At 65.1% G+C, this 57,671-nt stretch carries 49 protein-coding genes and 1 pseudogene (2 of these 50 cut by a window edge); 25 read left to right on the top strand and 25 right to left on the bottom strand.

Annotated elements, in window-relative coordinates; translation table 11 throughout:
• The 3 genes from VN461_08540 to VN461_08530 form a co-directional block, all read right to left on the bottom strand.
• On the bottom strand, positions 1-1,001 hold the 5' portion of the coding sequence (locus VN461_08540; protein HXB54815.1) for an SGNH/GDSL hydrolase family protein. 922 nt of this gene lie to the left of the window's left edge; the window shows 1,001 of its 1,923 coding nt (coding positions 1-1,001); its start codon is at positions 999-1,001; its stop codon lies beyond the left edge, outside the window.
• Positions 1,002-1,088: 87 nt separating this feature from the next.
• Positions 1,089-1,733 (bottom strand): BON domain-containing protein, encoded by a 645-nt coding sequence (locus tag VN461_08535; protein HXB54814.1) that lies wholly within the window; start codon positions 1,731-1,733, stop codon positions 1,089-1,091.
• 125 nt (positions 1,734-1,858) lie between these two features.
• Positions 1,859-3,199, bottom strand: coding sequence for a sigma-54 dependent transcriptional regulator (locus tag VN461_08530; protein ID HXB54813.1), 1,341 nt, complete (start codon positions 3,197-3,199; stop codon positions 1,859-1,861).
• A 221-nt stretch (positions 3,200-3,420) separates the two neighbouring features.
• Between VN461_08530 and VN461_08525 the strand changes: the two genes are divergently transcribed.
• Positions 3,421-3,576 (top strand): lmo0937 family membrane protein, encoded by a 156-nt coding sequence (locus tag VN461_08525; GenBank protein HXB54812.1) that lies wholly within the window; start codon positions 3,421-3,423, stop codon positions 3,574-3,576.
• A gap of 187 nt (positions 3,577-3,763) precedes the next feature.
• Here the strand turns inward: VN461_08525 and VN461_08520 are convergent, their stop codons facing one another.
• Positions 3,764-5,362 (bottom strand): ATP-binding protein, encoded by a 1,599-nt coding sequence (locus VN461_08520; protein HXB54811.1) that lies wholly within the window; start codon positions 5,360-5,362, stop codon positions 3,764-3,766.
• Positions 5,359-7,425: an ATP-binding protein gene (locus VN461_08515; GenBank protein HXB54810.1), complete on the bottom strand. Its 2,067-nt coding sequence runs from the start codon at positions 7,423-7,425 to the stop codon at positions 5,359-5,361. Before VN461_08515 ends, VN461_08520 begins: the two co-directional genes overlap by 4 nt.
• 550 nt (positions 7,426-7,975) lie before the next feature.
• Between VN461_08515 and VN461_08510 the strand changes: the two genes are divergently transcribed.
• Positions 7,976-8,506, top strand: coding sequence for a BON domain-containing protein (locus tag VN461_08510; protein HXB54809.1), 531 nt, complete (start codon positions 7,976-7,978; stop codon positions 8,504-8,506).
• A 514-nt stretch (positions 8,507-9,020) separates the two neighbouring features.
• On the opposite strand, the gene VN461_08505 is transcribed toward VN461_08510, so the two are convergent.
• Together VN461_08505 and VN461_08500 are read right to left on the bottom strand one after the other, a co-directional pair.
• The gene (locus tag VN461_08505) at positions 9,021-9,839 is read right to left on the bottom strand and encodes a PAS domain-containing protein (GenBank protein HXB54808.1); all 819 of its coding nucleotides are present in this window, start codon (positions 9,837-9,839) and stop codon (positions 9,021-9,023) included.
• Between the two features lie 67 nt (positions 9,840-9,906).
• Complete coding sequence (locus VN461_08500; GenBank protein ID HXB54807.1) at positions 9,907-10,119, bottom strand: hypothetical protein; 213 nt, start codon at positions 10,117-10,119, stop codon at positions 9,907-9,909.
• Positions 10,120-10,391: 272 nt separating this feature from the next.
• On the opposite strand from VN461_08500, the gene kaiC reads away from it, so the two are divergent.
• From kaiC to VN461_08480, 4 genes are all read left to right on the top strand, one after another.
• The gene (kaiC, locus tag VN461_08495) at positions 10,392-11,864 is read left to right on the top strand and encodes a circadian clock protein KaiC (GenBank protein HXB54806.1); all 1,473 of its coding nucleotides are present in this window, start codon (positions 10,392-10,394) and stop codon (positions 11,862-11,864) included.
• 23 nt (positions 11,865-11,887) lie between these two features.
• Positions 11,888-12,205, top strand: a complete 318-nt coding sequence (locus VN461_08490) for a circadian clock KaiB family protein (protein HXB54805.1) — start codon at positions 11,888-11,890, stop codon at positions 12,203-12,205.
• A gap of 4 nt (positions 12,206-12,209) precedes the next feature.
• The gene (locus VN461_08485; GenBank protein ID HXB54804.1) at positions 12,210-12,545 is read left to right on the top strand and encodes a circadian clock KaiB family protein; all 336 of its coding nucleotides are present in this window, start codon (positions 12,210-12,212) and stop codon (positions 12,543-12,545) included.
• 70 nt (positions 12,546-12,615) lie between these two features.
• Positions 12,616-14,748, top strand: coding sequence for an ATP-binding protein (locus tag VN461_08480; protein ID HXB54803.1), 2,133 nt, complete (start codon positions 12,616-12,618; stop codon positions 14,746-14,748).
• 1,258 nt (positions 14,749-16,006) lie between these two features.
• Here VN461_08480 and VN461_08475 read toward each other — a convergent pair.
• From VN461_08475 to VN461_08465, 3 genes are all read right to left on the bottom strand, one after another.
• Positions 16,007-18,139 carry a transglycosylase domain-containing protein gene (locus VN461_08475; GenBank protein ID HXB54802.1) on the bottom strand — a complete coding sequence of 711 codons (2,133 nt, stop codon included), beginning with the start codon at positions 18,137-18,139 and terminating at the stop codon, positions 16,007-16,009.
• A gap of 375 nt (positions 18,140-18,514) precedes the next feature.
• Positions 18,515-18,790, bottom strand: coding sequence for a GlsB/YeaQ/YmgE family stress response membrane protein (locus VN461_08470; protein HXB54801.1), 276 nt, complete (start codon positions 18,788-18,790; stop codon positions 18,515-18,517).
• A gap of 138 nt (positions 18,791-18,928) precedes the next feature.
• Positions 18,929-19,873, bottom strand: coding sequence for an ice-binding family protein (locus tag VN461_08465; protein HXB54800.1), 945 nt, complete (start codon positions 19,871-19,873; stop codon positions 18,929-18,931).
• A 328-nt stretch (positions 19,874-20,201) separates the two neighbouring features.
• Between VN461_08465 and VN461_08460 the strand changes: the two genes are divergently transcribed.
• Positions 20,202-20,735, top strand: a complete 534-nt coding sequence (locus VN461_08460) for a BON domain-containing protein (GenBank protein HXB54799.1) — start codon at positions 20,202-20,204, stop codon at positions 20,733-20,735.
• Between the two features lie 65 nt (positions 20,736-20,800).
• Positions 20,801-21,235, top strand: a complete 435-nt coding sequence (locus tag VN461_08455) for a hypothetical protein (GenBank protein ID HXB54798.1) — start codon at positions 20,801-20,803, stop codon at positions 21,233-21,235.
• Positions 21,236-21,319: 84 nt separating this feature from the next.
• Here VN461_08455 and VN461_08450 read toward each other — a convergent pair whose 3' ends face one another.
• From VN461_08450 to VN461_08440, 3 genes are all read right to left on the bottom strand, one after another.
• Entirely contained in the window at positions 21,320-21,676 is a 357-nt protein-coding gene (locus VN461_08450; GenBank protein ID HXB54797.1) for an S-adenosylmethionine decarboxylase, read from the bottom strand.
• Between the two features lie 98 nt (positions 21,677-21,774).
• Positions 21,775-23,100: a zinc dependent phospholipase C family protein gene (locus VN461_08445; protein HXB54796.1), complete on the bottom strand. Its 1,326-nt coding sequence runs from the start codon at positions 23,098-23,100 to the stop codon at positions 21,775-21,777.
• Positions 23,101-23,210: 110 nt separating this feature from the next.
• Positions 23,211-25,292, bottom strand: a complete 2,082-nt coding sequence (locus VN461_08440; GenBank protein ID HXB54795.1) for a hypothetical protein — start codon at positions 25,290-25,292, stop codon at positions 23,211-23,213.
• 85 nt (positions 25,293-25,377) lie between these two features.
• Here VN461_08440 and VN461_08435 point away from each other — a divergent pair, with 85 nt between their 5' ends.
• Together VN461_08435 and VN461_08430 are read left to right on the top strand one after the other, a co-directional pair.
• Entirely contained in the window at positions 25,378-26,808 is a 1,431-nt protein-coding gene (locus tag VN461_08435) for a hypothetical protein (protein ID HXB54794.1), read from the top strand.
• Complete coding sequence (locus tag VN461_08430) at positions 26,795-27,589, top strand: class I SAM-dependent methyltransferase (protein ID HXB54793.1); 795 nt, start codon at positions 26,795-26,797, stop codon at positions 27,587-27,589. Before VN461_08435 ends, VN461_08430 begins: the two co-directional genes overlap by 14 nt.
• Here the strand turns inward: VN461_08430 and VN461_08425 are convergent.
• From VN461_08425 to VN461_08415, 3 genes are all read right to left on the bottom strand, one after another.
• Entirely contained in the window at positions 27,547-28,383 is an 837-nt protein-coding gene (locus VN461_08425; GenBank protein HXB54792.1) for an ice-binding family protein, read from the bottom strand. The genes VN461_08430 and VN461_08425 overlap by 43 nt on opposite strands.
• Positions 28,384-29,045: 662 nt before the next feature.
• Complete coding sequence (locus VN461_08420) at positions 29,046-30,710, bottom strand: hypothetical protein (GenBank protein HXB54791.1); 1,665 nt, start codon at positions 30,708-30,710, stop codon at positions 29,046-29,048.
• Positions 30,711-31,548: 838 nt separating this feature from the next.
• Positions 31,549-32,343, bottom strand: coding sequence for a hypothetical protein (locus tag VN461_08415; GenBank protein HXB54790.1), 795 nt, complete (start codon positions 32,341-32,343; stop codon positions 31,549-31,551).
• 322 nt (positions 32,344-32,665) lie between these two features.
• Between VN461_08415 and VN461_08410 the strand changes: the two genes are divergently transcribed.
• Positions 32,666-32,890, top strand: coding sequence for a hypothetical protein (locus VN461_08410; protein HXB54789.1), 225 nt, complete (start codon positions 32,666-32,668; stop codon positions 32,888-32,890).
• Between the two features lie 193 nt (positions 32,891-33,083).
• Here the strand turns inward: VN461_08410 and VN461_08405 are convergent, their stop codons facing one another.
• Positions 33,084-33,470, bottom strand: a complete 387-nt coding sequence (locus VN461_08405) for a YtxH domain-containing protein (GenBank protein ID HXB54788.1) — start codon at positions 33,468-33,470, stop codon at positions 33,084-33,086.
• 619 nt (positions 33,471-34,089) lie between these two features.
• On the opposite strand from VN461_08405, the gene VN461_08400 reads away from it, so the two are divergent.
• The 9 genes and pseudogenes from VN461_08400 to VN461_08360 all read left to right on the top strand — a co-directional run bounded on the left by VN461_08400 (position 34,090) and on the right by VN461_08360 (position 41,297).
• Positions 34,090-34,293, top strand: coding sequence for a hypothetical protein (locus VN461_08400; protein HXB54787.1), 204 nt, complete (start codon positions 34,090-34,092; stop codon positions 34,291-34,293).
• Positions 34,294-34,361: 68 nt separating this feature from the next.
• Complete coding sequence (locus tag VN461_08395; protein ID HXB54786.1) at positions 34,362-34,529, top strand: CsbD family protein; 168 nt, start codon at positions 34,362-34,364, stop codon at positions 34,527-34,529.
• 69 nt (positions 34,530-34,598) lie between these two features.
• Positions 34,599-34,751: a DUF3309 family protein gene (locus VN461_08390; protein HXB54785.1), complete on the top strand. Its 153-nt coding sequence runs from the start codon at positions 34,599-34,601 to the stop codon at positions 34,749-34,751.
• Between the two features lie 91 nt (positions 34,752-34,842).
• Entirely contained in the window at positions 34,843-35,715 is an 873-nt protein-coding gene (locus VN461_08385) for a hypothetical protein (protein HXB54784.1), read from the top strand.
• Between the two features lie 642 nt (positions 35,716-36,357).
• The gene (locus VN461_08380) at positions 36,358-37,188 is read left to right on the top strand and encodes a hypothetical protein (protein HXB54783.1); all 831 of its coding nucleotides are present in this window, start codon (positions 36,358-36,360) and stop codon (positions 37,186-37,188) included.
• Between the two features lie 571 nt (positions 37,189-37,759).
• A complete protein-coding gene (locus VN461_08375) occupies positions 37,760-38,920 on the top strand; it encodes an efflux RND transporter periplasmic adaptor subunit (protein HXB54782.1) in 1,161 nt (386 codons plus the stop codon).
• Positions 38,921-38,934: 14 nt separating this feature from the next.
• A complete protein-coding gene (locus VN461_08370) occupies positions 38,935-39,678 on the top strand; it encodes an ABC transporter ATP-binding protein (GenBank protein ID HXB54781.1) in 744 nt (247 codons plus the stop codon).
• Positions 39,675-40,892, top strand: coding sequence for an ABC transporter permease (locus tag VN461_08365; GenBank protein HXB54780.1), 1,218 nt, complete (start codon positions 39,675-39,677; stop codon positions 40,890-40,892). Before VN461_08370 ends, VN461_08365 begins: the two co-directional genes overlap by 4 nt.
• A 213-nt stretch (positions 40,893-41,105) precedes the next feature.
• Positions 41,106-41,297 (top strand): annotated as a pseudogene (locus VN461_08360) (LysR substrate-binding domain-containing protein).
• A 122-nt stretch (positions 41,298-41,419) separates the two neighbouring features.
• Here the strand turns inward: VN461_08360 and VN461_08355 are convergent.
• Complete coding sequence (locus VN461_08355; GenBank protein HXB54779.1) at positions 41,420-41,953, bottom strand: hypothetical protein; 534 nt, start codon at positions 41,951-41,953, stop codon at positions 41,420-41,422.
• A 393-nt stretch (positions 41,954-42,346) separates the two neighbouring features.
• Here VN461_08355 and VN461_08350 point away from each other — a divergent pair, with 393 nt between their 5' ends.
• Positions 42,347-42,871 (top strand): DinB family protein, encoded by a 525-nt coding sequence (locus VN461_08350; protein ID HXB54778.1) that lies wholly within the window; start codon positions 42,347-42,349, stop codon positions 42,869-42,871.
• Between the two features lie 154 nt (positions 42,872-43,025).
• Here VN461_08350 and VN461_08345 read toward each other — a convergent pair whose 3' ends face one another.
• A complete protein-coding gene (locus VN461_08345) occupies positions 43,026-43,832 on the bottom strand; it encodes a methyltransferase domain-containing protein (protein HXB54777.1) in 807 nt (268 codons plus the stop codon).
• Positions 43,833-44,063: 231 nt separating this feature from the next.
• Here VN461_08345 and VN461_08340 point away from each other — a divergent pair, with 231 nt between their 5' ends.
• Positions 44,064-44,816, top strand: a complete 753-nt coding sequence (locus VN461_08340; protein ID HXB54776.1) for a hypothetical protein — start codon at positions 44,064-44,066, stop codon at positions 44,814-44,816.
• 238 nt (positions 44,817-45,054) lie between these two features.
• Here VN461_08340 and VN461_08335 read toward each other — a convergent pair whose 3' ends face one another.
• Positions 45,055-49,695: a chitobiase/beta-hexosaminidase C-terminal domain-containing protein gene (locus tag VN461_08335; protein ID HXB54775.1), complete on the bottom strand. Its 4,641-nt coding sequence runs from the start codon at positions 49,693-49,695 to the stop codon at positions 45,055-45,057.
• 425 nt (positions 49,696-50,120) lie between these two features.
• On the opposite strand from VN461_08335, the gene VN461_08330 reads away from it, so the two are divergent.
• A complete protein-coding gene (locus VN461_08330) occupies positions 50,121-51,740 on the top strand; it encodes a tetratricopeptide repeat protein (protein HXB54774.1) in 1,620 nt (539 codons plus the stop codon).
• Positions 51,741-51,820: 80 nt separating this feature from the next.
• Here the strand turns inward: VN461_08330 and VN461_08325 are convergent, their stop codons facing one another.
• From VN461_08325 to VN461_08305, 5 genes are all read right to left on the bottom strand, one after another.
• A complete protein-coding gene (locus tag VN461_08325; protein ID HXB54773.1) occupies positions 51,821-52,321 on the bottom strand; it encodes an arsenate reductase ArsC in 501 nt (166 codons plus the stop codon).
• Positions 52,322-52,341: 20 nt separating this feature from the next.
• On the bottom strand, positions 52,342-52,692 hold the full coding sequence (locus tag VN461_08320; protein ID HXB54772.1) for a metalloregulator ArsR/SmtB family transcription factor: 351 nt from the start codon (positions 52,690-52,692) through the stop codon (positions 52,342-52,344).
• 198 nt (positions 52,693-52,890) lie between these two features.
• Positions 52,891-53,625 carry a YoaK family protein gene (locus VN461_08315; GenBank protein ID HXB54771.1) on the bottom strand — a complete coding sequence of 245 codons (735 nt, stop codon included), beginning with the start codon at positions 53,623-53,625 and terminating at the stop codon, positions 52,891-52,893.
• Positions 53,626-53,860: 235 nt separating this feature from the next.
• Positions 53,861-54,412: a YceI family protein gene (locus VN461_08310; GenBank protein ID HXB54770.1), complete on the bottom strand. Its 552-nt coding sequence runs from the start codon at positions 54,410-54,412 to the stop codon at positions 53,861-53,863.
• Between the two features lie 35 nt (positions 54,413-54,447).
• Entirely contained in the window at positions 54,448-55,146 is a 699-nt protein-coding gene (locus tag VN461_08305; protein HXB54769.1) for a hypothetical protein, read from the bottom strand.
• A 712-nt stretch (positions 55,147-55,858) separates the two neighbouring features.
• Between VN461_08305 and VN461_08300 the strand changes: the two genes are divergently transcribed.
• Positions 55,859-57,049, top strand: a complete 1,191-nt coding sequence (locus VN461_08300) for a tetratricopeptide repeat protein (protein ID HXB54768.1) — start codon at positions 55,859-55,861, stop codon at positions 57,047-57,049.
• A gap of 421 nt (positions 57,050-57,470) precedes the next feature.
• Positions 57,471-57,671 carry the start of an MATE family efflux transporter gene (locus VN461_08295; GenBank protein HXB54767.1) on the top strand. The gene runs 1,179 nt beyond the window's last position, so 201 of the gene's 1,380 nt are visible here — the first part of the coding sequence; it begins with the start codon at positions 57,471-57,473; the stop codon falls past the right edge of the window.

The raw sequence follows: 57,671 nt of genomic DNA, 5'->3' as shown, positions 1-57,671 counted from the left end.
CAGTTGAGCTCGGCGGGAAGCGTCATGGCGTCGGTGAAGGAGTCTCCGAGCGCCGCGACCACGGGCGCCGTGGGCTCCGTTCCGGAGTTACGGAAGCCCTCCTCATCAGTGACGAACGGGAAGCGGTAGGCAGGATGACGAGCGAGGCCGGGCGGCAAGAACCCCATCCGCACGATGTCGCCGTGCTGCCACTCGCAGGAGGTGTGGACCGACCTAGCTAAACGAGGGCCGTAGCGCGCCGACTCCTGCCAGCGGGGATCGGCGTGTACCTCGCCCAGGTTCCTGCGTTGGGCGGTGACCCATGAGGGGAGGTGGTCGCCCGTCGCCCGGAGGCCCACTTCCAGGACCCCGAGGCAGAGCGAGACAGCGATGGCGGCGGTGAGGCCGCCCAGCAGGGCGGAGCGGGCCCAGGGCGCCGGCGTATGCGCGTGGGGGGGGGGCCTTCCGGCTCTCACACCGGCGAGCACGACGAGTGCCAGAAGGCCGAGGAGCCTCGGCGGCATAACGGGTTCCGTCACCACCCTCGGGTCCGACAACCGGAGCTCGCCTTGGTTGGCTAGCTCAAGCAAACCGGTAGTGGGCGGCAGGGGCTGTGCGATCTCGGCCGCCTCGGATAGCGTGCGACGATAGAGTGTCCGCCGGATGCCTTGTTCGACGATGGCGATCTCGACCGTGGCTTGGACGCTGGGGACGGCTCGCAGACGCAACCGGGATGGCCAGGGAAAGTCGACGGGGAAGGCCAGACGCTCGTCCTCGCTGGACAGGATCTGCGGCTCGACTCGGCCGCCGCGGATCTCGAACCGCTGCCGGGCGAGGGCGGGCACGGACGTCCCGGGCTCCAGCCGCTTGTCGAGGTACAGGCGATAGGTGCCGACATAGAGCCAATCCCGGATGAGGGAAAGCGCGAGCAGACACTGGCCAAGCGCCAGGAGCCACCCCGCCCAGCGAGGAGCCGAGGGCCCCTCGGCCCGCTCGAAACCGGGCTCGACCTCAACCGGCATGGGTTACCCCGTCGGAGCCCCTCTTAGGCACAAGCAAAGAAGGGACACCTCAGCGGGCGAGGTGCCCCGGTTGGGTCTTTACTCCCCCTAGTTCTCGACGGTCTCGATCTCGCTCGCCACCCGGTTCACGCCGTTCACGGTGTAGACGCGCTCGATGGCGAGAAGCTTCTGGCCGAGCGACTGGGTTTTGCCGGAAAGAAGCACGACGCCGTTGTTCACCGATGCCACCTTGATGTCGTCCATGGTCTTGGCGGCCTTCAGCGACGCTTCGACGCGGTCCTTGACGTCAGAGTCCTTGGCATCGACCGTCTTCTTCTGGCTGGGGGCTACGACCTGCAGCAGGTTCTTGACGTCCTTTACGCCATCCATCTTTCGGATGGTCTCCTCGGCCCTTGCCTTGTCGGAGGCCGAGCCGACCTTGCCGTGAATCGTGACGTTGCCGCCGACGGTGTCGACCTTGACGGCCGTCGTACTGAGGCCGTCCATCGTGAGCAGAACGATCTTCGCCTTGGTGCTCAGCCAGGCGTCCTTGGTGTCCGCTTGCGCGGCAACGGTGCCGACGATCATGAGAGCAGCGACCAATCCGAAGGTGAGTGACATCTTCTTCATTGAGTTGGCTTCACGCTTTCTTGTTTGCTTCTGCGGATACCGCGTCGCTCGGGGCGAAGCAATCTGCTCCTCCCGGCGATCGGTGTTGAGGCCTTTGCGGCGGAACGAAGCCGCAATGGGCATTGCTGCAACCCTTGTGCCACGATCACCCAGGGCTAACCTGATGAGCCAGCGGTTTGCGGCAATGCGCCCGCTTCGGGAGGGAGTCACCGGAGAGACGAATCTACAAAGGGCCGTCGACAAAACGGTCAGTCGGTCTTGTATTCGTTAAGGCGGTTGTAGAGCGTCTTCAGGCTTATCTTGAGGACATCGGCAGCCTTCTTCTTATCGCCCTCGAAATGATCGATAGTCGTCAGGATGAGGCGTCGCTCCATCTCCGCGATCGGGGTCCCCACCCGCATCACCAGGCTCGAGGCGCCAGTCTCCTCGGTAACCCCGAGGGAGAGAGAGTCGACGCCTAGGTCCTCCTCGGCGAGGATGAAGGCGCGGTGAATCACGTTCTTCAGTTCACGGACGTTGCCTGGCCAACTGTGCCGGCGGAGCCGCTCTACGCATGCCCGCGTGAGGCGCTTGGCCGTCCCCTGGGCCGCGTTCAGCTCGCTCAGAAATTGCTCGGCTAGCAGCTCAATATCGTCAACCCGGGCTCGCAGCGCCGGAAGCTGGATGAGGAAAACGTTCAAGCGGTAGAACAGGTCCTCCCGCAGCTTGCCCGCCGCAACCGCTTCCTCGACCCGGCGGCTCGTGGCGGCGACGATGCGCACGTCAACCTTGACTTGCTCGCTTCCTCCTACCCGTGTGACCGCGGACGCCTCCAGGGCCCGGAGCAGTCTGACCTGGAGATCGGTGGGCATCTCCGTGATCTCATCGAGAAACAGGGTCCCTCGGTGGGCTCGCTCGAAGTACCCCTTATGCATCCGGTCGGCGCCGGTGAAGCTGCCGCGCTCGTGCCCGAACAGCTCGCTCTCGATCAGGGTCGCGGATACGGCGCCGCAGTTCAAGGGAAGGAACGCTTCCTTGCTCCGGCGGCTCAGGGTGTGGATGGTCTCTGCTACCAACTCCTTGCCGGTGCCGGTCTCACCCGTGATCAGGACACTGGCGTCGGTCCGGGCCACGCGGGCGATCAGGTCGTAGATGATCTGCATGGGAGTGGAGGCACCAATGAGCGGCCCGAATCGGCCCAGCTTACGCAGCTCGCTCCTCAGCGTTCCGATCTCGCCCTTCATCTCCAGGGTGCGAGTCAGGTTGCCCAGGGCCATCTTGACGCGGGCGAAGTCGACGGGCTTCGTCAGGTAGTCAGCGACGCCGCGGCGAAGGGCCTCCACGGCGGTCTCCACGCTCGCGTGCCCCGTGATCAAAACGACCTCGGGCGCAGTTGCGGGCTCGAGACCATCCAGAAGATCGAGCCCGCTGCCATCAGGCAAATAAAGGTCGACGAGCAGGATGTGGGGAGGATTCGTCCCGATCGCCTCGCGGGCTTGCTTCAAGGTGTGGGCACTGGCAACCGTGAAGCCCTCGCGCCTGACGAGTTCGGCCAATCCCTGCAGGAACCCAGGGTCGTCGTCGACGATTAATGCAGAGGGTGGCGCCATGGAGTCTAATGGCGGACGGAGAGGGGAAGCGTCATCCACGGGCCAACTCGGTAGCAGATTGTAGAGTGTACAGGGAGGGACTCGATCGCAGGCCGACGGCTGCATGACAAACGGCGGACCAGCCGCAGCCATCCGCGAAAGACCCTGGCTGGCTGAGTGGCACAGCGCTTGCTGCTGCACAGATGCCGGCTCGCGTAAGCGGCTTCCGCCGAGGAGGCGCTATGCTCTGGACAATCTGCGTGATTCTCGCCGTGATGTGGCTTCTGGGGATGGTCAGCTCGTACACGATGGGGGGCCTCATCCATGTTCTGCTGTTCCTGGCCGTGGCTGTGCTGTTGATCAATCTGATCCAGGGTCGGGGGCGGCCCGTCTTCTGATCCCGTCGCCGCAGCGGGGCCTGGCTGATGGAGGCTAGGCGCGGGCTCCTTCCTTAAACGTCGCCTCGCGAGGCGAGCTCGTCGACGTCGGGCGACGGAGCGTGCCGCACTTGATTTGGAGCTTGCGCCCGAGGAACTCGGTCGGAAGTGAGCTCTTATCCACGTCTTCAACCAGGGCGTGGCGATCCTATCCTTCCTCAATGCCGCCCACACTCTTTCGGGCCAGGGTGGCGATGACGGCGAGCAGGTGGACAGGGTCCACCGGCTTTGGGATGTGCCGCTGGAATCCGGCCTGGAGAGCCTTGCGATGGTCTTCCGCCCCGGCGTACGCCGACAACGCGGCCGCGGGGACCTGGCCGCCGCGGTCGACCGGCAGCATGCGCACACGGCGGATGAGAGAAAGGCCGTCCTCTCCCGGCATCGCGATGTCGCTCAGAAGAATGTCGGGGTGCAGGCGTTCGACAAGCTCGAGCGCCTCTCTCGCGGAAGCCGCGGTCGTGACGAGCATGCCATTCTGCTGAAGGATCAGCCTCAGGGCTTCACGGGCGTCCTCATCGTCGTCGACGAGCACAACCGTCAGGCCGGCCGGAGGAAGGCTGGCCTCGCTCTGAGGCGGTTCCCTCGTGCTCGACGGGCTCGCATCCCCCCCTTGGTGTGTCGCCAGGGGAAACAGCACGGTGAACGTGCTGCCCCGCCCCGGGCCGGGGGACTCCGCGCTCACCAAACCACCATGATGCCCGATGACGTGGCGTACCACATAGAGACCCAGGCCGAGGCCGTGATGGGCGCGAGTGCTCGAACTGTCCTGTTGGCGGAACCGCTCGAAGGCGAATGGCAAGAACCCAGGACTCATTCCCTCGCCGGTGTCGGTGACGCGGAGCCGGGCCTGCCCGTCGATGGCGTCCAGGCCGACCTCGACGCGGCCGCCGGTTGGGGTGAACTTGATCGCATTTGATAGCAGATTGGACACGGCCTGCTGCAGCCGGCCCGGATCCCCCATTGCCCAGATGGGGATCTCCCCGGAAGACCGCGTGAGTACGACGCCCTTGAGGGCCGCATCCGCAGAGGCGGTGTCCACCGCCACCCGGACCACCCCTCGGAGGTCGACGAGCTGCGGGGTGAGCATGAGCCCGCCGGCGGCGATGCGCGACGCGTGGAGCAGGTCTTCGATGATGCGCTCCAGGGAGCGCGCGCCGCGCTCGATGACCCCGAGGGCGCGCTCTCTCTCGGCGGGATGCAACGCACCTTCCTGAAGCAGGCCGAGCCATACGAGGATCGTACCCAGGGGTGACCGCAGCTCGTGGGAGAGCAAGGCCAGAAACTCGTCCTTCAAGCGGCTCGTCTCCTCTGCCCGCTGCCGCGCGGCCCCCTCCCTCTCCAAGAGGAGCGTTATGTCGCGGGTGACGCAGCGGCTGTGGACGAACCGGCCGCCCCGGAAGAGGCCGCTTGCGTCGATCAGGACGCTCTTGGGGGAGCCGTTCTTGGCCCGAAGGCGCGCTTGATAGCCTTCGACCCTCTCCCTGCGCGCGAGCCGGGCGAGCAAGTCCGCTGCAGCGTCGGGCTCCACGAAGAACTCCACGATGTTGTGGTCAATGTAGTCCTGCTCGGAGCACCCGACCATCTTCAGCTCGGCCCGGTTCGCCCAGAGTATGCGGCCTTCCGGACCCATCCAGCGCAAGCCGATCGTAGCCTGATCGAGAAACTCTCTAAGCTCGTCGTCGCTCTCTGGGAGACGCACCGTGTCCTCGGAAATCCGCGCTCCCTCCGCGGGCGTCCCGCCCATCATAGGTGGCGGGCCGCCAGGCTGGCCACGACGGTGACCAGCTCAGAAGGCTGCACGGGCTTAGCCAAGTGTAATTGGAAGCCGGCGCGAAGTGCACGGAGGCGATCCTCGGTTCGGGCATAGGCCGTCAGGGCCCCCGCGGGAACAGCGCCGCCCTGCTCGGATGGGCGCCGGCGCAGCTCGCGCATCAGCTGGTAGCCGTCGGTGCCCGGCATCTCGATGTCGCTGAGGAGCACGTCCATCGGCTCCTTTTCAAGCTTGTCAAGCGCCTGCTGGGCGGAAGAGACCGCCGTTACGCAGGCGCCCTGACCTTCGAGCACCTTTGCCACGAGCGCGCGGGCATCGTCGTCGTCCTCTACGATCAGCACCCGGAGCCCGGTTAGGTCCGGCGCGTCCTCCAGTCCTACGATCCGGTCCGCCTGCGAGTAGGTGCGCTCCCTGGAGGCCGCTGCGGTGAGGGGGGATCGGGGGAGCTTCACCGTGAAGGTGGACCCGTGGCCGCTCCCGGGACTCTCCGCGTGGATGCTGCCGCCGTGCAGCTCAATGAGTTGGCGCGCAATCGCGAGCCCCAGGCCCAGGCCGCGGTTGGCCCTCGTGCTCGAGGAATCTCGCTGACTAAAGCGGGTGAAGAGGTGGGGGAGGAAGTCAGCGTCGATGCCCAGACCGGTGTCGACAACGACGATCTCGGCCTGGGAACCGACGGACTCGACGCTGACACGAACCCGGCCATTCTTCGAAGTGAACTTGATGGCGTTGGAGAGGAGGTTCCAGAACACCTGCTGGAGGCGCTCAGGGTCGCCCATGACGTAGCTCCCGGCGGGATCCTGGATGAGCTGGAGACGTATGAGCTTGGCGTTGGCCGCGGGCGTCACCGTCCCGACCGCCGCCTTCACGACGGCCCCGATCTCCACGGGTCGGAGATCGAGCTGAAGCTTTCCGGTGACGATCCGTGAAACGTCGAGGAGCTCATCGATGATCTGGTTCTGCGCGGTGGCGCTCCGGATGATGGTATCTATGGCTTGCGCCACCTCGGCGGGAGCGAGTTTGCCGCGCTGGAGCAGGTGCGCCCACCCGACGATCGCCGTCAGTGGCGTCCGCAGCTCGTGCGATAAGGTGGCCAGGAACTCGTCCTTCACCCGGTTTGCTGCCTCGGCCGCCGTGCGCGCTTCCTGCGCCTCCCGATAGAGGTGCGCGCCATCCGCAGCGATGGCGGCGTGGGCCGCGAGGCCGGCCAGCAGGCGTTCGTCACGCTCCTGGAACATTCCGGGATCGGGATGCCCGAAGAAGAGGCCGCCCAGCAAACTGCCGGAGCCAGAGCGCACGGGTGCCGCAAGATAGCTGCGTGCGGGCGACTGGCCAGGCGGCATCCGTTTGAATGGCAAGCTCTGGCCGTAGCGGGGATCCCGCGTGAGGTCGTCACTCCGCGAGACTTCGGGTGGGAAGGGTGTACCAAAGGCGTCGGCATCTTGAGGCAAGGGAAAGTCGACGAAGGCATCCCGGGAAGCTCCCGAGACAAAGTGGGTCCAACCGTCGGACGCATCTCTGTACAAGAAGGCCCCAAACGCGGCGCCCGTGATTGCGACACCGGCCTCGGTCACGGCTTCGACCAGCCTCTCCATGTTGAGCTGGCCCGCCAGCGTCAAGCCGAGCCGGTTGAGGATCTCGAGCTCCGGTTGAAGCTCCTTGGCCCTACGGTCGGATTTCTGGCCGTTGCCCAGTGGGCCGAGGGCCCGCTCCGTGGACAGGCCGCCGGCCCTTTGGAGCCGAGCGCCGAAGACGCTGATGAGGCTGCCTTCGATCAGGAAGAGGGCGAGGTTGATGGCGTTCCCCGGAAAGCCGCGCGACAACGAGAAGGGGGGCGGCAAGATCAGACTCGCCAGAGCCGCGAGCAGCATCGTGGCCAGCGCTGGTCTGAATCCACCGTACCAGGCCGCAGTCATCACGGCGGCGAGGAACAGCAGAAAAGGGCTCTTCGTGTCGATGAAGGGATCGAGGGCGAGCTCAATGGCGGCGGCAAAGACGATAGCACCCAGGCCGATCGCGTAACCCCCAAGTCGCCCTGGCAATCCACCTCCCATCGGTTCCGTCCCTTGATGTGCAGCCAAGGGCCCCTTCTGACCGTGGACAGCGGGGGAGACAGACTGATCTGCGCTCATGTTAGTTTCCGGACCGCTCTGCCCTTCCCAGCTCCTGTTCGGGCAACTTTCACCTTTGATGGTGATTCGCGGCACCGAGCGCTTTGCCCCAGAAGCTTCACCCCGTCGCCGACACGGGGGCAGCAGATGAGACGTACCCCTGCAACCCGCGTGCCTACACCATCATGCCGCCTTCCGACGCAGCTCGGGCCCAGGAATTGAGCTAGACCGGTCCTGTGGGCGCGAGATCGTCCCCGAATGCTGGGTGAGGCGACCGAAATGAGCTGTTTGACGGAAGCTATTTTGTAGATTGTTCCTTCTGGAATGTCATTCATCGGAGCACCTGGTCGCACGGATAGGGCCAAAACCGCTGTACTCGCTGTGGCACGGAGGTTGCGGTATGCCCTTGGAAGGAAGCGCCCGCAACCGATGGGCTGCACGTCCGCCAGACCGCGGGCGCCAAGGCGCTATAAGGAGGCGTATGAGTTCAAGCAGCAAGCTAAGTCTGACCCTGGGCAGTGCCCTCTTAATGTGGAACCTTGCCGTTCAATCGGCGCACGCCGCCCGGCCCGACGCCTGGATAACGTCAAGGGCCAGGTTTGCGCTCCTCACGACCGACGGCGCGGGCCGCACGGCGGTGAAGGTCGATACCGAGCATGGGCAAGTCACCCTCCACGGGACGGTGAGCAGCCAAGGAGAGAAGGACAAGGCCGAGGCAGCGGTCCGAGGCGTCGAGGGCGTGACGGGCGTCCGGAACCTGGTGGAGGTCGTCCCGGAGACTCGCAAGGAGGCCGTGAAGGCCTCGGACAGCGATGTGAGGAGAGCGGTCGAGATCGCCCTGAAGACCGACAAGAACCTCGACGGGATCAACGTGGAGTCGGTTGACAACGGGGTCGTGCTCCTCGGCGGAAAGACCCAGGCCATCGCCCAAAGGCTGCGCGCGATCGAGGCCGCTTACGACTGCGCCGGTGTGCGGCACGTGGCCTCCAAGATCGAGACGAGCGAAAAGTAAGCGAGAGGGCGGCTCCTCTCCGGGGACGAGGCCCGGGAGGCGTCGCCCGGCCGGCGTCGTCGGAAATGAGGTCACATCCAGCGTCTTCAGGCAGCCAATCGCTCGAGGCGGGTCTGAAGCTGAGCCTCCGACAGGACCGCTAGACACCGAGCGAGAAGACGGTCGCGTTGAATCCTCAGCCTGATGAACCGTCATCCAGTTCTCCCACGAAACGCCCGGGGTCGGCCCCGCGATCCGCGGGGTAAGGGAGTTGCCGCGGACGATCCTCGCGTTGTCTCAGACCACGCGGCGGGTTCCCCTCTCTCTCAAGGGCACGTCACCGGGACCATCATCGACGGTGGGACCGGCACTGGCGTGGTGTTTGACCAACAAAGGCAGGCTAACCGGGCCGCTCACCCGGTGTGCAACAGGGTCAGACTCCAGCCGGGGGCGCGGCTCTGAGCGCCACGGGTCGTCATCCCTAAGAGGGGAGAGAAGGATGAAGAGAACGACTCAAGACGACGCGGCCTGCCCCTCAGCGCGGATCAGGCCGGGTCGACCCTGCAGTCGACGCCTTGGCCGCGGCGGTGGGCCTGCGTCCGGCGCGCCTCGGTTCAAGCAATGCGTCTGGGGCGGCGGAGGTTCTGGGGCCGGCGTGCAGCCATCCGGCTGAGGCGGGTGTGATCCGTCCGAGGACTCTGCAGGGGCCGGTGTCGTCCGGGACGATGTAGGCTCGCTCCATGACCGTGGCATAGCCGCCATCTGCCCGACGAAATCGGTACTCCTCAGTCCACGCGGCCCCGTGGTTCACGATGGTCGCTCGCTCGAGGGAGAGCTTGACCCGGTCGCGGTCCTCCGGGTGGATGCGGTCTTCGCGCCAGGCGGCATCGGTCACCCTCTCCGCGTAACCGAAGAGATCCTTCAGCGTGTCGCTCCACTCCACCCTGCCGCTGGCTAGGTGCCAGTCCCAGATCGTAGCCTGGGCGGCGTCGGACGGCGCCAGCCGGCTCTCACCGAACTCGAGCTCGTTCCGCGCGGCCGCGAGCGCGACGCGGAGGCGCTCCTTCCGCCGCCTGGCCTGCGTCCTCCTCGTGAGAGGTCCCTCCGGTACGAAGTCGCGGTTGCCGCCTAGTTGCGTGACTTGCGGTCGGGCGGCAGCCGCACCCGGATCGCCCTCATCGGTAGTCACTGCGATACATTCCTTGATCGTGTCAATGACCTTCTCCGGCCTCTGTCTTGTCTGCCCGGCAGGCTGTTCGAGCCGACCCTCCCGCTTCAACCTTGTATCGCCGGTCAGGGCTCCTGCGGCCTCCTTCAGGCGCCCCTTCTCTTCATCGGTCCTGCCGCTTGCCATGGCCGATCTCCCACTTACAGGTCGGCGATGCCCCGATGCAATCCATCAACCCCCCCGAGAGGAGGTGCTACTGCTTCCGGGCGAGGAGGATGCCGCCGACGATCGCGACAGCCACACCCGCCCAGAGCGGGACGTTCACCCTCTCTCTGTCCTGGACCTCGATCTTGAAGGGCCCGACACTCGCCTTTTCCGTGTTCTTGGTGTAGCTGAACCCGCCATAGGCCAGGGCCAGGATGCCCAAAACAAGGAGCACCGCCCCCAGGAGCCTCGTTCCCTTCATCTATGCCTCCCCGCGACGCACCCGCCGCTCGTCGACTCCCTCAGCGCAGGCGTCATGTTTGTCCCTTTGGGCGACCATGGTTGGCTGCGGAGGACGCTTTAGCTCGCCCCGCGATTGCCCGCCCACTGCTACAGCAAGAAGAGTGCCAGCAGTGGAGCTGGACCTCGGGCTCGCTGAGTTCCAGGGCTGGTTGACGTCCGGCCTCCAAATGGAGAATATGATTGGCGTCATGGGGCGCCGAGATCGGCGCCTGTCACCAAGGATTTTGGTGCGTGGTCAAGAAATCAGCGACTCTCTCGACTCTAGCCAAGGCTCCCAGCGGCATCCAAGGCCTTGACGAGATCACCGGAGGGGGCCTGCCGCGCGGGCGCCCCACCCTCGTCTGCGGCGGCGCCGGCTCCGGCAAGACTCTTCTCTCAATCGAGTTCCTCGTGCACGGCGTGGAGCTGGGCGAGCCGGGTGTGTTCATGGCCTTCGAGGAGACCTCCGAGGAACTGGCCGAGAACGTCGCCTCCCTGGGCTTCGATGTCCAGCGTCTCTCCGCCCAGAAGAAGCTGCTCATCGAGTACGTGCGCGTCGAGCGCAACGAGATCGAGGAGACCGGAGAGTACAACTTGGAAGGGCTCTTCATCCGCCTGGGTCACGCCATCGACACCGCGGCGGCCAAGCGTGTGGTGCTGGACACGATCGAGAGCCTGTTCGCGGGCTTGTCGAACATGGCCGTGCTGCGCGCGGAGCTGCGCCGCCTGTTCCGCTGGCTGAAGGACCGCGGTGTGACGGCCGTCGTCACTGCCGAGCGTGCGCCAGGGGGCCTCACTCGGCACGGGCTCGAGGAATTCGTGTCGGACTGCGTGATCCTGCTCGACCACCGTGTCACGGAGCAGGTATCCACCCGCCGGCTGCGGGTGGTGAAGTATCGCGGATCCAGCCACGGCACAAACGAGTATCCCTTCCTGATCGACGACGACGGCGTCTCCGTTCTACCGATCACCTCGCTGGGGCTACACCACGGAGCGTCTTCGGAGCGGGTGTCCAGCGGCATACCATCGCTGGACGCGATGCTGGGAGGCGGCTATTTCCGGGGAAGCACCATCCTAATCTCGGGGACACCAGGTACCGGGAAGACCAGCCTGGCCTCCCGCTTCGCGGAAGCCGTCTGCGACCGAGGCGAGTGTTGCCTGTATTTCTCGTTCGAGGAATCGCCAGGGCAGCTCTCACGGAATATGCGCTCGATCGGCATCGATCTAGGTCGTTGGCTAAAGAAGGGCCTGCTCCGCCTGGAGGCGGCCCGGCCCACCATCTACGGGCTGGAGACGCACCTGGCCTTTATGCACCGGGCGGTCCGGGAGTCCCGGCCGGCGGCGGTGGTCATCGATCCCATCACCGACTTTACGCTGACCGAGTCGCTGGCCGATAACAAGGCCATGCTCATGCGGCTCATCGACTTTCTCAAGTCGGAGGGCATTACGGTTGCATTCACGAGCCTCACCTCCGCCGGGGTCCACCCGGAGCAGACGGAGGCGGCAGTCTCCTCTCTCATCGATACGTGGATCGTGCTGCGGGACCTAGAACGCCAGGGTCGGCGCCGCCGCGTGCTCTGCGTGCTCAAGTCGCGCGGCATGGCCCACTCGCACGACGTGCGAGAGTTTCGGCTCACGGACCGAGGCGTCGACCTCGGCGACGACCAGCCCCCGCAGCTTAAGAAGCGCCCGGGAGGTCCGGCCCGTAGAGGGCAAAGGGCGTGAGCGTTGCCAAGAGGTCCCGCCCCATGTCCCGGGTGCGGGCTGCAGTCGCGAAAGCGAAGGCGGCCGAGCGCTGGGAGCTGCGGCTCTACACGGCGGGGCAGACGCCCAGGTCCCTGGCCGCCTTTGCGAACTTGAAGAGGATCTGCGAGACCCACCTGCGCGGCAAGTATCGGCTCGAGGTCATCGACCTGCTGGTTAACCCCGAGCTGGCCCGGGCTGACCAAATCATCGCCATACCAACCCTGGTCCGCAAACTTCCGCCACCAGTGAAGAAGCTCATCGGCGATCTCTCGAACACCGAGCGCACCCTGATCGGCATGCAGATCGTTCCGCAGGGGTAGGGAGATGACGCAGAAGGCGGAGCGCTCCGCGAAAGCCAAGCTGGAGTCGGCGACGGCGGCCCGCCGCTACGAGCTGAAGTTGTACGTGGCGGGTGCCACCGCCGCGTCGCTTCGCGCGATCGCTAACATCAAGGCCATCTGCGAGCAATACCTGAAGGGTCGGTACGACTTGAAGGTCGTGGATGTCTACGACCGGCCGGCGATGCTGCGCGTCGACCAGATCGTGGCGGTCCCGACGCTCATCAAGAAGCTTCCCCCTCCGATGCGGTGCCTGGTAGGCGATCTCTCGAGGACGGAGCGGGTGCTCAGGGGACTGGACCTCGTAGCGCGCACCCCCTAGCGCGATGCCCGTCAAGGCCAGAACCGACCGCGGTCCGCTGGGAGGAGAGCGCGAGCGGCTGCGTTCCCGAGTGGCTGAGTTGGAAGAGACCCTGCGCGCGATCCGCAGCGGCGAAGTGGACGCGCTGGTCGTGGAGACTAACGGGGAAGACCGGGTCTTCACGCTAAAGAGCGCGGACCATGCCTACCGCCTAATTGTGGAGCAGATGCAGATGGGCGCGGCCACGCTGTCCGAGGATGGAGTCGTGCTCTACTGCAACCCGTTTCTGGCGGCGCTGCTGGATGTGCCCGAGGAGGCGATCCTGGGCACGTGGCTGTCGCGCTTCCTCGACGGGCCGGGGGTGGCCTCCCTGACCGGGCTGCTGCAGGCCGCCGGGAGCGGGTTCAGCCGCGGCGAGGTCTCGTTCCGGAGGGGCGGAGGTTTGGTCCTCACCCAGGTCTCCTTCACCCTGCTGCCCCTCGAGGGCGCGCGTGTCTTCTGCTTGATCGTCACGGACCTGACGGACCGCAAGCGCCGGGAGGACGAGCGAGCGCAGCTCGAGCGCGAGCAGGTGGCACGGGCGTCGGCGGAAGAGGCGAACAGAACCGCGCAGGACGAAATCGACCGGCGCAAGCGCGTCGAGGAGTCGCTGCGCACGGCCCACGAGCAGCTGAGCACGGTGCTCGCGAGCATCACGGATGCGTATTTGGTCATAGACCACGATTGGCGCCTGCTCGCGACGAACTCCGTCGCCGAGAGTATGATCTTTCAGCGGCCGGCGTCGGAGCTGCTCGGGAGGGTTGTCTGGCCAACCTACCCGGAAGGCGCCGACCCCGAGTTCCAGCGGCAGTGTCAGCGGGCGGTGGACGATGGCCAAGCAGTGCATTTCGAGGCGCGGTCCGAGGTCGCGGGCCGCTGGTTCGAGGCCCACGCCTACCCTCGGGAGGATCGGCTTGAGATATACCTTCGCGACATCACCGAGCGCCGGCGGGCGGAGGAGGAGCGGGCCGCGCTCCTGGAACGCGAGCGTCTCGCGCGGGCCGACGCGGAAGCAGCCAATCGGCTGAAGGACGAGTTCCTGGCCACCCTGTCCCACGAGCTGCGCTCGCCGCTCCACGCCATCGTGGCCTGGTCGCACCTCCTGCGTGAGCCGGGCTCGGATCCCGGCACCGTGAGCCGAGCGGTCGAAGCGATCCATCGCAATGCCCAAGCCCAGGCCCAGCTCGTCTCCGACATACTAGATGTCTCGCGGATCATAACTGGCCAGTTCCGCATTAGCCGGAGTCCGGTGGGGCTGGCCGAGCTAATCGAATCGGCCGTGGACACCGTTCGGCTGGCTGCGGAGGCCAGGGGTATTCAGCTCAATCTGGCGATCGACCCTGCGGCCGGCGCCGTGTTGGGTGACGCGAGCCGGCTACAGCAGGTGATCTGGAACCTGCTGTCTAACGCCATCAGGTTCGCGCCCGTGGGGGGGCAGGTAGAGGTGCGGGTGGAGGCAGCCGGCTCTTGCATCGAGCTCTCGGTCACGGACGACGGCCCCGGGATCGATCCCGCGTTCCTGCCCTACATCTTCGACCGCTTCCGGCAGGCCGACGCATCGAGCACCCGGCGGCACGCCGGACTGGGTCTCGGGTTGGCCATCGTGCGGCATTTGGTAGAGCTGCATGGCGGGACGGTCGAGGCGCGGAATCGCGAGGGGCGGTCGGGTGCGGTGTTCATCGTCAGACTGCAACGGGGGCAAGGGGTCTCGATCGACACGACGCCAGCCGAGGGGAGGGCGCCGACCAAGGCGGGCCCGGAAGAGGCGCAGGCCGCACCATCGCTCGCGGGCGTGAGCGTGCTGGTGGTGGACGACGAGGAAGATACCCGGGAGGCGATGGCCATCGGCCTGGGGCGCTACGGTGCTCGTGTGGCCACCTCCTCCTGCGTCCGCGAGGCCCTCGACGCCCTGGAGCGGGAGCGCCCCCACGTGTTGGTGGCCGACATCGGCATGCCGGGCGAGGACGGTTATGCTCTCTTGCAGAGGGTGCGGGCGCTGCCCGCCGAGCGCGGCGGCGCGACGCCGGCCATCGCGCTCACGGCCTACGCCAGCGCTCAGGATCGGCTGGACGCGCTGCGGACCGGATTCCAGATGCACGTCCCCAAGCCGGTGACGCCAGGCGAGCTGGCCATCGTGGTAGCCAGAGTAATGGCGCCAGCCGGGCCTCGGGCTACCTCGCGCTGAGCCAGCGGGGCCCCCGGCACCTCGCCGGCGGGCCGCCTTTTGGTCGCGCGGAGTGGCACCGGGCGAGAGCCGGCGAACGAGTTCGCGATCTGAGTCCACGGACGGAAAGCAGATTGTAGATTGTTCCCCGGACTCGTCACACCTACGAGGGTGCGTAGTGCGCCCGGCGCAGGGCGCGCACGTGCACCTCCTGAACGCCCTCCTCGGCTATCCAGGGCCGTTGAGCCACTCCTGTGCCGCTTGAGTGAATCCACTCCGGTCCCAGCCCGCTGCCGTTGAGCGTCTGCGTCGGGCAGGGAGACGCGCTTGCCGCCCCCCCGCGGTCTCGGGGTGGCACGCTCGTTGCTCTGAGTTCCAAGGTACAGCTTAGGACGGGAGCGCCCGCTACCAGAGATTTTAGTCCTACGGAGGGGTCGAGCGGGGGGCCCGGGTGCGCGCGCGGCCCAGGCCAGGTTCGGCCCTCGTTGGACGTGCCTGTGGCGGCCGGTAGGTGGATCGGGTGGACGGAATGATTGGGTCAAGAGCCGGATCCTCGGGGCTTAGATAGGAGCGCACCAATGATGCTGGGAACACTGTTGCTGGCGGTTTGGCTCATAGCTACGGGCCTACTGCCCTTTTTCAAGATCCGTTTTGCCCACACCGCGAAAATATTGAACGTACTTGCCGTCGCGGCCGGGGTGTTGATCTTGGTGGGGCGCTAAGCGGGAGAGGATCAGAGGTGAGCAACAGATGCTCACCTCTTGTCGCCGACGACTAGAGGCGCTTGGTCAAGAGCGCAAGAGGGTGGGGCCGCCGCAGGGAGCGCGCGGGGATGTTAAGGCTTCGGCTGCCGCCCGGCTTGAGCCTCGGTGATCCCGCGCCGGATCTCCTCGGCGTCACGCCTGCCGTGGCAGCGGATGGGCTGCGAGCCTCCGGTCGTCTCGATGATTACATCGCCGAAGATGAGTCGGCGTCCACGCTCACCGAGGCGACTTGGTCGGTCGCGATGGTCTCCTCGAAATGGCCGAGGAGCCGCGGCGTCCAGCGCACAACCCGGCTTGGGGAACACGGCTACCTGCGTGGGCCATATGCGGTTGCCCTTCGTCCAGCGAGAGGCGCGGAAGACTGGGACGTCCTTCCTAAAGGGCCGGTTGCGGGCGTGGTTGATGGCCCACCCGAGGACCCCGAGGCCGATCACGCCGCCGACAGTAAGAGTGATGGGTTCCAACGTCTCTCCCGGGGCACCCGACCGTGGTAAGGCGCTCCTTTCTGGTGACGTCTACTCCTCGCCCGTGGCCAGCTCGGCTTGCCTCGCCAGGTACCCGTCGATCCTTTCCTCGATGTCACGGGGGAACTGCGGTACCGGCCCCACGAGCTGGTCCTTGTAGACGCGGAGCATTATCTCCCTGAAAACCGGCAACGCAGTGCGGCCCCCGGTCTCCTTTTCCCCCAGGGCCCGGTTGTCATCGAACCCGATCCGGACCGCAACCGTGATCCCCTGGGGCCCGTAGGTGGAGCCGACGAACAGAGCGTCGCGGAAGTCGCTCGTCGTTCCGGTCTTGCCCATCACCGGGATCGGGAAGTCCCGGGTGTCGAGGGAGTGAGCGGTGCCGTCCGGGAGGCGGACCACGCCGCGCAACCCCTCCTGGATCAGGCTCAGCTCAGCGGAGGCTATCGCCCGCGCTGACCTGGATGCTTCGTAGAGCACGCCGCCAGAGGCGTCCGTCACGCGATGGATGACGTGCGGCTCAGCCAGGATCCCCGAAGCCATGGCGCGATAGGCGCCCGCGAGCTCCAGGAGCCGCACTTCTGACGCCCCGAGCGCCGTGCTGGCGTAGGGCTGCAGCGGGCTGCGGATCCCCAGCTCCCGGGCGGTCCGGATCACGTTGGCTATGCCGATCTCGCGGGTGATCCAGACGGCTACCGCATTGCGGGACTCGGCCAGGGCCTGGCGAGCCGGGATCGGGCCCTTGAACCGGTTGTCGTAGTTGGCGATCCACTTGACGTCATCGTCCGAGCCCATGGGCACGCCGATGGGCTCGTCGGGCACCGTGGTGTCGAGGTCCAGGCCCTGGCGGAACGCGGCCAGATACACGAGGGGCTTCATCGCCGAGCCCGGTTGCCGCAGCGAGCCCGTGACGCGGTTGTAATCGGAGTAGCTCGTGTAGCGGTCGTTGTAGACCTGCCGTCCGCCCGCCTCGGCCAGGATCGCGGCGTCCGCGTTGCGGAGCACCACGACCGAGCCCTGAATCAAGCCCTTCGCCCTGGGGTGTCGCTTTTCGTACAGGGCGAGACCGTTCTCCAGGCCTTCGTTGACGATGTTCTGCACGCGCTCGTCTACCGTGGAGCGGACCGCGATCCGCCCCTGGAACAGGTCCTCGACGCTAAAGCGGCTCCCACCGTGCTGGTTCAGCTCGTCGAAGACGTTCTCGATCGCGGCCGGGGCCTGGGTCTTGGCCACGGTGTGCGCCGACACGCGGACCGGCTCGGCCTGGCAGCGCCTCGCGAGGCCCTCGGGAATGTAGCCGTTGCGCGCCATCAGGGCCAGGATCTGGTTGCGGCGGCGCAGGGGCCGTCGATCGCCCGGCACCGGCGCATAGTCCCGGGGCGACTTGCCGATTCCCGCCAGCAGAGCCGCATTCCCCGCGTCCTGGGGCGTGTAGCTCGACAGGCGCTTACCGAAGTAATACTCGGAGCCGGCGGCGAAGCCGTAGCGGCCGTTGCCGAGATAGACGAAGCTGGCGTAGCGGGCGAAGATTTCCTGCTTGGCCCGCTCCTGCGATCCGTAGCGCCGGCGCATCTCCTCCTCGAGCCAGAGCGTCAGGCGTACCTCCTCCAGCTTCCGGAGAAGTCTGTTCGTGGCCTTAACCCCCAGGGCCGCGGAGAGGAGCCACGGGGTCAGGCCGCCGCGGGACAGCGCGTCACCGTTCTCACGGCTGGTCAGGTCCTGGAGGAAGTAGCCGCGGACGAGCTGCTGCGTGAGGGTTGAACCACCCTGGGGAAAGAGCAGCCGGGACCCCGCGCCGCCCCTCCACCAGGTGGCCAGGGCCTGCGTCGCCGTCTTCTGGACCACCCGCGGCAGAGAGCCGTAGTCCACGCCTGAGTGGGAGAGGAAGTTCTTGTCCTCGGCGGCCAGGATGGCCTGGCGCAGGATGAGGGGCACCTCGGCGTAGGAGACTACCCGGCGGTACTCCCGTGCCAGCTCGATCAGCACCTTGCCCCGGCCGTCGTAGACCTCGCCGATCGTGGGGGGCTCGAAACGGATGAAAGGCCCGAGATCGGGGAGGCCACTCCGGTCGAAGTAGAGGTGTTGAACAAATCCCGCCGCCGGAAGGAGCGGGAGGAGCACGAGGCACGGGGCGGCGAGCCGCACGAAGCGGTGCGACCACGCGGACCGGAGCCGCTCGGCCACGAAAGCGCCAGCACACTGCAGCCGGTGGGCCAGATCGGCGCAGGCGCACCGCAGCCGCGACCCGGCAGCGCCGTACAGATCGCGAGGGAAAGGGTAGCGCCTGCGGTCGTCGCCGACGTACGCCCCGCGGAGAGGGGCACCAGTTTCGATGAGAAGGGTCATCGGGATCAAGATGAGCAAGCAACGTGCCGCCAAGCCGTTGACTATCTCGTCTCGTCGGGTACGGCCCTAACCAGCACGCCGCGCAGGAGATGACAGAAGCGCGCGAGCCAAGGCCCCATCGGGGACCGAACAACACTCCGCCCTGGTGTTGTAAGGCTGGGAGAAAGCCGTACTCACAGCCCACTAATGGAAGGCTCGCCTGCTCCTCAGTCGCTACCGACGGGAGACCAGGTGAATGACGGCCACGAAGATGGTAGCGCCGATGATCGACCACAGAATCCCGAACGGATGCCCGCTGATGTGGACCACCAGAGGCTCTGATAGCTTCAGCTGGGTTGCAAACCAGGGCCCAAGGAGTGCTCCTATGAAACCGAGGGCTATGGAAACTATCAGCCCACCGCGGACGTCGCCAGCGATAGCCCTGCCGATGGCGCCGCAGACGGCCGCGATTATGATGAGGAGTATGAGCCCCGGCAACGTGATGGTCATAACAGGCCCCTTTCGCTCTTAGATTGATCCCATAAGGGTGAAGACACTCTAGCCACTCTATCGGGCTTGGCGCAGCCCAAACCCACGTACCCGGAGGCGCGATAGAGATCGCGCCTCCGGGTGTCCAGCCGTCTCAGGTCAGCGATCGTTCTTCTGATCGCCGTCCTTGTCGTGATGGTCGTCGTCCTTGTCGTGGTGGTCGCTATCCTTGTCGTGGTGGTCATCGTCACGGTCGTGGCAGGTACTACGATCTTTGTCGTGGTGGTCGTTGTCACCCTCATGGCGATCGTTGTCACCATCGTGGTGGTCATTGCAATCACAGATCACCTTGACCTTGCACCCTGGGGGGCCCGGAGGGGGGATGCTGCCGCCGGAGCCGCAGACGGAGACGGTATTGCTGCCACTCAACGTCACGGCACCGTTCAGCGCCAAGGCCCTACCGTCCAGGTGTGCGTTGGGATCCAAGCCGATGCTAGCGACGGCGAGAATGTCTCCCACGAAGTGAGTGCCTGCCCCGATGGTCGCGGAGCTGCCGATCTGCCAAAACACGTCCGCCCCGTTGCAAGTGGGCTGGCCATTGACGAGAACTGACGCGGGGCCCGACTCGCTCACTCCGGTTATGATCGTGCTCCCCATCCGGAAAATCCACGGGCCCGCGCCCGTGAGGTTGAGTGTTCCGTTCAGGAAAGCGGACGACGCGAAGCAATACACGCCAGGACTGAAGGTCATTCCCGCCAGCTGCGTAGCACCGGCGAAGGGTATGGGATTGCTGCACGGCTGTGCTGCGAGGGCAAGGTACGCGAGGCCGGCATCCACGTGGGCCTGAAGCGCGACGGCATCACCAAAGTGCAGCGTTCCCGTAAGCGTGCAATCAGGATTAAAGCCGGTGATTGCGGTACCGGGACTGACGCCGACGTCTCCGGTGACGGCGCCGGCAACGGTACAGGTCACCGTCGATGCACCCAGGATCGCGAAGCTCGCCGCCGAACCCAGAGTTGGCGAGGCGGCCAACGCCGGAGACGGACCCGAAACAAACGCGGCGAATCCCATGCTTGCCAACAGAATCAAGTATTTACTCTTCATATGGCTCTCCGTTTCCTAAAGTCACCGAAAAACAAGGCCTTCATCAATCTTCAACGAGAGGCTACCGACCGTTGCAAGCGAGATGCCAGCAAGTCCTTGCCTTAGGACATGCTCGAATTCAGGACGGGAGACGACTACATCTCTACAAGACTTGATCGGGAACAATAGCTTGCTGGTGTCGTCGGCCTCCCACGCGAATGTATGGTGTACAAACTGCCTTCCCACAGTAGTTCGTTCTCAACGTGGCGGAATGCTGCCCATGCGCCGTCAGAGACCGTTTCTTATCGTGCATCTGGCACGTGGATTGCTGGATCAGAGGCAGGCTCAAGTGCTGACCGAACCGGTCACAGATCGTAAGGAGGTCGGGGAAATGAGGGATCACGGAGCGCTGCTGGGGACGGTGGTCGTGATGGCTTTGGCGGCCGCACCGGCGTGCCGCAACACGGCGGAAGGTGTGAAGGAGGACTCCCGGCAGAACGCGGAGAAGGCCCGGCAGGAGACTCAAGAGGCCAAGGGGGAGTCCCAAGATACTGCCCACAGGGTCGGCGAAAAGGCCAAGGAGGTCGGGGGCAGAATCGCCGAAGGCACCAAGGCCGTTGGCGAGAAAATCAAGGAGGGGGCGAAGGAGGTCGGCTCCGAAGTGGGGGCCAAGAAGCAGACCGTCGACGTAAAGGCCGCCCTCATGGTTGACAAGAGCATCGACGCCTCCCACATCGACGTGGACACCGACGCCGACACCAAAACCGTGACCCTTAAGGGCACGGTGCCGACGGCCGCCCAGAAGGCGGCCGCGGAGAAGGTGGCCCGGGAAAAGGCCGAGGGTTACAGGGTTCGGAACCAGCTCACGGTCGTAAGGGATTAATAGGAATACACTTCGAACTTCGCTCCCGTCTCAGGGTCAGGAACGAGCAAGAGGTCAGTTCTCGCATGAAGAGATCCTTCGGCGCCTTGGTAATCGTTCTGGCGGGACTTGCCTACCTGGTCGGGTACTGGCCGGAGCATCAGCAGCGACAGGCTCTCGAGGGGCAGATCACCAGTCTGCAGGTGGAGCTTACGGAGGCGCAGGCCCGGGTCCGTCTTGGCGGCCTGCTCGGCCAGCTCCTCGCCGCGGAGGATGCGGTCTCCGCCCAGAATTACGGACAGGCGCAGCCGCTCGCGTCGAAGTTCTTCGACGGCGTGCAGGCCGAGGCCACGCGAACCGCCGCCGGCACCTTCAAAGACGCGCTGGAGAAGGTTGTTCGCTTGCGCGATCCGGTCACCGCGAGCCTGACGCGCGGCGACCCACAGGCGCTGGCGCTGCTCCGGAACGCGGAGACGCTCGTGCGCAGCACGCTCGGGTTCCCGCGCGCCGCCACGCCCTGAGCCTCTCGTCCATCGGTTCTGTACGGCGGATCCGTCCCCGAGAGAGGAGCGTTTCAGGAAGAGCGAACCCACGTCTCCGGTCGCTCAGGCTCCTCCGCGCATAAACGATCGCACCTCGACGCGTCGCGCTCCGAGGAACTCGGCCAGCCGCTCCGGCCACGGCCATTCCTCGTGCGGACGGCAGCAGTAGAGGTTGAAGGATGCGAAGCCGCGCTCGGGAAACGTATGGCAGGCGAGGTGCGATTCCTTGAGGAGCAGCATCCCTGTGACGCCCCCCGGTCCAGGGAAGACGTGCCACAGCGGTTCGCCTGCCGTGCGGAGCCCGAGGTCCTGGACGATCCGGTCGAAGAGGGCCGCGAGGGCCTCCTGGGACCGCAGCCGGTTGGCCTCACAGCCGTGCGCGTCGACGAGCCATTCCGTACCGAGCGGGGGATCCGTCAAGGTGGGGCCAGTTAAGCGCAGGCGAGGGGTGCCGTCAAGCCCCGATGCGGGCGGAGGACTATTTTGGCGGGTGTCCCGGTCCCGGAGGGAATGCCCTTTCAATGGCGAATGCTGGCATTCGTTGAGTCCGCCCCTCCCGATGCGCTCGTCAGCGCGGGTACTGCTCGGGGTGGCTCCACCTTGAGCTCATCCAGCTCCCTCAGGGTCCGGCGCCAGGCTTTCTGGTCCTTCTTCGTCGCGCTCGGTGCATCCAGGGTGGCGTAGAAAGCCAGGATGTTCGCGCGCAGCTCGGCCGTGAGCTGGTCGAATCCGTGCTCGGAGAGGGTGTGGAGCAGGCGCGCATAGCTCTTGTCGCTGAGAACGTACTCGCCCGCCCGCGGCTCCCGGCCGGTGTCGCAGTCGATGTTCGGCAGGTGAAGGTTCTCGCTGCCGACCTCGCTAAGCAAGCTCGCGTAGTTCTCTACCGTCTTGTCGACACTCTTGATGTACATGTCCTCCGTCTGCGTGGTGGGGATCTGAAAGGCGAGTGCCTTGAAAGGCCCGAACTTCGGAATCAATCGCAAGAAAAACGCCAGGATTCGTGTCTTGATCCCCGGCTTGCGGTAGGTCGTCCCCCATTCCTTTTCGTACTGGTTGCGGGAAAGATAGTACAGGAACTTCCTCTTGTTGGCATTGGGTGTGTCGTCCACAAACTCCAGGTGGCGGGAGAGCAGCGCAACCCGCGTCATCTCTGGGACCACCTGGCTCACCGCTCGGCGGAAAGTCCCGATGGCCAGGTCAACGTGGCCAAGGACATCGTCGAGCTTCAGTTGGTAGGTCTTCTCAAATGCGCGTTCGAGGACGGGCTTGGAGACCTCGAAACCAACGAAGTCATGATAGCTATCGGAGGTGTAGCGGTTCTTCGCCACTTGAACCATGTCGAAGCCGAACTCCGTCTGGATGTGTGCCTTAGGATCGTCCGCGTAGGTGACCTGGTCTCCGTACCTGGTCCGCAGCTTGGGAAAGACCAGGGCGACCACGCGATTGATGGTGGGGTGGCCGGTGTTGTCGGCGGAGTAGTGCGAAAGCGCTCCCAATGCGAAGGCATATTCGTTGACGTCGGAAGACTCCTGGACGAGGGCCACGACAAAATCGCCGCTGCGCACGTAGTGGACGAGGTCGCTGAAAAACGCGTTTCCGAACGGATAGTACCCCATGTCCTGAACGACGCAGCCGCCGTAGGCATACGCATGCGCCTTGCGCAGGTCTTCTTCGGTGGCGCTCGGGAATCGCTTCAGCAGGAGGGGCTGAATCTGGTCCTTCCAGAGGAGATCGACGATCTGCTCATGGGTAAGCACGGAGTAACCCGAGGATGGCGTGGTCACCCCGAACAGGAGCAGAAGCACCAGAATGGCCCGCGCCGCGCGGGCCGCATCTTTGATCATTCCGACCCCCTGACTGTGAGTCTTAGCCGGCGTCGACGGTGGTCCGGGTTCCCCGGGGCTTGTAGGAGCAATCTGCGTGCCACCTACAAGAGGCTGGTTCGTAGACCTCTCTAGCGGACGGGGGCGGATGTCTCCCACCTCCAGCTTCCCACAGCCAGGCAGAGGGCGCGGGGGTCGCCGTTGCCGCGGACGTCGTTCGCGACCACAGCCGGCCCGTGGCACGCGAGGGTGAGGGTAGTCTCCCCCGGGGCGACAGTGCCGAGAGGAAGGACGTACCGCCGCCACTCGGCCACCACACCCAGCTCGTGGAGCCGGCGCCCTTCGAGGAACCACTCCACGCGGCGGTCGCCAGGAAACGCCAGAAGCTCCAGCTCCAGCGCGGTCGATACCGGGTGTTCCGCGGCATTGACCACCTTGAACGTCCCGCTCTGCCCCATCCAGCGCCACGTGACCTCGCCCAGGTATTCGCGAGGGTAGAAGCCGACCAGGCCGGTTACGTATGCGCGCGGCTGCTGAGCCGCCACCACCCAAACCCAGCTGTCCTCGAACTCCGGGCCGCGTGTGAGCCCTTCTGGCGCCGGCTTGCCCGCTATCCATCTTCCGGCCGCGCTGTCCCGCCGGACGACGACGTGGGTGTAGCCCAGGGCCGCGAGCTTGTGTCCAAGCTCCGGCTCCCCACAGTCGTCGAAGCTCGTCGCACCGACGGAATCATTCCGACCCGCTCGGGCGATGGAGCTCCCGCCGAGGAGCGAGACCTCGTGGGGGAAGAGACTGAGGGCGAAGAGGTCGGAGGCCCGGGAGGGGGACACGCAGTCCAACACCCGCAGCGGGCCCGGCTGCCCCGCCAACCAGCGGTGGGCGCGGGTGGGGAGCACGTCGCGCCACCGCCAAGGCGGGAAGGGCGCGTACTCCAGGGCGGCCAGGCTCAGGAGGAGCGCGGCCGCCCACCGGCCGGCGGAGCGGGGCCAACGCCACAGACAGGCCGCGCCCCCTCCCGCCAGCAGCGCGGTCATGAGGCCGACTACTAGGCCGAACCGCGCATAGGCCCGGAACATCGGTGCCACCGCGTAAAGCAACGCGGAGGGGCGTACGAACGTGAACAACCCGATCCTCCGCTCGGGAGAGAGCGAGCAAAGGAGGGCGGCCACGGCGATGCTCGCCAGGATGGGGGCGCTGCGGGCCGCAAGCGAGTTCCGGTCCGCGCGCAGCCAAAGCCATAGCGGCACGGCCCCCAGGGCCAGGAGTGACCAGCCCACCCCCACCTGCTGCTCAAGAAGCGCGTCCTCGAGGCCGCGCCCGGCCCAGAACTCCCGCACCCGGGAGCCGGCCAGCGGGTGGTCCACCGCGGGGACGAGATAGCTCCACCACTTCGCACTGTAGAGGAAGAGGTCGGAGCGGGGGAAGGCGAAAGCTCCCGGATCAAGCAGGACCGCGGGGGCCACGAGGTGAATGAGGAGGAGGGCGGCGGCCGCCGCCGCGGTGAGCGTCAGGCCCGTGAGCGCCAGGCTTCGCCGCCGGCCCTCGCCCGGCGCGCGAGGCGAGACGACCCCGTAGGAGACGAGCGCCACCGGGCTCAGGACGGCGGCGATGAGCCCCCCGTAGAAATTCGAGAGCGTCACCGCCGCGGCGGAGGCGAGCAGAAGCGAGGCACGGCGGAGATCCGGGCGGTCGAAGCACTGCCATAAGGCGAGGAAGTAGAGCGGCAGCCACTGCGTTTGAGCCACGTGCGGGTGGCCAGTAGCGTGGGCCACGTGGAAGGGGAGGAACGCATAGGCCAGACCTGCCACCATGGCTCCCAGATGAGAGCCGAGGACGTAACGCGCCAGCAGGTAGGCGGCGGCGGCCGCGAGGGGAAACGAGGAGAGGACTAGGAGGTTGTAGGCCGCAACCGGGCCCAACGGGCCGGCTAGGACGCGGCCCGCGAGGTCGGTGAGCGGCTGCAGGTAGGGCCTGGGGACTTGGCCAGTCCGGAACTGTTCCATCACGATGAAAGGATCCCGGTTCGGGTCCTCTCGCCCGAAGGTCTGGCTGCTCCCGAAAAGGCGCTCGGAAGGCGCGATTGCTACCGGCGCGGCCATGACCAGCGTCGCGGCTAGTGCCACCGCAAAGGCGAGGGTGGCCCCCCTGGCCCCCGACAGCTCTTGGGTCTTCTCCCGTGGCTCTCCCGACATAGCCCCAGAGCTTACCGTCAAGTGCCCGGGCTCCGCAGGCGCCTTTCGGGGGAGAACAGGGAACGCGGGATGCACAGTCCGGGCGGCATGGACTAGAATCCTTTCCGTGCGGACGGAGCCGCCTCGGGCGACCCTATTCCTGCTGAGCGCGCTCGCCTGGAGCCTCGGGCTGTTCGCTCTGCTGCGCAGCCCGTGGGCGGAGGAGCGGCTCGTACTCCCCCTGACGCGGCTCCAGGAGCAGGCCGCGGACTACTACGCCGGCCACCCTACGGCACCGGTCGCCGTCACCCTCGAGTGCAGCGGGACGGACGCACTTGCGCTGTGCCTCGCGGCCATCCTCGCCTGCCCGGTCCCCTGGCGTGCCCGTCTGGCCGGGGCCACGGGCGGCATCGCCCTCATCCTGGCCCTGAACACCTTGCGCATCGCGACACTCGGCCGCGCCTCCGCCTCGCCGACCCTCTTCCAGGCCCTTCATCTCCAGGTCTGGCCCACGATCCTCATCCTCGCCATCTCGGGCTACGTCTTTGCCTGGATGCGGGGGACCCTCGAAGCGCGCGGGCGGGCCGAGGGCGCTTTTCGAGAGGGTGATGCGCTTTCCCTGATCGTCCGTCGCTTCGCGCCCCGGGCGGCGGTGCTCCTGGTTGCCTTCGCCCTCTGCGCCCCCTGGATCTCGAGCAGTCGCGCCCTGCTCGAGGCCGGCGCTTGGATCGTGAGCTCCGCCGCTTTCTTGCTTACGGGAGCGGGGGTGGCGGCCACGGCTTCCGGCAACGCGCTGGCCACGAGCCGCGGAACTTTCGTCGTGACACCCGAATGTATCGCGACCGCCCTCATCCCTCTCTATATCGCGGGCGTCCTCGCCGTGCGCCTGTCGTGGCCACGGCGCGTCGTCGCCCTTGCCGCCGCGCTGCCGCTGTTCGGCCTTCTCGCCATCGCCCGCGTACTCGTCTTGGCCCTGCCCCCCGCCCTCGCCGCCTCGCCTCTCTTCCTCGTCCACGGCTTCCATCAGCTTGTGCTGGCCCTCGTCGGCGTGGTGCTGCTCGCCCTCGGGCGGGAGCCTCCGGCACCCGGGAGGTGGGCGCGGGCCGCCCGGCGCGCCGGGGCGGCTCTTGGCGCGGCGGCGATCCTAACCGCCGTTCTTGGACATGCCCTCACGACGGCCGTGTTCGCCGCTGCGGGGGTGGTTGCCTCCCTGGCCCCGCAAGCACTGACGGAGCTGACCGCACCGGGAGACGCCCAGGGGGCGCTCGCCCTGCTACCCGGCTACCAGGCGGGGCTGCTCCTGGCTATCGGAATGACGGCCTTCCCGGGCTGGCGACGCTTCCTGTCGGCCTTCGGTCTGCTGCTCGCCTCCCAGGTCGTCCTGCTCGCGGTTCTCGGAGAGCTGGCCGCCCATACGGGCCTGGTGGCTCACGCGCTCTTCCTGCGGGCGTGGGCGGTGGCGGTGCCGGTTGCCCTCGCGATCGTGCTGTGGCGCGCCGGGCAGCCCCCGGCGGGGACGCTTCTTCCCCTGCGGCCGGCGGTGGATGGTCCCCGCTAGCCTCAGCGCTGCCTACCGCCGCTTCTGGCAGGAGGTGGGGGAGGACTTTCCCGACCTCGGTGGCGCGGCGTCCACCGTCTACTACTTCGAGAACGAGAAGAGACTGCTCTCCGAGCATGTCCCCGACCTTGGCCGGTGCGCGGTGCTCAAGACCGACCTGTGGGACGAGGTCAAGAACACGCGCATCCTGCAATGGGTGCACGGGCAGGGGGCGGCGGTCTTCGGGGTCGACATCTCGGAGCCGATCGTCCGCCAGGCCCAGGCGGCGTTCTCTGACTCGGGACTCCGGGGCCTGGTGGCCGATGTGCGGCGCCTGCCCTTCCGCGACGGCAGCTTCGATGCCGTCTACTCCATGGGCACCATCGAGCACTTCCGTGACCCCGAGACGGCGCTGCGCGAGATCCACCGCGTGCTCCGGCCCGGCGGCCGCGCGGTGGTGGGCGTGCCAAACCGGTGGGATCCCTTCCTCCGGCCCCTCCTCGCCGCCGTACTGCAGGCGCTCGGTCTCTACGGCTACGGGTACGAGCGGTCCTTCTCGCGCCGCGCTCTCCGGCAGATGCTGGAGGCGGCCGGCTTCGAGGTCGCCGCCGAGACCGCGATCCTGTTCGTGCCGGGCTGGCTGCGGATGGCTGACCTGGCCCTACACTCCTACTGCCCGCGCCTCGCTCCCCTGACCGCCGCCCTCCTCAAGCCCTTCGTGTGGCTCGATCGGCATGTTCGGGCCGTGCGGCGGCACGGCTATCTGCTCGCCTCGGTGGGGGTGCGCCGGCGGAGTAGGTAGGCACCGCTACCCAAAAGAACCACCAGGAGAGCCCATGCTCCGATCTGGGGCAGTGTCGGGACACCCGCTGGGAAGGGAGGCGGCACGCCGCCGACGCCGCCTCCGGCGCCGCAGGCGCCGAAGCCGATGGTGTTGGTATCCAGCGTCACCGCACCATTTCGCGCCAAGGTTCTACCGGTCAGGTTTGCGCCGGTACCCATTGCGATGCTCGTGAGGGCGAGGATGTTTCCCACGAACGTCGTGCCGGAACCGATGGTCGCGGAGCTGCTGACCTGCCACTCTACGGCGCAAGCATTGGCGCCATTGATCAAGGCAACGGTCGAGCCGGACGATGTGATGAGCGTGCTCGACATCCGAAAGACCCAGACTGCGTTGGGATTGCCCTGGCCGTTCAGAGTGAGTGTTCCAGTGAGATTGGAAGCGGCAGCGTTAACACAGTAGACGCCTTGCGTGAGCGTGAGGCCAGCGAGATTGGGACCCACGGTGGAGGCACAGGGGAGCGCGGCTAAAGTATTGTACGCCGTGGTGAGAGCAAGCTGAGCCGGATCAGAGGCAGGCGGTATGATCGGGACACCGGCGCACGGAACCGGGAAGCCAGTGGGCGCGGCGCCGGGGCTGACACCTATGCTTCCGGTAATGGCGGTCCCAGCTCCGAGGCAGGTCACCGTTGTCCCGCCCAGGACCGCAAAGGGCTGAGCAGTGCCCAAGTATGCCTGAGCCAGTGCCGGGGAAGGGCCATAAAGAAGCACGCCGAACCCCACGGCCACCAAGGAACTCAAGAGCCGGTTCTTCATCTTGATTCTCCCATCCCGAGTCGTTAGTTAGAACCCAGTCCGGGACGAGCAGACCCTACTGCAGGATGTAGTGGGTCTGTCAAGCTATCCCGGCTTCAGCAAAGGCGAAAGGCGACACCCAAATCCGGGGTCAGAGGCATGGATTTGGATTGAGCGCGCTGCGGCACCGTTTGGTCGTGAGCAAGGCGGATGCCAATCCGTTCGCTGTTTGGGTAGTCTCGATTAAGGGACGGGCGGAAACCTGAGGGAGCAAATGGTTCCGAGCGTTGATCGAGATGGGACGTGCGCCCGCCTTCGCCCCCCCCGCCCGAGAACAGCGTTCGCGACGGCCGGTTGGGTGTATTTTGTAGAAATTGCCACGCGATAGGAGCGTGTCCCGCTACCTCACCGGGACAAGCGGCGGGCGTGGATCAGGCCCGGACCTGTTGCAAAGGAGGGGGGTCGTGGTCTGTGGGCGTACGCCGGCCGACGCGCATCCCGTCCGCATGAGGTACAGGACGGTTGAAGCCGAGCGCCAATCACTGCGGAATGGACAAATCCGCAATTCAGCGGATGGGCGGAACAGCTAACTCGTTGACTGAGTTGCAGATGGTGGGATCAAGCCTGGACCGAGTGAGACCCTTCGGGCCCTCTTTGCTGGCATAGCGGCATCGCTGGACCGTCTACGGGGCAGGCTTCGAAGCAGCTTCTGCAGCCTTCGATGTCCAGCTTACCTTGCCGGCGATGCTGAGCCAGTTCGCCCCGCTACCGACGGATTCGATCGTGAAGGGAAGGTCTTCGGGCATTTGGAAGAGGGTCACGCCCGTGTAAGTCTTCGTCAGGAGCGGCGCGACGAACTTTGCCACCCACTTTAAGAAACCCTCGCAGCGCGGCTCGATCCGCACGTTGCGGAGGAGGAAGCTGCGGCTCCGCTCATCGACGACAAGGTCCGCTCTTCCCTCCGCGTGGCAGATCTGGCGGAAGAGAAAGCCCTTAGCCTTCGTCTTCTCGACGGTCACGTCCACATTTACCAAGAAGCAGTTTCCGCCGCACGGACCGAAGCGGCGCGGCGCAATCACAAAGTCAACCTTGCGGATGACGTCCGGAATGTCCTCGCTCCACTTGGCGGTCAGAACCTCCAAGGCGGCTAGCTCAATAGGGGGCCACGGCACCTTGAACTGATATTCCCCGGTAACAATGCCTTCGTCGCCGCTGCCTGCGTTCTGGAGGTGAAGCGTTGTCGCGAAGGGCCCCTGAAAGACGAGGGGGACCTTCCGGTCGCCAATCTCCTCGACGGGATAGTGCACGACCAGCACGTAGTCCAGGCGGTACCCGAACTCGAGATCCACGTCACCGGTCGCCTGCCCGTTTACGACTACCGCCCCGTGCGTGCGCAGCTTCACATCGCTCGCCGAGACGAGGGTTCCACTCCGATCGATGGCACCCGTCTTCCCGAACAGCTCCGCGTCGACGATCCCCGAGTATTTGCCGTCCGGCCGTACATCCAGATCTCGAATGGCGAAGCGTGAAGGCGCCTCGACGTCAACCCGCGGCCCCCCGGGCAAGCGCATCTGTCCCGATGTCAGGTCGAGTGCGAAGGCAGCGGCGGAAATCGTTGTCTCGAGCTTTCCATCCTCTCCCGAGCGGACATGGAACGCGCCTTTCTTCAGCTCGCCATGCGAGAAAGTGCTGCGGCCCCCAACGAAGGTGATGGACCCACTCTCAGTCTCTCCGTCGATCCGGCCCACGATATCGAGCTGGGCCGGTTGGTCGCCTCGGCCCGGCTGGAAGACGCCCCTGTCGAGGGCGACACGCAGCGGCATGCCCGTCTTTGGTTGTGAAGCAGTTTGGAACTGGACGATCTCGCCGAAGCCCAGAGCGCGGCCGCCAAACGCCACGAACTCGGAGTCGTGGATGTTGACCTCTCGGACGACGTCGAGAAAGGTTCCCGTAGACGCGGCCACAGTCTTAGACTCCAGGATTTCGCCACGCATGACCGATGGGATGTCGGTCCGGAGTTCGAGTTTCCGCAGCGCCGCCCTTGCGAGACCCTTGAAGATCCAGACGATCGGTCTCCAGATGCCGCGCCCGCGGAAACGGGCCTCCGTGATTCCCTTGCCTGCTTCGAAGCGAATGCTGTCGAGGAAGAGATGGGGGCGCAGACCCCTGCCATCGAGGAGGAGCGCGCCTTCGGTGATCGCGATGTCGAGGCGACGGACTCGACCACTGGCTGCCTCCGCGGCGAGCGTTAGCTTTGGAGCTCCGGTCACCCGCAGCACCCATCCGGGAGCCGCCTCGACCCGGCCAGCCTGCAGGCTCATCTCGGCGTTCAACCTGCCGCTGTCCACGCACCCGCCGATCTGATCGAGAAAGGCCCGGGAGTCGGCCGGCGGGGTAGGCTCCGAGGAGGGGGCCGCGGGCGCTCCCGGTGAAGCTGGCGAGGGAACCGTCACTTGCGCGAAAGAGGGAACGGCGAGGAGAATCAAGAGGAGTGCGGTTGCCCAATCGCCACGGGCTGGCATAGGAATGGGGAAATTCTCTGACCGGGAGTCGGAGCCGTCACGCTGAGGTCGTTGGCCCCACTTCACCGCGCCCGCTCTTTGGTCCAAGCGGCCAGGCCACCGCCGAACCTCCTGCTCATTGGGCTTATCGACTTCGCTGTCTTTGGCCTCGACGTCGTGATGTGGCACCTCTCTGCGTTCGACCCCGGCAGGATCCTGCCCCGGCGCGCTTGAAGTAGAGTCCCCGTGCGGCTTTTCTAGGACGGAGCCTGCGGGCTCTGCCACCGTGCCGTCTGCTTCGTCTTTGCGGAGGACCCCGAAGGACGCGCGTTCCGCTTGGCCCGCCTGGAGGGCAAAGCGTTCTGAGGCGCCCTGCCTCCACCAAAAAACGATCGCTCTCACCGACAGCCTGGTCCCCGGAGACGGGGCAAGGGCGGGCGTCGGACGCGCTCGCGGGTGGTGTCGCCTGTACCAAGTCGTAGAATCCATGGATTGGGGGTGCTTTCTTGTACTCAAATCGTGAAATATGGCCATCCCTTGCTCGAATTCGATCCAGAGTGTCGGACCAGGACAAGGCAGCAGAACGACTTTAGGCATCACATGGCACTGAAATCGTAGACGAACCTAGATTCACCGCTGTCTCGGGGCAAAGAGCAAGGAGCCTTGACGAGGGACTTAGCACAGGTCATCTCCCTTGACCATTGAGTTTGGTTAGCTCACTCGAGAAAAGCGGATTCTGCGGGAATTCTGCGACGAGCTCCCCAAATTGAGTGCGGGCCACTTCCGTCTTCTTCTCGCGCAGCGCTGCCAGTGCCAGCAAGATTTTCGCAAACGGTCGGAGGTAGTGGCCGTGCGCGGCGGCGACCCCGAGCTGCTGTAGGCCGTCGCTCTTATCGCCGTGGATTCCCGCGAAAAAGAGGAAGAATCGCTTGGGCGCCGGCAGGCTGCCGATGATGTAATTCGCCGCCCCCAGGGTGAGGTAGGCATCGGAAGTTTCCGGGGCGACTGCCAATAGCTTCTTGGCGTACTTATCAGCATCCCGGATCATTCTCAGGCTCTCAATCTGACGCTTATCGATCAGGCTGGCATAGTCGGCTTCCATGCCGGCACTCAAACTCATGGCGAACAAGGCGTTCGTATCGTCGGGGTTTGTCTTCAATCGCAGCCGGGCCAAGCCCTGGGCCTGCTTGTCCGCGGCGAAGAAAGCCGCGCGTAGCTCGGGGTCCGGTTTGAGGGGGATGTCACCTAGAAAACGCTTGTCGTCAAGAAAATACGCGGAAGTCAAGACGCCTTGCCGGTAGCACTCTTCAAACAGGTAGCTCGCCGCTTCCGAGGCGCTCCCGAGAGGATCTGCCGGATGGGAGTGCAGCCACGCCTCGAACAAGCCTCGCGCTTCCACGAGCTTCAGTTCGTAAAGAAGGTGGAAGCCAGCGTCGAGCTCCGGCGTTTCGCGAGAAGCGGAGAAGGAAGCGCGCTCCATACCCGTAATGGGCGGGTAAAGCGATTCGACAGAGGGAGTGTTTGTCCCCTCACCTAGAGATACCGAATTCGTGGCGTGCCGCGGCGAGCTAGTCTGAGCGCGGCAGAGCACCGGAAATGCGAAAAGGAGGGCAAGAAAGAGCAGAGACCACCCTCGGGGACCACGCAATGGAGGTAGGGGAGCAGGGCGCGCGTCTCCGCATGGGGGCCTTGATGCCATGTTAAGGCGACCGACAGTCTTCTCAGGCACGCACGGACGCACCCAGGAGCTTCGGGGTTCGGGGTGTGGTCTCGGCATCAGCTACGCCAGACGGAGCAGCCTGGTGCTTGAGCGCCAAGAGTTGGTTGCGGTTGGTGTTGATCCACCCCTCCAGTTGCTCTACGACTCTGCCGGCTGCACCACCATACCTTCTGAGGACAACCCCATTCAACCCCAGCGCCGGGCATGCCCGAGTCCGGGGCAGCGCGACTCGGGAGCCTGGCAGGTCTTCTGCGGGGAGGTCGCGACCGACGTCAGGGGCCTGGCCGATGGCGTGGACTTCCGTTAGGCGCCAAGGGCGACTTCGTGCCGGCACGGGTCTCGCCGTCGCCACCGTGGGGTCTTGGCAGGCACACTGCTGCGCCCCCTGACGCTGTTGCAAGTCAGCCATCGTTTCTGTCCGCGGCGCCCTTGCCTGGACCAAGGCTCAGCGACGGTTTCGAGAGGAAGCCGTGGCTCTCAGCGAGAGTAGGAACAAATTCCTAGGCGGATGAATCGCCAGCCTTGAGGTCGCCGTTCTTCCCGCGCTCCCTTTGCCCAGCCTTGCCCGCGAGGGCGGAGGCTGCCCCCTCCACACGGTTCGTGGCCTCCTCACCGATTTCCTGGCCCCGGCGGATGGTTCGATCTTTGAATTCGCGCGCGGAGTCTGCGGCATCGTTCAGCTTGTCGACCATCCGACCCTTCAGCTCGCGGGCTGAGTCGGTGGCGTCATTCAGCTTGCGCCCCATGATCTCGCGGGTCGCCTTGCCCGACTGTGGGGCGAGGAGCAAGGCAACAGCTGCCCCCGCAATGCCGCCCGCGAGGAACGAGAATGTCAATGCGGAATATGACGCGCCGTGTGACGTGTAATCCGGCTTGTGGTCGGCCATGAAACCTCCTTGGGTTACGTTCGTGCTCGTATGATGGGCCGGCCTGGCTTCCTCGCTGCGCCTTTGGCGGGCTGAGGACTCGCCGGCATACCGTCCTCTCCAGCAAGATCAGCGCCACCTTTACGCGCGCCCTGGAGGCGGCGTGAGGACTGAGGATCTCGCTCTCCGAGGAAGGCGAATTGCCGGAGAGCACAGGGCTGGTTCAGGCCGATTGTAGATAGTTCTCCTCAATTGGGTTGATCGGCCTTCGGCAACGGGGCGTCCTCCTGCGCCGAGGAAGCCCGTATCTAGGAGAGGCGTATCACGCAAGGCGGACCCCCCTCTGCAGGCGGCAGAGTGGCACGGGGGTTGCTTTTGACCAGTCGCGTACAGCGCCCTCTGGAATGCTCGCCCGGAGAGGCTTGGCCTTGCGTCTCGAGTAGCCATGGTCAGCAGAGGCGCCGAAAGGAGCAATCGGTCTCTGCGGCCTCTTGTCAGGCGCTCATCCACTTGCAGCTTGGCCACGAATGGCTCCTGACGGGTGACTTGGACGAGGATCCGCTCCGCCCGCGGGGGCGTGAACCGCGTGGCATTGAATCAAGCTAAGGACACGTTCTGTGGATGGAGCACGGAGGATCTCATGAAGTGGATGCAAATGTACCTGGTGGGTTACTTCATCGTCCTGGGTGGGCTCGTCGCCGCCCTGTGGAAGCTGGGCGTCATCGAACGCGTGGGGCCGGCCTGGACGGCGATCGGTATTGTGATCGCGATCGGGCTCGGGTTCATAGTGGCGGTCTCCGGCAGCGGGAACAAGGAGACCGTCGAGATCGATCAAAAGCATTAACTGAGGGCGTGGGGCGGGGCGCTGACGCTGGCGAAGCAGCACGAACGGTAGAGACAGGAGAAATCGACATGGCGGGAGGCAAGACGGAAGAACTGAAGGGGCGCGTAAAGGAGGCCGCCGGAGTCTTGACCGACGACCCGAGCCTGAAGCGCGAGGGTCAGCTCGATCAGACGATCGGAAAGGTCAAACAGGCAGCTGAGAAGATGATCGACAAGGTCAAGGACTCGGCGAAGTGAGACCAGCCAAGCTGGACCGGATCGTTTCCAGGCGTTTTCTTTCACGAGCGACAAAGTAAGGAGTCCACAATGCTCACTATCCTCCTCGTACTCGCCGTTCTGATGCTGTTCGGGGTCCTCCCCACCTGGCCCCACAGCCGAGGGTGGGGGTATGCCCCGAGCGGCGGTGTGGGGCTAATCGTTCTGGTCCTGCTGGTCGTCCTCCTTTCAGGCCGACTCTAGGTCCGCATTGGGCGGCAGCAGGGGTCATGACCGAGGACACGGCGTCGCTGTCTTCGGCCTTTTGATGGGAGTGCACATGAGACTTTTGAGTATGACAGGACTTGCACTGGTGGCTGGCTTTGGACTCAGTGCTGCCGGAACCGAAGCCGTACAGGCACCGTCGCCGGCGGGCGGCGCATCAACTTCTAGCGCGACACCGGCGGATGACCAAGCGGCCTCCGAGTTGAAGGAACACCACCGGCATCACCATCACGGTGGTGTTACCAAGTTCATCGCCATGAGCCTCGACACCCTGGGCACGGATGATGCCAAGCGTCCCCAGATCGAGAAGCTCCAGAGTGACCTGCACGCCGAAATGACGCCCGCTCGAGAGGCGGAACAAAGCCTCCAGCTGGCGCTAGCCGACGGAATCGCCGCCGGCACCGTGGATACGGTCAAGGTCGATGCGGCCATCGCCAAACTCATCACGGCGGCGGACAGCGAGCAGGCGGCCAGCCTCGACACACTAAACAAGCTTCACGCGATCCTGTCCCCTTCCGAGCGTGCGGCCCTCGTCGATAAGGTCCAGGCCCATTGGGAGGTGTGGCGTCAGGTCAACCACGAAGAGAAGCCGGGCGGGCGGGAACCCGGCGGCCGGCTGGCGGAGCTAACTCAAGAAGTCAGCCTGACGCCGGACCAGGTCAACAAGATCTCGGCGGCTCTCCACACGGCATTGGCCGGACTCTCCGCCAAGTTCGATCCCCAGAAAGGCGAAACGCATGTCCACGCCTTCTCCACCGCGTTCGCCGGTGACTCGTTCGATGCAAAGACCGTTACGTCGAACGCGAACGCCCACCTCGCGAGCCGCGGGGCCACGCGAATGGTTCTCTTCTACGAGACCGTGACGCCCCTGCTGACGCCGGGGCAACGCACGAAACTCGCCGCGGAGCTCCGCGAGCATGCGAGTCACCAAGCTGCTGCTTAGGAAAAGTGAGGATCCCATGAACCGAAGTCTTGTGAGGATGTTGACGGGCGCCGTGGTCGTTTCATGCCTAGGGGCCGCCCCGGTTAGAGCGGGCATTAACATTCAGATCTTTCCGCCCGCCTTATTTAGAGCGACAACCACGCCTGTGTACTACGAGGGACACGCCGCGTACTGGTACGGAAGCCGCTGGCACTATCGGGACGCACGGGGCTGGCAGACCTACAATCAGGAGCCCCGCTATCTTCACGACTACCGCGCCCAACATGAGCCTCAGCGTCACTACTACGGACGTGACTCTGAGCACCGCCACTAAGGCGAGCGCCGGTAATAGACCACCAACAGCGTGGGGCGCCTCACGCGGCAACGCCGCGGGGCATGACCGTAGGTCCCATCGATGGTAGCGGTCTATCCGTGACGCATGGTGGTACGGGGGTTGTTCCCCCCAGGAGGACAGTCTGACTTCACCCGGGGAAGCGGGCGGCGACATCAGACGTTGCAACGTGATCCTGGTCCCGTTCCCCGGTTGCTTCTCACCGGCCTCCAGGGCTCCCGCGACTTCACAAGCGCGAACAAAGGCCTGCCGTCGGGCGGGGTCCTAGCGGGCCACCGCCCAGAAGACGGGCATGATGAAAGGAGGAGATCATGAAACTGACCACTGCAATGCCGATGGCGATCGTCGTGAGCCTCGCCGCCGGCGGGTCCGTGCTTGGACAAGAAAGGACCCGCATCCAGCTGGCAGCGGCGCTCAACGGTCTCGCGATGGCACCGGAAACCGAGAGCCCGGACACGGCGATCGAACGGGCGTTCAGGGACGTCCTCAACCGCGAGCCCTCTTCGCCAGAACGGCAGCGGTACCGCGTGCTCATGCGGGAGAACGGATGGGGAGAGGCAGAGGTTCGGCGCGACCTGAGTGAGCGCCCCGACTACCGACGCGTTTCCAAGGTGGGGGGCGTCCAGCCCGAAGCCATCATCCGGCGAGCATACCAGGACATCCTTGGACGCGACCCCGACACGGAGGGAATGCGCACCTACCGCAGCAAGATGATCGACGAGGGTTGGGCGGAGCGGGACGTCCGGGAAGCGCTTCGCCGCAGCGATGAGCAGGCTTCGAGTGAGCGCCGTTACGCTTCCGCGGACCGGATCGTCCGCCGCGCCTATGAGGACATCCTAGGCCGCGAGCCGGACCCAGAGGGCCTGCAGACCTTTCGAAGGCACATCGTCGATGACGGGTTCGACGAGCACGACGTGCGCCAAGCTCTCACGAGGAGCCCCGAGAAGCGGCAGAAGCAGGTCGTCGGCGACGCGGAGGCGACGGACATGGTGCGCCGGGCCTATCGCGCAGTCTTGAATCGAGAGCCGGACGCGACGGGGACACGGGACTACAAGGCCAGGGTCCTGCGTGATCATTGGAACGAGCAGCAGATCATGGACGAACTCCGCAGGAGCAACGAGTACCGAACCAAGCGGCAATAGAGGAAGGCAAAACACCACCCCGCCTCTTGCAGGTGCCTCCTTAACGCGCCCGCCCGGCGGACGTGACGGTCAGCGCTCGCCTCGCCTAGCTCGGTGGACACCTCTCACTAAGGGGTCTTTGGTTGCGGGTGCGACCGTACTCACTCGGGACTGGTTGGTGTACTTCAGAATGGAAGCGGCCCCCTGCGCGCTTGGGGGGCGTACCCCGCAGCCGCGATCAGCGCCAGCCTCGGTAGTCCTGCGAGGGCTACCTCAGAGCATCCGACAACGGCTCGCACTCTTCCACGTTTCGGCGGAGTGAATCCGATTGCGCGGTGGCCCTCTTATTGCATCTTCCACATTTGGCTGAGGTTTCGGGCGCAAGATCTCGCATAACGGCCCACAACGGCCACATACGTGCACATGGTGCCGTAACGTTTGCAGAATCTACATTGAAAAGAGAGGAGGGACCGTGATTCTTAGTAAGAAAGCACTCATAGTCATCGGCCTGGTTGCGGCCGCCTCGGGGGGGGCGTTTGTGCTCTATCATTTCGTCTCCGCTCCACCGGCGCCCGCGCTCCGCTTCACGACCGTGGAGCGGGGGGACATCCAGGCCCTCGTCTCGGCAACCGGGACCCTGCAGGCCGTGACAACCGTAAGCGTCGGCACTCAGGTCTCAGGGCAGATCTCCGCGCTGCTTGTCGACTTCAACGACCACGTCAAGAAGGGGCAACTCCTCGCCCGGATCGATCCCACCATCGCACAGCAGGGAGTGGCCGATGCCCAGGCGACCCTCGAGAAGGCACAGGCGGAGGAAAAGCAAGCTAACAGTGATCAGAATCGCAACCGCCAGCTTTCGTCCGACGGGCTCATCCCGGCGAACGCCCTCGAGCAGGGCGGATCGGTCCTGCAGGAGGCAGACGCCACGGTGAAATCGGCGAACGTCGCCCTGCAGCGAGCGAAGCAAAACCTCTCCTTCACCGCCATTTACTCGCCCATCGACGGTGTCATTGTCGAGCGGAACGTCAACAACGGCCAAACCGTCGCCGCCAGTCTCTCCGCCCCGCAGCTGTTTCTCATCGCGAACGATCTCTCCCGGATGCAGATCCTGGCGCTGGTTGGCGAGAGCGACATCGAACAGATCAAGGAAGGACAATCCGTCAACTTCACCGTCCAGGCATTGCCGGGGCAGACTTTCTCGGGCAGCGTAGAGCAGGTTCGTCTGCAGTCCGCTACGACAGACAACGTTGTGAATTACACGGTCATCGTCACGTTGGAGAATCCCGGAGGCAAGTTGCTCCCCGGAATGACGGCCCGCGTCGACTTCCTCGTAAAATCGGCCGGGAACGTCCTCAAGGTGCCGAATGCGGCCTTGCGCTACAAGCCGAGCGACGAGGTGCTCGCCCATTTCGGAACTCCACCGGCCTCCGGGGATGCACAAACGCCTACCGCGGCCAGAAACTCTGGTAGCGCCAACGGACCGCTCGCTCACAAGGGGGGGCAAGGGGGTGCGCAGGGAAACGGTAGCGGCACGCTGTACACCCTGGATGCCAAGGGCACGCTTCAGGTCGCGCGTGTGCGAACCGGCATCAGCGATGGCCTCTTCACCGAGCTCCAGGGACAGAACGTGACCGAAGGCATGAAGGTGATCGATGGAATCGCCTCCGCCTCCTCACAACCCCCGGCGTCGACGGCCAACCCGCTGGGTGGCGCTCAGCCGAGCGGACGCGGTCGACCCGGTGGCGGATTCTGAGGAGCGAGAGTGCCATGAATGCCATCGTCATCCAGACGGACAAGATCACCAAGACGTACGGGGCCGGGACCACCGAAGTGCTTGCGCTACGAGACGTGGACTTGAGCGTGACGCGAGGGGAACTGGTGGCGATCATGGGCACTTCGGGCTCCGGGAAGTCCACGCTAATGAACATGCTCGGATGCCTCGACACGCCGACGTCGGGATCCTATACGCTCGATGGCGTCCGCGTCGATGGACTCGGGAAGAACGACCTCGCCGCGCTTCGCAACCATAAGATTGGCTTCGTCTTTCAGGGATTTAACCTACTGGCACGGACGAGCGCCATTGAGAACGTTGAGCTGCCGATGCTCTACGACCGCACTGGCCGCAGCCGGGATACCCGCGCCCTCGCCGTGGCGGCGCTCGAACGCGTGGGGCTCGCGGGCCGGCTCGATCACCAGCCGAGCGAGCTGTCGGGCGGTCAGCAACAGCGGGTCGCCATCGCCCGGGCCCTCGTGACGGAGCCAGCCCTCGTCCTGGCCGACGAACCGACGGGCAACCTGGACACCCGCACGTCAATCGAGGTGATGGCGCTCTTCCAGCAACTGAACGCGCAGGGAATAACCATAGTCGTCGTCACGCACGAGCCCGACGTTGCCGCCTACGCCACCCGCATCGTTCAGATGCGGGACGGCCGGATCTGCGGGGACGCGGCCGTCACGCAGAGGCACGACGCGGCCCGCGACCTGGAAGCGCTGCACGTGGATGCGGCATGAAACTCTCTATCTTGATCCGTCTGGCCGTGCAAAGCATTCTCAAGAACCGAATGCGCGCTATGCTGACGATGCTGGGGATCATCATTGGCGTCGCCGCGGTGATCGTCATGGTCGCGGTCGGCTACGGGGCCCGGTCACGGATACACGACCAGATCAACAACCTCGGCACGAACATGATCGTCATCACGCCGGGGGCGAGTATCACCGGGGGCGTGAGCCAAGGCGCTCAGGCCTTCGCGACCCTGACCATCGCGGACGCCGAGAAGATCCGTAGCGAGTCGCAAATCGCGGTAGCGGTATCGCCGGTCCTCGTCACCCGCAGCCAGGTCATCGCGCCCGGAGGCAACTGGCGGACTTCGATCAATGGCGTCGACACTGACTACCAGGCGATCCGCAACTGGCAGACTGACTCTGGCGTGTTCTTCGGACCCGACGACGTTCGCGCGGCGCGCAGCGTGGCCGTGCTGGGGCGAACGGTCGCGCAACGCATCTTTCCAGGCAACGACGCCGTGGGCCAGGAGATCCAGATTGCGGCAGTCCGCTTCAAGGTGATGGGTGTGCTCGCGCCCAAGGGCCAAACCGCGAGCGGCAGCGATTCAGACGACGTGATCTTGATTCCATATACGACCGCGTCAACCCGTCTCACCGGGAAGCCGCGCATCCCGCAGATTCTGGCCAGCACGGCCTCCCCCGGCGATATTCCGGCCGCGCAAGACGAAGTCAGCACACTCCTTCGTGAGTCCCATCACATCACCAAAGGCGAAGACGATGACTTCACGGTCCGCAATCAGACCGATCTCGCTACCGCGGCGGAGAGTAGTACGCGCGTGATGACGCTGCTGATGGCAGCGATTGCATCGATCTCACTGCTCGTGGGCGGCATCGGCATCATGAACATCATGCTGGTGTCGGTCACGGAGCGGACGCGAGAGATTGGGATTCGCCTGGCCATCGGAGCTCGCGGCTCGGACGTCCTCACCCAGTTCCTGGTCGAGAGCATCGTGATGGGCATTTGCGGCGGGGTGGCCGGTCTCGTTGTCGGTTACACGAGTGCGAAGATTCTGGCGGAGTTCACGGGATGGGAGACGGTGATCTCGCCGGTGGTAATGATCGTCGCCGTGGGTTTCTCGGGTGCGGTGGGGGTCTTCTTTGGCTACTATCCGGCACAGAAAGCGGCGGCGCTGAATCCGATCGAAGCCTTGAGATACGAGTGACCCAGGCTCGCACGGCGCCTCGCGCCCTCCGGTTCGAACGGATGACGTCGTGGCGCGGCCGTTTGCAGATGTAGCGCCGCTGGCGGCCCCCTACCGCGTTCCTGCTGCTGTAGCCAGTCAGGACCGCCAGGTGCCGGCCTGCAGGTTCCGGCCTCGCCCCCTGAGGAAACTGGCCACGGAGGGGAAGCGCGAGGGGTTCATCCCTGCCGTCGTCAGGCCGCGCTGGACGGGGTCGGACTGGCTTTCGCGTTGGAAGAGCACGCCGCTGAACACGTCGCGCGCGGCCGGCTCGTGCGAGTACTCGAGGAGTGGTGCCCTCCGTTCGAGGGCTTCTTCCTCTATTACCCGAGCCGCCGTCACCAGCCGGCACCGCTTCAGGTACTGGTCGATGCGCTCCGAGTGTGATCAGCATGTGGCCGGCAACCGCAGCTAAGCCAACAACAGACGCCGGCCGCGTCGCCACAAGCGGCCATGGGACGGTCGCGAGGGTGGAAGTGTTTGTGGCTTGGGGCAGCGTCAAGAGGCATCTACCCGACCCGCTTTGAGCTTGCCCGCCTGAGCTCAATCCGTTCGTAGCTACGCTCTCGGCCGCTGACAAAGGTGAATGTGAGAGCGATCTGCCCCGGCTCCACAAAGTGGATCATGAATCCCTCGACGTGTGGCGCGCCCGGTAAAGGCAAATTGGTGATGTCGACGAAGGAGAATTCGATAGTGCCCTTCGCGTCATCGAACCGCGTGGCTTTGAGGCGTGGTTGATTCTGCGCAGCACAGAAGTGAGTCATGCGCAGGTCTTCGCCATCGAGATGGTACACACTGGTCATGAGTGTGGTGCCGTTCGCGGTCAGATTCTCCACAACGCTCGATCCTGCTCCGGTCAGGTAGTACGTGGCATTCATCTTCCCTTTGTCACTTCGCGCGCCCGACCATTCAACCGATCCCTCCCACTCCCCGGCCAGCGCGCGCAGGCGTTCGAACATCTTGGCGCCGCCTTGCACCTCTCCGTCCGCAACCCGGAGGAGGCTGAGACACGCGGCGGCGAGAAGGAAAGCCGCTCGTTTCATGATCACAGTCCCTCCAACCCTAGACCATTTGATTCCGAGTTTGTTAGTGTCTCATGTTCATGAGCGAGTCTTGCGTCCGCAAGAGTCTAGTTCCACTGACGTTCACATGTGCTGGTCGGTTCAGGACAAAAGGCGGACGCCTTCGGCCACCGCGTGGCTGGCGCAGCCCATATGACATTGTTTTACAAGCAGCCGGGAGCAGGGGCCCTTGTCATGTGGAAATGTGCGCCACGATGAGAGAGTGATCGAGCAAGACCCAATGGTTTGGACGGGTGCGTCGTTAAGTGACGGTTGGAAATTCTCTTGACCATGTGCATAGTGCGGTCAGAGGGCTAACGCCGTGAGTGTGGGGATTTCGAACGTGAAGGGGACCCGTATCAAGGAGCCTGAGAGATGGAAGTGAAGGTTGCGGAAGTGACAGCCGTGCTGTCGCGTACGCCGGAGACTCTTCGCGAGCTACTCGAGGGCCTCCCCGAGAGCTGGCTGACTGCGGACGAGGGCGCGGGCACTTTCAGCCCGCGCGACGTGGTGGGTCATCTAATCCATGGGGAGAGGACTGACTGGGTGCCTCGGATCAGGGTCATTCTGAGTGACGGCGAAGCAAAGACCTTCGTGCCCTTTGATCGGTTCGGGTTTCGGGAGGCCATTGAGAGCACTTCCACCAGCGCCCTCCTGGCGGAGTTCGCATCGCTTCGGACATCGAATCTCGCCTACTTGAGGGAAGTGTCCTTGAATGCCCCCCAGCTATCGCTCACGGGCCGGCACCCCGAACTTGGCATCGTGACGCTGGGACAGCTTCTTGCCACCTGGGTCGTGCATGACCTCAACCATATCGGTCAAGTGGTCCGCGTCATGAGCAAGAGATACGCCGGTGCGGTTGGACCCTGGAAGGCCTATCTGGGGATCCTCAATCGCTAAGTACGGCCAGCGGGCGGATTGCGTGGATCTCCAGGTCCGCCGGGTTCATGGCTGCTGGGCGAACAGGTTCGTCGTGGGCTAATTCAAAACGAGGATGGCCTTTCGCTCCTGAGAGTAGCGGGGGACAAATGCTCGGCGGGATGGAGCACCGTCATCATCGGACCGCGCGTGCTTTAAAAAAAGTGTAGCAGAACGTGCCGTCAGGCTCGGTCGCGCGGTAGAGGTCCGCGATCCCTTTCTCCCAGCCGTCGCTGTCCACAAGGCCCATGGAGAGCACGCGCTCACGAACTCCTTCCACCATTGCGATGAACGTCTTTCTTGAAAACCCTTCGACCAAATCTGGGCGGCTTGCATCCACGTAAACCATCCGCGGGGTAACCCCCACGTCGCGGAAGCCGGCTTCGAGCAGCAGCGGATAGAGGTGGCGGCCGATAAGGGGATCGCCGCCCAGCCGCGTCTGAGCCTCGATCAAACACTGGACCGCACGAGACGCCTCGCGTGTCTGTGGATGGGAGTACCAGGAGCCATGGTCGCCCTCGATCACCGTGATGGAGCCACCTGGGGTCAGCACGCGCATCAAGGAGCGCAGGGCCCGAACTGGGTCGAGCAGGTGCTCCAGCACAAAGCAGACGAAGAGGTGGTCGAAGGCGCCATCGAGGAAGGGAAGGTGAAAGATGTCCGCGTTCTGGAAGGAGACGTTTGCGTAACCAGTGTCCCGGATACGCCCGCGGGCTTGCCGGACGGCTCCAAGTGCGAGATCAAGAGAGACGATCCGGGCCCCGGGGCTCCCGCTGGCTAGGAAGACCGTCTGGGCGCCGGTGCCGCACCCGCATTCGAGAATGATGCTTCCCGCTGGGTATCGCGTGTCATGGTGAAGGAGGGAACCGAGTACGTTGGCCTGGTCGGCGAGCCGTAGGTTCTCACGGTCGGAGTATCCGTGGACGTAGTCGGAGTCGGACATGGGCCCGCCAGTCTGCCACAAGTGAGCATCAACATTGGCAGTGGAGGGTACAATCGTTCAACTTCATGAACGAGATGGATGCCCCAGGGGGCTTTCGGGGGAGAACCTCGAGTCGGCGGTGCCAGGACCAGGGCAGTGCTTTAGCGGACAGGGTCTCCTCGCCCGCTTGCTTGAGACCCCCCCTTCGGGCGCGCTCAGCTGCGTTTCAAGTTCAGCACACTGGGGAGGCGAATGAAACAGCATATGCCGGCCATAGCGGTGGGCTTGGTTGGGGTCGTGGTCACGTTCATCTCCATCGCTGCGATCGACGGGCAGTCGCGGCAGGAGAAGATCCTGGCCGACTTCGAGAAAGAGACCGGCTTGAAAGCGGTCCAGATCCCCAACACCGAGGGGTCGTGGCTCGGCAAGGCCCACCGCGGGTATCAGGTGCTTTACACGGCGAGAGCCGGAAATGTCTGGGGCCGGTACGCGGCGCGCCTGACGATGGCAGAAACCGGGAAAGAGGTGGGCGGCGTGCTCGGTTATCTAACCGGACAGAACAGGTCGGGCGTCGGCGGCGTGACCGGTAGTCCTCTCGATCGGCTGCTCTCGACGGTCATCGGCCAGCCACTCTCCGTGACCATGATCGTACGGCACGATAAGGGGCGCGCGCCCCGCCTGGACATACTGAGCGGTTGCTCTGTGATCCAGCCGGAGGAGAAGCTGCCGCAGCGGCAGAAGCTGGGCTCTAGGGGAGGCTTTCTCTGCGCGGCGGACGGAGATTTCGCGGCACGGATCGCCGGCAATGAGGTGCTCATGAAGCGCATGAAAGACATGCGCTGCCAATACATCAGGCTGGATGATGACGCGGTCTCCTTCTTCTGGGCGGGAAGCGAGACCGATTACAGCGGCATGATCAGGGACCATGGTGGCTACTACAAAATGATCAACTCCATAATGGACGATCTTGCCGACATCGCGGACGCGATTCCTGTCCTGCGGTAGATCGCGCCCAACGTCAGGGCATCATGGGCTCAGGAGTTGGGACCGCCCTTCCTTGGCTCGTGGCCGCCAGCGAATTGGGGGAGATCTCAAGCGTTGACCAAGCTGTCACTATGCGCTCCCCTCAGTGGGTACTAGACCCTCACTCCTGGCCACACATTCCATCGACGCCTCCTGCGGCTGCGGCCCAACGACGCAATCCTTAGTGGCCTCCTCCAGCTCCGCGTGCCGGACGGCGCTCCTATAAGAGGACGTTGTAGACAGCTGTGGCCACCGGACTCACAGACCAGCCCGGAGTAACCGCGATGGCCTTGATCGTGGTCGTCCCCAGGATATTGAGCAACATCGGCCCTGTGTACTTGGCGGAGGACGTTGTCGGCGTGCTCCCATCGGTCGTGTAGTAGATCGTCGCCCCTGGACTAGCGTCGGAGATGGACCATGTCAAGGCGAGGATATAGTTCCCGGGGGCCGGGTTGAATGTGGGTGTGGCCGTCTGCAGCGTGTATGTGGCGCTCGCCACATTGCTGTTGGCCATCCCCGCTGCCGAGGCCATCGCCTTGACCGTCTCACTCTTGTTAACGGAGATCGGGCCGCTGTAAGCGGGCGAGGAGGTGGTCGGAGTACTCCCGTCGGTCGTATAGTGGATGGTCGCTCCCGCCGTGCCGTCCGAGATCGTTACCGTCACCGTCGAGGCGTAGGTTCCGGTCCCCGGGCTAAGCGACGGCGTCGCCACGCGCTGCTGGATCGTGTAAGCGGCCGAGGCAACGTTGCTGTTGGCCATCCCGCTCGCGACCGCTATCGCATTGACTGTCGCGGTCTGGTTGAGGGTGACCGGGCTGCTGTAGGGCGTGGAAGCGGTCGTTGGCGTGGAGCCGTCGGTGGTGTAGTAGATAGTCGCTCCCGCTGTGCTGTCGGTCAGTGTCACCGTTACCGAGGAGAGGTAGGTTCCGCTCCCCGGGCTGAGCGACGGCGTCGCCACGCGCTGCTGGATCGTGTAGGTGGCAGAGGCGACGTTGCTGCTGGACATCCCGCTCGCGGCCGCTATGGCCTTGACCGTCGCGGACTGGCTGAGAGTAATCGGGCTGCTGTAGGGGGTGGAAGCGGTCGTCGGCGTGCTCCCATCGGTGGTGTAGAAGACTGTCGCACCGGACGTGCTCTCCGTGATCGTCACTGTCACCGACGAGACATAACTCCCGCCAGCCGGAGTGAGTGCGGGTGTCGCCGCTTGGATCGTGTAAGTGGCGCTCGCCACGCCGCTGTTGGCCATCCCGCTCGCCGCCGCCATGGCCTTGACCGTCGCGGACTGGCTGAGAGTAATCGGGCCGCTGTAAGGCGTGGAGGCCGTCGTTGGCGTGCTCCCATCGGTCGTGTAGTAGATGGTCGTGCCCGGCGTGCTGTCCGAGATTGTCACCGTCACGGATGAGGTGTGCAGGCCGCCGCCTGGGCTGAGAGCCGGTGTTGCCACCTGGATGGTGTAGGTTGCGTTCGCCACACTGCTATTGGTCATCCCACTCGCGGCGGCCATGGCCTTGACCGTCGCCGACTGGCTGAGGGTGATCGGACCGCTGTATGGGATGGAGGCGGTCGTCGGCGTAGAGCCGTCGGTCGTGTAGTAGATCGTCGCTCCCGCTGTGCCGTCCGAGATCGTCACCGTGACCGAGGAGGTGTAGGTCCCTCCGACCGGGCTGAGGGCCGGTGTCGCCACCTGCTGCTGGATCGTGTAGGTAGCGCTCGCGACGTTGCTGTTGGTCATCCCGCTCGCCGCCGCCATGGCCTTGACCGTCGCGGACTGGCTGAGAGTAATCGGGCTGCTGTAGGGGGTGGAAGCAGTCGTGGGCGTGCTGCCGTCGGTGGTGTAGTAGATCGTTGCTCCCGCCGTGCCGTCGGAGATCGTCACCGTGACCGACGATGTGTACGTCCCGGCGGCAGGGCTGATGGAGGGTGCCGCCACTTGCTGCTGGGAGATCGTGTAGGTGGCGCTGGCCACGGTGCTGTTGATCATGCCGCTCGCCGCCGCCATCGCGTTAACCGTGGCGGACTGGCTGAGGGTTATCGGGCCGTTGTAGGGGGTGGAGGCAGTCGTGGGCGTGGAGCCGTCGGTGGTGTAGTAGATCGTCGCTCCTGCCGTGCTGTCGGAGATCGTCACCGTGACCGAGGATGTGTACGTACCTCCGGCGGGGCTGATCGACGGTGCCGCCACTTGCGACTGGGAGATCGTGTAGGTAGCGCTGGCCACGGTGCTGTTGGTCATTCCGCTCGCCGCCGCCATCGCGTTAACCGTGGCGGACTGACTGAGGGTGATCGGGCTGCTGTAGCGGGTGGAGGCAGTCGTGGGCGTGGAGCCGTCGGTGGTGTAGTAGATCGTCGCTCCTGCCGTGCTGTCGGAGATCGTCACCGTGACTGACGACGTGTACGTGCCTCCGGCCGGGCTGAGCGACGGTGCCGCCACTTGCGACTGGGAGATCGTGTAGGCAGCACTGGCCACGCTGCTATTGGCCATCCCGCTCGCCACCGCCATGGCCTTGACGGTCGCGGTCTGGCTGAGGGTGATCGGGCTGCTGTAGGGGGTGGAGGCGGTCGTGGGCGTGGAGCCGTCGGTGGTGTAGTAGACCGTCGCTCCCGCCGTGCCCTCCGAGATCGTTACCGTGACCGACGAGGAGTACGTCCCGCCGGCCGGACTCAGAACTGGCGTGGCCGCGGTAGGACCGCCGCGGACGCCGAGTAGGATGGAGATGGTTCCAGAGTCGTAGTTAGTCACCACGAGGTCTGGGAGACCATCCCCGTTGAAGTCGCCCATTTCCGTGTTCACGGGACGGCCGCCCACGCCTACGTTCGCTGGCGCCTGGAAGGTGCCATCCCCATTGCCAAGGAGCACGGAGGAGAAAGTCGTGCCCAGGTTGTTTACGGCCAAGTCCGGCACACCATCGCCGTTAAAGTCCCCCGTACCGATCCAGACGGGATTGACGCTCACCGCGTAGGTCGGCCCGGCGCGGAACGTGCCGTCGCCGTTGCCCAGCAGCACCGAAACGTCGTTGGCGTGGTAGTTGGCGACGGCGAGGTCCAGCTTGCCGTCGCCATTGAAGTCCGCAATGGCCACAAAGCAAGCGCCCCAATCTGCGACGAAGGTCTGCTGCGGCCGAAAAGTTCCGTCGCCGTTGCCCAAGAGCACGGAGACCGTGTTTTGACCGAAATTGGACACGACCAAGTCCAGGAAACCATCGCCATTGAGGTCACGTGCGACTGGCGCGAAGGGACTGTTGCCCACCGTGTAGTTCACGGCCGCCTGGAAGGTTCCGTCGCCGTTGCCCAGCAACACCGAGATCGTGTTGGATCCACTATTGCTCACGACCAGGTCGGGCTTGCCGTCGCGATTGAGGTCGTACACGACAACCGACGACGGATTGGGACCCACCGCGTAGTTCACGGCCGGCTGCAAAGTCCCATCACCGTTGCCAAGCAGGACGGATACGTTGTTGGAGCCGTAGTTGGCCACGGTCACATCCAGCCTGCCGTCCCGGTTGAAATCGCCCACCGCTACGGAGTGCGCATTGGTGCCGGTGGCGAAGCTCAGCGGAGGCTGGAAGGACCCATCGCCGTTGCCGAGCAGCACGGAGACGTTGTTGGAATCATAGTTGGCCACCGCCAGATCCAGCTTGCCATCGCCGTTGAAATCGCCCTTGGCCACGGAGTGAGGACCTGTTCCGGCGGCGAAGCTCCGGCCCGCCGGGAAGGTTCCGTCGCCGTTGCCTAGAAAGATCGAGAAGGTGGTGGCGGCAGCATTCGCCACCGCCAGGTCCAGCCTGCCGTCCGCGTTGAAGTCCGCCACGGCAACGGATGCGGGATGGTCGCAGGGACCCAGGGTCCGCGCCGCCTGGAGGGTCCCGTCGCCGTTGCCCAGCAGCAGGGAGACGGTCGGGGAACCCTCGTTGGGAACCACGACATCCACCTTGCCATCGCCGTTAAAATCGCCCACGGCCACGCCGTAGGGAAACTGACCCGTCGCGAACATGCGCTCGGTCTGGAAGGTCCCGTCGCCGTTGCCTAGGAGCACGGAGACGCCGGTGGGGTCATAGTGGGCGACGGTCAGGTCTAGCTTGCCATCGCCGTTGAAGTCGGCCACGGCGACCGCCATCGGGCCAGGGCCCACGGTTGCGTTCAAGGCAGGCTGGAAGGTCCCGTCGCCGTTGCCCAGCAGCACGGAGACGGTCATGGAATTGTAGTTGACCACGGCCAGGTCCAGCTTGCCGTCGCCATTGAAATCGCGCGCGGCTACCGAGGTGGGCATATTGCCCACGGTGAGGGTCCTTGCCGGCTGGAAAGTTCCGTCGCCGTTGCCCAGCAGCAGCGATACGGTGCCGGAGCCCGAGTTGACCACCGCCAGGTCCAGCTTGGAATCGCCGTTGAAGTCGCCCACGACCAAAGAGCGAGGATTCACACCCACGGTGATCGTCTGCGCCGCTTGGAGGGTCCCATCGCCGTTGCCCAGCAACACCGACACGGTGCCCGCGCCATAGTTGGCAGAGGCGACATCCAGCTTGCCGTCGCCGTTGAAGTCGCCCACGACCACAGCGAAGGGGTTCGTGCCGACCGCGAAGCTCAGCGCCGGCCGGAAGCTTCCGTCGCCGTTGCTCAGTGCCACCGAGACCGTGCTAGAACCGTAGTCCGCCGTGGCCACGTCCAACTTGCCGTCGCCGTTGAAGTCGCCCACGGTGACGCCGAAGGTGTTGGTCCCGACAAGAAAGTCCCTGGGAGCACTGAACAATCCAGTCGGGGAGGGCGTGCCCGTCGGCGCTGTCTGGGATGGCGCGTTGGATGGCAGCGCTACGAGGAAGAACAGCGTCGCGGCGGCGAGCAGCGACGAACTCGCTGAGTTTCTAGTCATAGGCTCACTTTGAGCTTCCTGACCTCGAGTCAGGGGCTTCCTTTTCATGTCTGCGTGAAGGGACCATTAAAGAGGTGGCACTCACGGTCGCTTACAAAGTTATGGAAAACCATAAGCTGCGACAATTGGGGGGAGCCGGAAAGTGGTGTGGGAGAAACCCCCAGAGTGGCCTCGGCGAGCCCCGGACCGAGCTTTCAGGGGTGGCCAACGACGAAGATCCCACGCTCCGGGAGGTTCACGATCGCCTACCCAAAGTGAGCGAGGGTTGGGTAGAGCTGAGGGGAGGCCTTGGAAGTCAATTTTGTAACGCATTCTTATGGAAGGAGTTAGCAGAAGAAGCTTGCGTCAACATTGCGGAAGGCGTGTCGGGGGAGCCAGGGAGTAAACTTCAACCCCAGGTTTCTTCCGGAGAGAGCGGGGGGTAGGTGGAGCAAGTAGGGGGGGGAGCGCCCGCACCAGAAAGCGCTGAGTTCGTCCTCGAAAAGAGCCAGCGCCTGTCCGCCTCGCTCATCTGGCGTGCGCAGCGCGATTTCTACGATCGGAGGGGCGAGCAGGCCTGGTTGTCGGACCGGATCCCTTCCTACGCCACGAGCAACGCCTTAATTGCCAAGTCCTACGCCCGCGTCGTCTCGGGTTTTCTACGGGACTGTGCAAGGGCTTCGCCGCCCCTCGGCCCCCTGGACCCCCAAGCACCGCTTTACATCCTCGAGATTGCGGCGGGGTCCGGCCAGTTTGGCTTCCTGTTCCTAAAAAAGCTGCTGGCCCTCCAGCGCGAGCTGCCCGCCCTGGCCCACTTCTCCTTCCGTTACGTCATGACCGACCTCGCGCCCGCCAATGTGGACGCTTGGCGGTCCCGTGACGTTTTCAAGCCCTTCTTGGAAGCGGGAGTACTGGATTTCGCGACCTTCGATCTCGAGCGGGACCAGACAATCACCCTGGTGCATTCAGGAGAGACGCTCTCCGCAGACACCCTCCACAATCCCCTGGCTCTGATCGCCAACTATGTTTTCGATAGCACGGCCCAGGACGTCTTCTGGGTCTCGGAGGGAGAGCTCAAAGAAGGTTTGGTCACGACAACGTCGAGCCGGCGGGAGGAGACGGCCTTGGATCCGGAGGTGTTGAAACGGGTCACCACCCGCTACGAGCAGAGGCCCGTGGGGGAGGAGTACTACGAGGACGAAGCCATGAACCGCGTCCTCGCCGCCTATCGAACCAGACTGGGCAATACATCGTTCCTGTTCCCGATCGGGGCCCTCAAAGGCATCCGTAACCTCATACGCTTTTCGGGTGGGCGTCTGCTGCTGCTCTCCGGGGACAAGGGCCATACCCATGAGGATGAGCTCAACGGCCGTGGCGACCCCCAAATGACCCTTCACAGCGCCGCTTTCTCGATGATGGTGAACTACCACGCTATTGGTCTCTATTTTCGTGAGCGGGGCGGCCTGGCTCTGCACTCCTCCTCCCGGGACAAGCGCCTCAAGGTGTCCGCCTTTCTAATGGGGGCGCCCGATTCGCTGTTTGGGGAGACGCAGTCGGCATTCCACGAAGCCGTCGACGGCTTCGGCGCCTGCGAGTACTGCGCCCTCGCCGCCGGCATCCGCAAAGAGCTCCCCGCGCCTTCCCTGGACGTGCTCCTCGCCCTCTTCAAGCTCGGAGAGTGGGACCCCTACCTGATCTACCACTTCGCGGGGCCCCTGGCCGACCAGGCTAAGACAGCCTCGGAAGCCGCGCGTCGGGAGTTGGTCAAGGCGCTCCGGCAAGCCTGGGATCTCTTCTATCCTATGGACAAGGACTTACCCTTCGAGATGGGACGGATCTACGCCGGCCTGGACCGGCACCTAGATGCGCTCCGCTTCTACCTGGAGTCTGTGAAGCTGTACAAAGACCACCCCGCGACCCTCTTCAACGCCGGGCTCTGCCTGTACAGCTTGCACCGGCCTCAGGAAGCTTTGACACTTCTGGAACAGGCCCTCGAGCTACGAGAGGGCTACGCCCCGGCCGAGGAGTGGAGGGCCCGCATTCAGAGCGAGTTGGCCGCGCGCTAATTTCTCCCTAGGAGCCTCCCGCCGCTGCTCAGGGACCCGTTGCTGAGCCCCGGGCCGCCCGCGAGCCAAGACCCTGGACCTTATTCTTTCGGCGGGATGCGGCTGATATCGCGAAGTCTCTCCGCGAGCGCCATCTTGTCGAGGGACTCCAAGGGAAGGCTCGTGAAGAGCTGGATCCTTGCGTCGAGCTCGTGGAGTGCCCGGTTGAAGGCTCGAAGCCGCGTCTCCTTAGGGCCATCGATGACGGCAGGGTCGTCGACACCCCAATGGGCCGTCATCGGCTGCCCGGGCCAGTGTGGGCACCGCTCCTGGGCGGCGTTCCCGCACACGGTGAACACGAAGTCGAGGGCCGGCGCACCCGGTCCCGAGAACTCGTTCCAGCTCTTGCTCCGGACACCATGCGTCGGAAGGTGGGCGCGCTCGAGGATCTCCAGGGTCAGGGGGTGAACCTCGCCCTTGGGTTGGCTCCCCGCGCTGAAGGCTCGGAAACGGCTGTGGCCCCGACGGTTCAAGAGCACCTCGGCCATGATGCTGCGGGCCGAGTTCCCCGTGCAGAGGAAAAGGACGTTGTGGACGGTCATGGCCGCTCCCTATTCGAAGGCTATTTGCATGACTGGGGCCCGCGAATCCTTATTAGCCGCGAAAGGTCCTTCCGCAGGACCGACCGTCTGCCGAAAGAACGCATCAGCGCCCGGAGGTGTCGCTCACAGTCAGGATCGCCTTGGCGCGCGAGCCGGTAGTAGACCCAGCTACCCTCGCGGCGGTGTTCCACCACGCCCGCCGCCCGCAGGGTGCCCAGGTGGCGGGACACGCTCGGCTGCGCCAACCGAAGGGCCTCCTCAAGGTGACAGACGCAGAGCTCGCCATGAGAAAGGAGGGCAACGATTCGGAGCCGTGTCTCCTCGCCCAAGGACTTGAACAGCCGAGCAAGAGGCCCCACCTCGACTGACATATGGAAATACGTATATGCGAATGCCCGTCTTAACGCAACCACGCTGCCCGCGGTCGGCGAAGACACAAGACCAGGGCGGGCGTCTCCATGGCGAGGCTACAGGCAGAGAGCTGCCGTTGCCCTCGCGGAGGGACTCGGGTTCTCAGCGGCGTCTTCCCGGCGAGCAACTCCTCAAGCTCGACGGGCTGCACCCGACGCTCACCCGGTCTGATCCGCCTCCGTGGGCCTATCTGGGAGCGCCGTCTCCCCTCGGCCGGCGAGGCCGAAGTATGCGGCGAGGGCGCAGACCCCGGAGATGGCGCCGCAAGTGGCGAGCGGCAGCGTGAGCGAGTCCCTGAGCAACCACGTGCCCATCGCTGCTCCCCCGATGGTGGCGGCAACAGATGCGATTCGCCTCGACGAGCCTGCATTGCTTCCCCCGGCCAGGGTGGAGTCCGCGGCGAGAGCGGCGAGGGTGAGGGTCAATACGGTTGTGGTGAGGTCGGGCACCCCGAGCTTGCGGACAGTGGCGTTTCGGATCCCCATGGCCAGACCGGTTAGGACGATGATCATGTAGAGGCGGACCGGCTCGCCGGAGACGCTCTTCCCGTGGCCGAGGGCGACGGCCATGCCCGCAAAAAGCAGTGCCGCCTCCGTTCCAAACGCCACGCCGGTCCAGCGAGAGCGGGGGCCTGCGCTCATCCCGGTAGCCAATCGCCCGCCGAGGACGGCGCCGACAAGGAAAGCGCCCAACGCGGCACCCGAGCGGACGACGGACAGCCCTTGTGCGCTGGCGATGGCGAATCCCAATAAGGCGACATTCCCGGTCATGTTCGCGGTAAAGACGTGCCCGAGGCCGAGATAACTCGTGGCATCGATGACGCCGGTGACGGCGGTGAGGCCGAGAAGAACGAATGTTAGGACTGGCGGCGGGGAGCTGGATGTGGAAGCCATAGTACCCCTGTTTCAGAAGACAAGGCGGACCCACGCGCGGAGGGAGGTGACGGGTAAACCCGGTCCGGGCTAGAGCATGCGGCCCACTGTGTGGCCCTCTTGGGGAGCGGGCATGGTCCCGGTGGATCGATCTCGAAGGGCTGAGGCGGACGGTCTAGCGGCGAGCGGCTACATTACGGAGGCCGCCGAGCCGCCCAGAGCGCCTGGTCGAGGATCAGATCGACGTGGGCGGCCCTCATTTGTCAAGGATCGCCTCAGCATCAATCGTAATCGCCACCTCGTCGCCGACCACAACCCCGCCCAGATCGAGGGCACTGTTCCATCTCACGTCGAAGTCCTGACGGTTGATGCGGGTCGTGGCGAGAAACCCCGCGCGGCTCTTGGGTCCCTTGTCGACGCCGTCCTCCCACCAAGGTGTCTGCCACTGCCCAAGATAGTGAACATCCAGACCCACGGCTTTTGTGACCCCGCGGATTGTCAGCTCACCAAGGACCAGGGCCTCATTGCGGCCGCGGAGACGGATGTCGCTCCCGCGAAAAGTAATCTGGGGAAAACGTTCCACATCCAGGAAGTCGGGACTTCTCAAGTGGGCATCGCGAGCGGGTTCGCCCGTCCACAGCTCGCGCGCCTCTATAGTGGCCTCGACGCGCGACGAGGTGGGGAGGTCCGGGTCGAAGTCCAGGGTGCCGTGCACATTCTTGAAGTGGCCGCGAACGTGAGTGACCATCATATGCCTCACGCAGAACTCAGCCGCCGTGTGTCCGGGCTCAAATGTCCATCGCTTCATGATGCCTCCTCGCCAGCATGAGTCGCGTTCGATGACTAGGCGGAACGAGCGGGTCCCAACCCTTCCGTGATTCTGGGTGCCGGGGCACCGGAGAGGGGACGCCCCGCGCGGAGCACGACGCGGTCACGAAACCGATAGACACAGTCGACCGGGAGGAAACCCGCGTCTTCGAGCTCTTGGACGAGCTCGCGGAAGTCCAGTCGGCGGACGGGGTCGCGCGCGCCCCCCCGAGCCCAGGGTGCGGCCAAGGTCTCGATATCGTAGAAGGGCGCGCCTGGCTGCAGCAGCTCGCGCACATCAGCCAACGCGGCCCGAAGCCAACGCCGCCCGTCCTCTAGGGTCCCGCCACCCAGCTCCATGGTGGGCATGAGGACGCTCCCGGCCATGACTAGGGTGGCCTCACCCTTGGGAAGAGCGTGGTCAACGCCTAGAGCCGCCCGCACCACGCGCAGTTCGGAGGCCGGCATGGCCTCGCGGAGTCGCTCCTCCGCCCGCGCCAGCTTGTCGGGGTTGGGCTCGATGAGCGTGATGTGACCGACCCGGGGATAGGCCCGGCCGACGAGGAGTGCCAGCTTGCCCGTGCCGGCTCCCACGTCGACGAGATGGTCAGCCCTGTCCAGGGGGGGAATCGCAATCACCGTCTCCCGATAATGCTCCGGTTCGCGCTCCGGGCCCGCGGTCCAAGTGGTGTCGTGCAGATCGTACCAGTCGGGGTGGTCCCAGGGCTCTTTCATGCCCAGCAAGGCTAGGTGGCCCAGGCCTTCGCGTCAACCCGCACCCCCACCGAGCCGGAAGGGCTCCCGAGGGAGGAGTCGCCGGAGTGTTCAGGCGGCGACCCGGTCGCGCGCGTTGGTTTTCCCCGTCCGGCATCACGGGCCGGGTCCGATCACGCAAAGCCGCTCGCGTGCTGTCACTGCCGCCCCGCTTCCAGAAAGTGGCACCGGGATTCCCAGGAGTGCACACTCAGAGTAGATGCACGCAGACCCGGAGATCCCAAGTTGCGCTAGAGGTTGAGTAAGCCCCTCCGACGGCGGCCGGCACGCTACGTGCTTGTAATGCCCAATCTTGTAGCGAGGCCGCCCCTTACCTTAGCCCCCGATGAGGACGTCCCCGGCGAGAAGCGGCAAGCCGGTCCTTCCCTGGGTTGGGGCGGGGGCCCCCGGGGGGACTTGGACACCGGCACCGGCGGCTGACTGGGTAGCTCCGAGGGACTGGAGGCGTGCGGTCTTGGGTATCATGATGCCTTGGGCGTCCAGCTCGTGGCTCCAGCCAGAGTTGGGCCCAGGTCGCTCCAACGCTTGAGAGGGGTGTCCGCCCTGGGAGCTCCGGTTCACCGAGTGTAGCCAAGGAATGGAACCACTGTTTCGGCTTCGTCTCGAGCTCTCGGACGAAGATCCAGGGCCCGCTGGTACGGGCGCCGCCCGAGCGGGGATCGCTGCCGATGCCATGGCCGCGAGGGAAGTGCTGGCCACCTTTCGAACGGCCGCGAAACTGCAAGTGAACGACCCCGACTATCACTACATCCTGGGCGACGCGCTCGCCCAGCTCGGGAGACATGCAGAGGCGGTGCCGGTTCTTCGCGAGGCCATACAGATGAACCGGGACGAGGCCGCCTATCACACGGCCCTGGCCAAGAGCCTGTGGATCCTCGGAGAGCATGAAGCGGCCGTGGCCTCCTTCCGTGAGGTGACGCGACTGCGCCCCGACGACGTCAGCGCCCTCAACGCGCTCGGCGTGGCCCTGACCGCGGCCAGCCGCTATCGTGAAGCAGTTCACACCTTCCACTCGGCTCTCCAACTGGACCAGGGCCAGGCCCCGGTCCATAACAACCTGGGCGTGGCCCTCTTCAGATCCGGAAGGGAGGGCGAAGCGTCGCGCGCCTTTCGAAGGGCCATCCAGCTCGGGCCGCCCGACGACGCGGAGGCCCACCGCAATCTCGCCCTGGCCATGCAGGCTTCTGGACGGCCTGAGCAAGCCCTCTCGTCCTTCCGGGAGGCGATCCGGCGGCACCCCGAGGATCCTCAGGGGCACTTGGACCTCGGAGACCTCCTGAATGCCCAAGGCCGCTCCGCCGATGCCTTGGCCGCGTACGACGAGGCGGTCCGTCTGGATCCCGGTTGCCTTCGTGATCGGCCGGAGAGCCATGAGAATCGCGAGGCCATCCGGCTTCAGCAGCTGCGCGATGAGGTCCGCTCCGAGGCGCAGCCGAGCCATCCCGCAGTGCAGCTGTGGAAGGGCCTGCTGGCCGCAGGCCACGCCTTGAGTGGGGCGCTGCCGAAGCCGAAGAGGGCGGGGTGGGGGCTCTTGGCCCTCCTTGTGCTCGGCCGCGTCACTTGGGCGACTTCGATTCCGTACGTGGACTATTGGATGTTCAGGGACAAGGTAGCGGAGATCGCGGGCGCCCCCGTCCGCGAGGATGGGGAGGTCTTGCAGCTCATCTTGCAAGCCGCCAATGAGCATGGTCTAGAGGACCACGTGAAGGTCGACAGCTGCTCTGTTGAGACCAGGAACAGGTGGCGCATCATCCGCTGCGATTACAGTCATCCTCTTCAGCTCCTCCCTGGGGTCGCCCCCACCCTCCATTTCCGGTTCAAGGTCGAAAGGCCGTTCTTCGCGGGGGAGACCATTTTCCTGTGAACGAGTTCTCCCGGCGGCCGATTGGGCGCCGCTCGAGTCGCGCGTAGGGTCTCCCTCGGGTGGGGGTGACCCTGGGCGGACACCCGCGGGACCTCCCACCGCCCGCCCCAACGGCCGTCCCCGTGCCGGGGTTGGAGAGCCCGCCCGCTATCCCTCCATGGCCGAGAGGGTCTGGGGGTTCCTTTTTGACGAGGTGCCATCACCGCGGGCAGTTCAGCACCTATCTGCCCCCGATGGGAGGCAAGGTGCCCTCGATCTACGGCCCGTCCGCGGACGACTCCGGGCACTAAGCGCGTCCTTCCAAAGGCGGTGCCGTGGCCCGGCCAGTCGCGGCGGTCTTGGGGGTGCCGCGGCTCGTCGATGACACACGCGAGACGGAGCGAGAAGCGGTAGGATCTCCAGGCGGAGGATCGCGCGCGACATGAAGGATCTCACCGAGGGTCCGGTCGGCAGACACATCGTCCAGCTCGCGACCTTCATCGCCTTGAGCACCGTCTTTCAGACCCTCTACTTCCTGGCCGACCTCTACTTCGTGGGAAGGCTGGGCAAGGAAGCCATCGCGGGCGTCGGCCTCGGCGGAAATCTGATGCTCCTGGTGCTGGCGCTCACGCAATCCCTGGGC

Source organism: Vicinamibacteria bacterium (genome assembly GCA_035570235.1).
GTDB lineage: Bacteria > Acidobacteriota > Vicinamibacteria > Fen-336 > Fen-336 > DATMML01.
Note: the sequence above shows the minus strand (reverse complement) of the source record. Positions and strands in the feature narration are given on the sequence as shown.

Coding starts and splice junctions, on each gene's coding strand:
- VN461_08300 (HXB54768.1), top strand. CDS start 55,859: ATGGCCGCGAGGGAAGTGCTGGCCACCTTTCGAACGGCCGCGAAACTG.
- VN461_08340 (HXB54776.1), top strand. CDS start 44,064: ATGAAACAGCATATGCCGGCCATAGCGGTGGGCTTGGTTGGGGTCGTG.
- VN461_08350 (HXB54778.1), top strand. CDS start 42,347: ATGGAAGTGAAGGTTGCGGAAGTGACAGCCGTGCTGTCGCGTACGCCG.
- VN461_08405 (HXB54788.1), bottom strand. CDS start 33,470: ATGGCCGACCACAAGCCGGATTACACGTCACACGGCGCGTCATATTCC.
- VN461_08430 (HXB54793.1), top strand. CDS start 26,795: ATGGTCCCCGCTAGCCTCAGCGCTGCCTACCGCCGCTTCTGGCAGGAG.
- VN461_08520 (HXB54811.1), bottom strand. CDS start 5,362: ATGATGGGCGGGACGCCCGCGGAGGGAGCGCGGATTTCCGAGGACACG.
- VN461_08385 (HXB54784.1), top strand. CDS start 34,843: ATGACAGGACTTGCACTGGTGGCTGGCTTTGGACTCAGTGCTGCCGGA.
- VN461_08370 (HXB54781.1), top strand. CDS start 38,935: ATGAATGCCATCGTCATCCAGACGGACAAGATCACCAAGACGTACGGG.
- VN461_08315 (HXB54771.1), bottom strand. CDS start 53,625: ATGGCTTCCACATCCAGCTCCCCGCCGCCAGTCCTAACATTCGTTCTT.
- VN461_08310 (HXB54770.1), bottom strand. CDS start 54,412: ATGAAGCGATGGACATTTGAGCCCGGACACACGGCGGCTGAGTTCTGC.
- VN461_08305 (HXB54769.1), bottom strand. CDS start 55,146: ATGAAAGAGCCCTGGGACCACCCCGACTGGTACGATCTGCACGACACC.
- VN461_08320 (HXB54772.1), bottom strand. CDS start 52,692: ATGTCAGTCGAGGTGGGGCCTCTTGCTCGGCTGTTCAAGTCCTTGGGC.
- VN461_08345 (HXB54777.1), bottom strand. CDS start 43,832: ATGTCCGACTCCGACTACGTCCACGGATACTCCGACCGTGAGAACCTA.
- VN461_08500 (HXB54807.1), bottom strand. CDS start 10,119: ATGAAGGGAACGAGGCTCCTGGGGGCGGTGCTCCTTGTTTTGGGCATC.
- VN461_08415 (HXB54790.1), bottom strand. CDS start 32,343: ATGGAGCGCGCTTCCTTCTCCGCTTCTCGCGAAACGCCGGAGCTCGAC.
- VN461_08465 (HXB54800.1), bottom strand. CDS start 19,873: ATGAAGAGTAAATACTTGATTCTGTTGGCAAGCATGGGATTCGCCGCG.
- VN461_08525 (HXB54812.1), top strand. CDS start 3,421: ATGCTCTGGACAATCTGCGTGATTCTCGCCGTGATGTGGCTTCTGGGG.
- VN461_08365 (HXB54780.1), top strand. CDS start 39,675: ATGAAACTCTCTATCTTGATCCGTCTGGCCGTGCAAAGCATTCTCAAG.
- VN461_08535 (HXB54814.1), bottom strand. CDS start 1,733: ATGCCCATTGCGGCTTCGTTCCGCCGCAAAGGCCTCAACACCGATCGC.
- VN461_08505 (HXB54808.1), bottom strand. CDS start 9,839: ATGGCAAGCGGCAGGACCGATGAAGAGAAGGGGCGCCTGAAGGAGGCC.
- VN461_08445 (HXB54796.1), bottom strand. CDS start 23,100: ATGATCAAAGATGCGGCCCGCGCGGCGCGGGCCATTCTGGTGCTTCTG.
- VN461_08400 (HXB54787.1), top strand. CDS start 34,090: ATGAAGTGGATGCAAATGTACCTGGTGGGTTACTTCATCGTCCTGGGT.
- VN461_08355 (HXB54779.1), bottom strand. CDS start 41,953: ATGAAACGAGCGGCTTTCCTTCTCGCCGCCGCGTGTCTCAGCCTCCTC.
- VN461_08380 (HXB54783.1), top strand. CDS start 36,358: ATGAAACTGACCACTGCAATGCCGATGGCGATCGTCGTGAGCCTCGCC.
- VN461_08335 (HXB54775.1), bottom strand. CDS start 49,695: ATGACTAGAAACTCAGCGAGTTCGTCGCTGCTCGCCGCCGCGACGCTG.
- VN461_08425 (HXB54792.1), bottom strand. CDS start 28,383: ATGAAGAACCGGCTCTTGAGTTCCTTGGTGGCCGTGGGGTTCGGCGTG.
- VN461_08395 (HXB54786.1), top strand. CDS start 34,362: ATGGCGGGAGGCAAGACGGAAGAACTGAAGGGGCGCGTAAAGGAGGCC.
- VN461_08470 (HXB54801.1), bottom strand. CDS start 18,790: ATGACCATCACGTTGCCGGGGCTCATACTCCTCATCATAATCGCGGCC.
- VN461_08510 (HXB54809.1), top strand. CDS start 7,976: ATGAGTTCAAGCAGCAAGCTAAGTCTGACCCTGGGCAGTGCCCTCTTA.
- VN461_08490 (HXB54805.1), top strand. CDS start 11,888: ATGTCCCGGGTGCGGGCTGCAGTCGCGAAAGCGAAGGCGGCCGAGCGC.
- VN461_08325 (HXB54773.1), bottom strand. CDS start 52,321: ATGACCGTCCACAACGTCCTTTTCCTCTGCACGGGGAACTCGGCCCGC.
- VN461_08530 (HXB54813.1), bottom strand. CDS start 3,199: ATGGCGCCACCCTCTGCATTAATCGTCGACGACGACCCTGGGTTCCTG.
- VN461_08390 (HXB54785.1), top strand. CDS start 34,599: ATGCTCACTATCCTCCTCGTACTCGCCGTTCTGATGCTGTTCGGGGTC.
- VN461_08455 (HXB54798.1), top strand. CDS start 20,801: ATGAAGAGATCCTTCGGCGCCTTGGTAATCGTTCTGGCGGGACTTGCC.
- VN461_08485 (HXB54804.1), top strand. CDS start 12,210: ATGACGCAGAAGGCGGAGCGCTCCGCGAAAGCCAAGCTGGAGTCGGCG.